This window comes from Jeotgalicoccus psychrophilus DSM 19085, assembly GCF_000425845.1.
GTDB lineage: Bacteria > Bacillota > Bacilli > Staphylococcales > Salinicoccaceae > Jeotgalicoccus > Jeotgalicoccus psychrophilus.
Window position 1 is genome coordinate 1 of the sequence record NZ_KE384463.1, and the last position, 57,671, is coordinate 57,671.

56 protein-coding genes, 7 tRNA genes and 1 riboswitch (1 of these 64 running past the window's edge) are annotated in these 57,671 nt (G+C 39.8%); of the genes, 45 read left to right on the forward strand and 18 right to left on the reverse strand.

The annotated features are described in order from the left end of the window. Positions 1-326: 326 nt before the first annotated feature. Positions 327-1,001 (reverse strand): hypothetical protein, encoded by a 675-nt coding sequence (locus tag H625_RS0108795; RefSeq protein WP_026859574.1) that lies wholly within the window; start codon positions 999-1,001, stop codon positions 327-329. A 226-nt stretch (positions 1,002-1,227) separates the two neighbouring features. On the opposite strand from H625_RS0108795, the gene H625_RS0108800 reads away from it, so the two are divergent. Next, positions 1,228-1,485 (forward strand): hypothetical protein, encoded by a 258-nt coding sequence (locus H625_RS0108800; RefSeq protein ID WP_026859575.1) that lies wholly within the window; start codon positions 1,228-1,230, stop codon positions 1,483-1,485. Positions 1,486-1,553: 68 nt separating this feature from the next. Here the strand turns inward: H625_RS0108800 and H625_RS0108805 are convergent, their stop codons facing one another. Together H625_RS0108805 and H625_RS0108810 are read right to left on the reverse strand one after the other, a co-directional pair. Then, complete coding sequence (locus tag H625_RS0108805; protein WP_026859576.1) at positions 1,554-2,273, reverse strand: sulfite exporter TauE/SafE family protein; 720 nt, start codon at positions 2,271-2,273, stop codon at positions 1,554-1,556. Positions 2,274-2,323: 50 nt separating this feature from the next. After that, the gene (locus H625_RS0108810; protein ID WP_026859577.1) at positions 2,324-3,367 is read right to left on the reverse strand and encodes a C45 family autoproteolytic acyltransferase/hydrolase; all 1,044 of its coding nucleotides are present in this window, start codon (positions 3,365-3,367) and stop codon (positions 2,324-2,326) included. 292 nt (positions 3,368-3,659) lie between these two features. Between H625_RS0108810 and H625_RS0108815 the strand changes: the two genes are divergently transcribed. Together H625_RS0108815 and H625_RS0108820 are read left to right on the forward strand one after the other, a co-directional pair. Then, positions 3,660-4,397 carry a deoxynucleoside kinase gene (locus tag H625_RS0108815; RefSeq protein ID WP_026859578.1) on the forward strand — a complete coding sequence of 246 codons (738 nt, stop codon included), beginning with the start codon at positions 3,660-3,662 and terminating at the stop codon, positions 4,395-4,397. Between the two features lie 167 nt (positions 4,398-4,564). Further along, complete coding sequence (locus H625_RS0108820) at positions 4,565-4,765, forward strand: cold-shock protein (protein ID WP_026859579.1); 201 nt, start codon at positions 4,565-4,567, stop codon at positions 4,763-4,765. A gap of 80 nt (positions 4,766-4,845) precedes the next feature. Here the strand turns inward: H625_RS0108820 and H625_RS0108825 are convergent, their stop codons facing one another. Both H625_RS0108825 and H625_RS0108830 read right to left on the reverse strand, forming a co-directional pair. Continuing rightward, positions 4,846-5,289: a PH domain-containing protein gene (locus H625_RS0108825; protein WP_026859580.1), complete on the reverse strand. Its 444-nt coding sequence runs from the start codon at positions 5,287-5,289 to the stop codon at positions 4,846-4,848. A gap of 229 nt (positions 5,290-5,518) precedes the next feature. Then, complete coding sequence (locus tag H625_RS0108830; protein ID WP_026859581.1) at positions 5,519-6,382, reverse strand: VOC family protein; 864 nt, start codon at positions 6,380-6,382, stop codon at positions 5,519-5,521. 128 nt (positions 6,383-6,510) lie between these two features. Between H625_RS0108830 and H625_RS0108835 the strand changes: the two genes are divergently transcribed. Next, positions 6,511-6,840 (forward strand): winged helix-turn-helix transcriptional regulator, encoded by a 330-nt coding sequence (locus H625_RS0108835; protein ID WP_026859582.1) that lies wholly within the window; start codon positions 6,511-6,513, stop codon positions 6,838-6,840. Between the two features lie 40 nt (positions 6,841-6,880). Here H625_RS0108835 and H625_RS12895 read toward each other — a convergent pair whose 3' ends face one another. Next, positions 6,881-7,447 carry a thermonuclease family protein gene (locus tag H625_RS12895; RefSeq protein ID WP_051239041.1) on the reverse strand — a complete coding sequence of 189 codons (567 nt, stop codon included), beginning with the start codon at positions 7,445-7,447 and terminating at the stop codon, positions 6,881-6,883. Positions 7,448-7,576: 129 nt separating this feature from the next. Here H625_RS12895 and H625_RS0108845 point away from each other — a divergent pair, with 129 nt between their 5' ends. Continuing rightward, positions 7,577-8,308: a MerR family transcriptional regulator gene (locus H625_RS0108845; protein WP_026859583.1), complete on the forward strand. Its 732-nt coding sequence runs from the start codon at positions 7,577-7,579 to the stop codon at positions 8,306-8,308. 20 nt (positions 8,309-8,328) lie between these two features. Here the strand turns inward: H625_RS0108845 and H625_RS0108850 are convergent, their stop codons facing one another. Then, the gene (locus H625_RS0108850) at positions 8,329-9,855 is read right to left on the reverse strand and encodes an FAD-dependent oxidoreductase (protein ID WP_026859584.1); all 1,527 of its coding nucleotides are present in this window, start codon (positions 9,853-9,855) and stop codon (positions 8,329-8,331) included. Positions 9,856-10,035: 180 nt separating this feature from the next. On the opposite strand from H625_RS0108850, the gene H625_RS0108855 reads away from it, so the two are divergent. The 7 genes from H625_RS0108855 (at position 10,036) to H625_RS0108885 (ending at position 10,680) form a co-directional block, all read left to right on the forward strand. Further along, positions 10,036-10,107, forward strand: a tRNA-Met gene (locus H625_RS0108855). 25 nt (positions 10,108-10,132) lie between these two features. After that, positions 10,133-10,208, forward strand: a tRNA-Asp gene (locus H625_RS0108860). A gap of 21 nt (positions 10,209-10,229) precedes the next feature. Beyond that, positions 10,230-10,302 (forward strand) — tRNA-Phe (locus H625_RS0108865). 19 nt (positions 10,303-10,321) lie between these two features. Then, a tRNA-Gly gene (locus H625_RS0108870) sits at positions 10,322-10,395 on the forward strand. Between the two features lie 12 nt (positions 10,396-10,407). Beyond that, positions 10,408-10,482 (forward strand) — tRNA-Asn (locus H625_RS0108875). Between the two features lies 1 nt (position 10,483). After that, a tRNA-Glu gene (locus H625_RS0108880) sits at positions 10,484-10,555 on the forward strand. Between the two features lie 38 nt (positions 10,556-10,593). Further along, positions 10,594-10,680 (forward strand) — tRNA-Ser (locus H625_RS0108885). Positions 10,681-10,736: 56 nt separating this feature from the next. Here the strand turns inward: H625_RS0108885 and H625_RS0108890 are convergent. Then, positions 10,737-11,798, reverse strand: coding sequence for a nitric oxide synthase oxygenase (locus H625_RS0108890; RefSeq protein ID WP_026859585.1), 1,062 nt, complete (start codon positions 11,796-11,798; stop codon positions 10,737-10,739). A 537-nt stretch (positions 11,799-12,335) separates the two neighbouring features. Between H625_RS0108890 and H625_RS0108895 the strand changes: the two genes are divergently transcribed. The 8 genes from H625_RS0108895 (at position 12,336) to H625_RS0108930 (ending at position 23,368) form a co-directional block, all read left to right on the forward strand. Further along, positions 12,336-13,748, forward strand: a complete 1,413-nt coding sequence (locus H625_RS0108895) for a DHA2 family efflux MFS transporter permease subunit (RefSeq protein ID WP_026859586.1) — start codon at positions 12,336-12,338, stop codon at positions 13,746-13,748. Positions 13,749-14,176: 428 nt separating this feature from the next. Then, entirely contained in the window at positions 14,177-15,742 is a 1,566-nt protein-coding gene (gene fadX, locus H625_RS0108900) for a fatty acid degradation protein FadX (protein WP_026859587.1), read from the forward strand. A gap of 17 nt (positions 15,743-15,759) precedes the next feature. Continuing rightward, entirely contained in the window at positions 15,760-17,271 is a 1,512-nt protein-coding gene (gene fadD, locus H625_RS0108905) for a long-chain-fatty-acid--CoA ligase FadD (RefSeq protein WP_026859588.1), read from the forward strand. A gap of 51 nt (positions 17,272-17,322) precedes the next feature. Then, entirely contained in the window at positions 17,323-18,528 is a 1,206-nt protein-coding gene (gene fadE / locus H625_RS0108910) for an acyl-CoA dehydrogenase FadE (RefSeq protein WP_026859589.1), read from the forward strand. Between the two features lie 50 nt (positions 18,529-18,578). After that, positions 18,579-20,837 (forward strand): 3-hydroxyacyl-CoA dehydrogenase/crotonase FadB, encoded by a 2,259-nt coding sequence (gene fadB / locus H625_RS0108915; RefSeq protein WP_026859590.1) that lies wholly within the window; start codon positions 18,579-18,581, stop codon positions 20,835-20,837. A gap of 33 nt (positions 20,838-20,870) precedes the next feature. After that, positions 20,871-22,055, forward strand: coding sequence for a thiolase family protein (locus tag H625_RS0108920; protein WP_026859591.1), 1,185 nt, complete (start codon positions 20,871-20,873; stop codon positions 22,053-22,055). 193 nt (positions 22,056-22,248) lie between these two features. Beyond that, positions 22,249-22,860, forward strand: a complete 612-nt coding sequence (locus H625_RS0108925) for a GNAT family N-acetyltransferase (protein WP_245573127.1) — start codon at positions 22,249-22,251, stop codon at positions 22,858-22,860. 97 nt (positions 22,861-22,957) lie between these two features. Then, the gene (locus tag H625_RS0108930; RefSeq protein ID WP_026859593.1) at positions 22,958-23,368 is read left to right on the forward strand and encodes a FixH family protein; all 411 of its coding nucleotides are present in this window, start codon (positions 22,958-22,960) and stop codon (positions 23,366-23,368) included. Positions 23,369-23,406: 38 nt separating this feature from the next. Here H625_RS0108930 and H625_RS0108935 read toward each other — a convergent pair whose 3' ends face one another. Further along, positions 23,407-24,354, reverse strand: coding sequence for an arsenic resistance protein (locus H625_RS0108935; protein ID WP_026859594.1), 948 nt, complete (start codon positions 24,352-24,354; stop codon positions 23,407-23,409). Between the two features lie 218 nt (positions 24,355-24,572). On the opposite strand from H625_RS0108935, the gene H625_RS0108945 reads away from it, so the two are divergent. Then, positions 24,573-25,040 carry a hypothetical protein gene (locus H625_RS0108945; RefSeq protein ID WP_026859595.1) on the forward strand — a complete coding sequence of 156 codons (468 nt, stop codon included), beginning with the start codon at positions 24,573-24,575 and terminating at the stop codon, positions 25,038-25,040. Between the two features lie 298 nt (positions 25,041-25,338). Here the strand turns inward: H625_RS0108945 and H625_RS0108950 are convergent, their stop codons facing one another. Together H625_RS0108950 and H625_RS0108955 are read right to left on the reverse strand one after the other, a co-directional pair. Next, positions 25,339-25,926: a DUF4352 domain-containing protein gene (locus H625_RS0108950; protein ID WP_026859596.1), complete on the reverse strand. Its 588-nt coding sequence runs from the start codon at positions 25,924-25,926 to the stop codon at positions 25,339-25,341. A gap of 75 nt (positions 25,927-26,001) precedes the next feature. After that, on the reverse strand, positions 26,002-26,919 hold the full coding sequence (locus H625_RS0108955) for a 1,4-dihydroxy-2-naphthoate polyprenyltransferase (RefSeq protein WP_026859597.1): 918 nt from the start codon (positions 26,917-26,919) through the stop codon (positions 26,002-26,004). A 116-nt stretch (positions 26,920-27,035) separates the two neighbouring features. Between H625_RS0108955 and H625_RS0108960 the strand changes: the two genes are divergently transcribed. The 5 genes from H625_RS0108960 to menE are packed head-to-tail and all read left to right on the forward strand — an operon-like array spanning position 27,036 to position 33,084. Next, complete coding sequence (locus tag H625_RS0108960; RefSeq protein WP_026859598.1) at positions 27,036-28,430, forward strand: isochorismate synthase; 1,395 nt, start codon at positions 27,036-27,038, stop codon at positions 28,428-28,430. Further along, the gene (menD, locus tag H625_RS0108965; RefSeq protein ID WP_026859599.1) at positions 28,393-30,060 is read left to right on the forward strand and encodes a 2-succinyl-5-enolpyruvyl-6-hydroxy-3-cyclohexene-1-carboxylic-acid synthase; all 1,668 of its coding nucleotides are present in this window, start codon (positions 28,393-28,395) and stop codon (positions 30,058-30,060) included. Before H625_RS0108960 ends, menD begins: the two co-directional genes overlap by 38 nt. After that, on the forward strand, positions 30,047-30,841 hold the full coding sequence (gene menH, locus H625_RS0108970; RefSeq protein WP_026859600.1) for a 2-succinyl-6-hydroxy-2,4-cyclohexadiene-1-carboxylate synthase: 795 nt from the start codon (positions 30,047-30,049) through the stop codon (positions 30,839-30,841). Before menD ends, menH begins: the two co-directional genes overlap by 14 nt. Then, the gene (menB, locus tag H625_RS0108975; RefSeq protein ID WP_026859601.1) at positions 30,838-31,656 is read left to right on the forward strand and encodes a 1,4-dihydroxy-2-naphthoyl-CoA synthase; all 819 of its coding nucleotides are present in this window, start codon (positions 30,838-30,840) and stop codon (positions 31,654-31,656) included. Before menH ends, menB begins: the two co-directional genes overlap by 4 nt. 57 nt (positions 31,657-31,713) lie before the next feature. After that, positions 31,714-33,084 (forward strand): o-succinylbenzoate--CoA ligase, encoded by a 1,371-nt coding sequence (gene menE, locus H625_RS0108980; RefSeq protein WP_026859602.1) that lies wholly within the window; start codon positions 31,714-31,716, stop codon positions 33,082-33,084. A gap of 27 nt (positions 33,085-33,111) precedes the next feature. On the opposite strand, the gene yidD is transcribed toward menE, so the two are convergent. After that, the gene (gene yidD / locus H625_RS0108985; protein WP_026859603.1) at positions 33,112-33,345 is read right to left on the reverse strand and encodes a membrane protein insertion efficiency factor YidD; all 234 of its coding nucleotides are present in this window, start codon (positions 33,343-33,345) and stop codon (positions 33,112-33,114) included. A 75-nt stretch (positions 33,346-33,420) separates the two neighbouring features. Between yidD and ytkD the strand changes: the two genes are divergently transcribed. Next, on the forward strand, positions 33,421-33,879 hold the full coding sequence (gene ytkD, locus H625_RS0108990) for an RNA deprotection pyrophosphohydrolase (RefSeq protein ID WP_026859604.1): 459 nt from the start codon (positions 33,421-33,423) through the stop codon (positions 33,877-33,879). A gap of 194 nt (positions 33,880-34,073) precedes the next feature. On the opposite strand, the gene pckA is transcribed toward ytkD, so the two are convergent. Continuing rightward, positions 34,074-35,648 (reverse strand): phosphoenolpyruvate carboxykinase (ATP), encoded by a 1,575-nt coding sequence (pckA, locus tag H625_RS0108995; protein ID WP_026859605.1) that lies wholly within the window; start codon positions 35,646-35,648, stop codon positions 34,074-34,076. Between the two features lie 276 nt (positions 35,649-35,924). Beyond that, a riboswitch (SAM riboswitch) is annotated at positions 35,925-36,029 on the forward strand. A gap of 99 nt (positions 36,030-36,128) precedes the next feature. On the opposite strand from pckA, the gene metK reads away from it, so the two are divergent. From metK to H625_RS0109010, 3 genes are all read left to right on the forward strand, one after another. Continuing rightward, positions 36,129-37,313, forward strand: coding sequence for a methionine adenosyltransferase (gene metK / locus H625_RS0109000; protein ID WP_026859606.1), 1,185 nt, complete (start codon positions 36,129-36,131; stop codon positions 37,311-37,313). A 29-nt stretch (positions 37,314-37,342) separates the two neighbouring features. Beyond that, on the forward strand, positions 37,343-38,251 hold the full coding sequence (locus tag H625_RS0109005; protein WP_026859607.1) for a nuclease-related domain-containing protein: 909 nt from the start codon (positions 37,343-37,345) through the stop codon (positions 38,249-38,251). Positions 38,252-38,322: 71 nt separating this feature from the next. Further along, positions 38,323-39,702 carry an NAD-dependent succinate-semialdehyde dehydrogenase gene (locus H625_RS0109010; protein WP_026859608.1) on the forward strand — a complete coding sequence of 460 codons (1,380 nt, stop codon included), beginning with the start codon at positions 38,323-38,325 and terminating at the stop codon, positions 39,700-39,702. Between the two features lie 343 nt (positions 39,703-40,045). Here the strand turns inward: H625_RS0109010 and H625_RS0109015 are convergent, their stop codons facing one another. After that, on the reverse strand, positions 40,046-40,258 hold the full coding sequence (locus H625_RS0109015) for a hypothetical protein (RefSeq protein ID WP_026859609.1): 213 nt from the start codon (positions 40,256-40,258) through the stop codon (positions 40,046-40,048). A 146-nt stretch (positions 40,259-40,404) separates the two neighbouring features. Here H625_RS0109015 and H625_RS0109020 point away from each other — a divergent pair, with 146 nt between their 5' ends. From H625_RS0109020 to H625_RS12900, 7 genes are all read left to right on the forward strand, one after another. After that, positions 40,405-41,253: a patatin-like phospholipase family protein gene (locus H625_RS0109020; protein WP_026859610.1), complete on the forward strand. Its 849-nt coding sequence runs from the start codon at positions 40,405-40,407 to the stop codon at positions 41,251-41,253. A gap of 136 nt (positions 41,254-41,389) precedes the next feature. Beyond that, complete coding sequence (locus tag H625_RS0109025) at positions 41,390-42,100, forward strand: threonine/serine exporter family protein (protein ID WP_051239062.1); 711 nt, start codon at positions 41,390-41,392, stop codon at positions 42,098-42,100. A gap of 12 nt (positions 42,101-42,112) precedes the next feature. Further along, the gene (locus tag H625_RS0109030) at positions 42,113-42,568 is read left to right on the forward strand and encodes a threonine/serine exporter family protein (protein ID WP_026859612.1); all 456 of its coding nucleotides are present in this window, start codon (positions 42,113-42,115) and stop codon (positions 42,566-42,568) included. 15 nt (positions 42,569-42,583) lie between these two features. Beyond that, a complete protein-coding gene (locus H625_RS0109035) occupies positions 42,584-43,159 on the forward strand; it encodes a GNAT family N-acetyltransferase (protein ID WP_026859613.1) in 576 nt (191 codons plus the stop codon). Between the two features lie 64 nt (positions 43,160-43,223). After that, positions 43,224-43,901, forward strand: coding sequence for a GOLPH3/VPS74 family protein (locus tag H625_RS0109040; protein WP_026859614.1), 678 nt, complete (start codon positions 43,224-43,226; stop codon positions 43,899-43,901). Positions 43,902-44,076: 175 nt separating this feature from the next. Then, positions 44,077-45,909 carry a purple acid phosphatase family protein gene (locus H625_RS0109045; protein ID WP_026859615.1) on the forward strand — a complete coding sequence of 611 codons (1,833 nt, stop codon included), beginning with the start codon at positions 44,077-44,079 and terminating at the stop codon, positions 45,907-45,909. A gap of 118 nt (positions 45,910-46,027) precedes the next feature. Then, positions 46,028-47,554: a Na+/H+ antiporter NhaC family protein gene (locus tag H625_RS12900; protein WP_035785681.1), complete on the forward strand. Its 1,527-nt coding sequence runs from the start codon at positions 46,028-46,030 to the stop codon at positions 47,552-47,554. Positions 47,555-47,689: 135 nt separating this feature from the next. Here H625_RS12900 and H625_RS0109055 read toward each other — a convergent pair whose 3' ends face one another. Further along, a complete protein-coding gene (locus tag H625_RS0109055; protein ID WP_084135813.1) occupies positions 47,690-48,598 on the reverse strand; it encodes an aminoglycoside phosphotransferase family protein in 909 nt (302 codons plus the stop codon). A 199-nt stretch (positions 48,599-48,797) separates the two neighbouring features. Between H625_RS0109055 and H625_RS12905 the strand changes: the two genes are divergently transcribed. The 8 genes from H625_RS12905 to H625_RS13765 all read left to right on the forward strand — a co-directional run bounded on the left by H625_RS12905 (position 48,798) and on the right by H625_RS13765 (position 56,390). Then, positions 48,798-49,535, forward strand: coding sequence for a DUF429 domain-containing protein (locus H625_RS12905; RefSeq protein WP_035785684.1), 738 nt, complete (start codon positions 48,798-48,800; stop codon positions 49,533-49,535). A gap of 95 nt (positions 49,536-49,630) precedes the next feature. Further along, on the forward strand, positions 49,631-51,442 hold the full coding sequence (locus H625_RS0109070; protein ID WP_245573128.1) for an oligopeptide ABC transporter substrate-binding protein: 1,812 nt from the start codon (positions 49,631-49,633) through the stop codon (positions 51,440-51,442). Between the two features lie 102 nt (positions 51,443-51,544). Continuing rightward, the gene (locus H625_RS0109075; protein WP_026859618.1) at positions 51,545-52,462 is read left to right on the forward strand and encodes an SIR2 family NAD-dependent protein deacylase; all 918 of its coding nucleotides are present in this window, start codon (positions 51,545-51,547) and stop codon (positions 52,460-52,462) included. Positions 52,463-52,465: 3 nt separating this feature from the next. Beyond that, a complete protein-coding gene (gene lplA / locus H625_RS0109080) occupies positions 52,466-53,491 on the forward strand; it encodes a lipoate--protein ligase (RefSeq protein ID WP_026859619.1) in 1,026 nt (341 codons plus the stop codon). Between the two features lie 56 nt (positions 53,492-53,547). After that, positions 53,548-54,783 (forward strand): M20 family metallo-hydrolase, encoded by a 1,236-nt coding sequence (locus H625_RS0109085; RefSeq protein ID WP_026859620.1) that lies wholly within the window; start codon positions 53,548-53,550, stop codon positions 54,781-54,783. A gap of 58 nt (positions 54,784-54,841) precedes the next feature. Beyond that, the gene (locus H625_RS0109090) at positions 54,842-55,078 is read left to right on the forward strand and encodes a DUF1413 domain-containing protein (protein ID WP_035785687.1); all 237 of its coding nucleotides are present in this window, start codon (positions 54,842-54,844) and stop codon (positions 55,076-55,078) included. 94 nt (positions 55,079-55,172) lie between these two features. After that, positions 55,173-55,799 (forward strand): LbetaH domain-containing protein, encoded by a 627-nt coding sequence (locus H625_RS0109095; RefSeq protein WP_026859622.1) that lies wholly within the window; start codon positions 55,173-55,175, stop codon positions 55,797-55,799. A gap of 258 nt (positions 55,800-56,057) precedes the next feature. Further along, positions 56,058-56,390, forward strand: coding sequence for an LPXTG cell wall anchor domain-containing protein (locus H625_RS13765; protein WP_026859623.1), 333 nt, complete (start codon positions 56,058-56,060; stop codon positions 56,388-56,390). A gap of 101 nt (positions 56,391-56,491) precedes the next feature. Here the strand turns inward: H625_RS13765 and crcB are convergent, their stop codons facing one another. The 3 genes in view from crcB to H625_RS0109115 are tightly spaced (at most 18 nt apart) and all read right to left on the reverse strand, a layout consistent with a single transcriptional unit that may run on beyond the window. After that, entirely contained in the window at positions 56,492-56,854 is a 363-nt protein-coding gene (gene crcB / locus H625_RS0109105) for a fluoride efflux transporter CrcB (RefSeq protein ID WP_026859624.1), read from the reverse strand. After that, on the reverse strand, positions 56,847-57,212 hold the full coding sequence (locus H625_RS0109110) for a fluoride efflux transporter FluC (RefSeq protein WP_026859625.1): 366 nt from the start codon (positions 57,210-57,212) through the stop codon (positions 56,847-56,849). Before H625_RS0109110 ends, crcB begins: the two co-directional genes overlap by 8 nt. Positions 57,213-57,230: 18 nt before the next feature. Continuing rightward, positions 57,231-57,671 carry the end of a proline dehydrogenase family protein gene (locus tag H625_RS0109115; protein ID WP_026859626.1) on the reverse strand. 546 nt of this gene lie beyond the right edge of the window, so 441 of the gene's 987 nt are visible here — the last part of the coding sequence; its start codon lies off the right edge, out of view — the gene reads right to left on this strand; it ends in the stop codon at positions 57,231-57,233.

Below are 57,671 nucleotides of genomic sequence, written 5' to 3' on the forward strand. Positions count from 1 at the left end.
ACACATTAACAGGATAATGTAACCCCTTGATTTAACTGGATAATATTTATATAGAAATTAAGGAAAAACGAGATTTGAGATTCTCTCCATCTCCGTTAATACTAACTAATAAACCCCGTTAATCAGCGGTAAACGCTGATTAACGGGGTTTTGTTGTTTTTTGCATTTAATATCTAAAGTGATTAAAAATGAGTAGGGTTGGCAAAGGTCTGTCAATATCTCAGTTGTCATTGTCAGCCTGTCAATTTGATATACTATCTGGCATTTTATCTAATATACTTAAGGCGTTCATTTCATCAGAATCGTATGTTTCTTCAAATAGGTGATTAATTAAGTAAATTTAATTCTGCGTCATCGAGTATACCGCTGTCGTGAATACTCTCAAGATGCGTATCGATCTTCGCTTCGTCTTCCATCATGATCATCTTATCCAGGAATGCACTTTCAGTATCTTCTTTAGAGAGTACCATATCACCGTAAAGGACACCTTGTACGATAACTAAGTCCCATTTCGTTGAGTCCGGCTGTTGATACCACAACGTCATGACTGGTGTGCCGTCCGGGTCTTCACCAATCAGCTCCGCGGCGAATATCACTTCGCTCTCAGGATCTTCGTTAAACCCGGTCATACGCAGTCGCCCGCGTTCTGAAAACTCTTCGCTGTGCGAGACATCTGCGATATGCGCAAATCGTGCTTCGACTTCACCTTCACCGTAATCGACAATCATTGAATTATGATCTAACGCTTCGATGAGGTCCGCATGGACGAGCTTGCCGTTATGTTCTGTTGAGAATATCGCCATCACACCCTCGTCTGATTCTTCGTTCACTAATACGACAGGGTCGCCCGGTTTAGGGTTCTCGTTCACCGCAACGTCTTCTGTCTCTGTCTCATCTTCTGCTTCAACTGACGCATTAACTTCCTCGTCTACGGGTGCGTCCTCCTCACTACTGCAAGCTGCGAATAATAATACCGTACCTAACAATAATAATTTCTTCATTAGTATTTCCTCCTAATTAATTTCTATTTTTAATTAAATATAGCAACACTGTCATATATAGGCAATAAGCTTCTATAACAGATATTGATAAAAATGTTTTCTACTATTCTCCCTTATCAAAAATTAGTCTGTTTCTACTTCTTTTTGGTTGTGAATTTTTTTAAAATCTTCACTTTAGAATCATCGAAGGTGGTATGATTAATTCATATGAAAGAGGAGGAACCATGTGAAAAACATCTTAAGTTTAATTAATTCGAGATACTGGGTAGTCTTAGAGTCTACGGACGATGAGATCACTTTTTCTACAGAGCGACACGAATACACTATATCCAAACGCCCGATTCTCGGTTATCGTTTAACCATCGCATCTTTTAACAGCATCGATCGCGATGAGACAATTTTTAAAGATGAAGATGATCTAATTTCATTTATAAAATCTAATAAGCCAATCTGGGAAGAGAAGGTTGTTAAACCTCTTATTTAATACACCAGGTTACTGCTCATATAAATAAACAGCCGCCTGAGACAGGCTGCTGTTTTTTGTTCACATTTTTAAATACTCGTAATCAGCAAATATATTCCAGTAAATATCAAAATTACATATGTAATATTTAAGAATACTTTCTGAGTAATTTTTTTGAACACCATCTGTCCGATAACTACGCCTAAAAAGAGCGCAGGGAGGGCAAGAGCGGATGATAGCCATATTTCTGTGTTCGTCCCGCCGAATGTTATTTGCATGATTAAGCTTGCTGTATATGCGAATAGATAGAAGGCAAGTGTTGTACTGCGTAATATAGTTTTATCAATTCTTGCACCTGAAAAATACAGCAGCAGGGGCGGTCCTGGTACGCCGATGCTTGTAGTCAGCAGTCCTGACAGCCCGCCAACTGTATAGTCTTTAATTCCTGTTCTCTTTACCGTAAAATTACTGATTAAGAGTAGAGTCAAAATAAGCACAATAATCCCGACACTGAGTTTAATAAATTCTGTATCCATATGCAGGTATATAAGAATTCCGGCAAAGAGTCCAATCGGACTGCCGTATATTAATTTTTTAAGCAGTTCTAAATCAATTTCTGTGCGTATTTTATAAATCATCACCGATGATAAACAAATTGAAAGTATAATGTTAATCTGAATTGCTTCATGAAATGGAAACACCATCAGCAGAAAGGGCGTGCCGACAATTGAGAAGCCGTAACCGGTGCTTGTCTGCAATGACGAAGCCATGATGACGATGAGAAATAATATAAGAAGTTCTGTGTTCAAAAATAATCACCGGCCCATTTAATATTGAATGTTTACACTGTATTAACAGCTCATTTCATATTAACAAAAGGCTTGTCAAAGTCCAGCTCACCTTTGATCTTCGTAATATTAATATCTTTCCCCTGCAGCCATTTATTAAAATCAAAAATAACTGGTTTCCTGTTCAGGCCAATAACAAATAATGCTTTTAATTCTTTCGGCATATAGACCGATGTATGAATTGTTCCTGCTGATGCATCGTATTTGGTTGATGCAATACCTTCATTAAGACTGTTCATGATTTTAAAGGCTTCATACGGTTTACTCGTATTTTGCTGCTTGTTCATGATGTTTTGTTCACGCTGAAGTGATTCTTCCTGTCTGTAGCGGTTTTCTTCCTGCAGCATATGGAAGTGATTTGTACATATATTAGACTGTCTGACAGCGACATTTCTCGGTGAGGCTTCTATCACATAAGGAATGCCTCTCGAATCCTGTACGACATAGCTGAACGAATGCCTGTGGGGTATGTCTTTCAGCAGTGCGACTGCTTCATCAGTATTTGCACATGTTTCCAGAACAAGCCTTGCAATCATACTGCACATAAATCCGTCTGCAGATTTTTTAGTGTGAGTGAAGTTATAACCGATAACGAGACCTTTCTCATTCATACCGTCAATACGTCCTGTGATCTGCATCGTCGGACCCATAAAAGCGTAGCCTCGATCTGTCGGCTGATAAAATATATAACGTCCTTCGTAACCGCGGGGATGGCTGTCGTAATTCCGGACGAAAAAATCATTGCCGGTAAAAATAGAACAGCCGCTCCGTGTCAGCTCCAAATAATAACCGCCGAACTTTTTAAATGCTTCTGTGATATCGAGTTCCAGTGCATCGGCAAGTCCTTGAATTTCATCCAGTACTTGAGGGGCAATCTTCCGCAGCATATTCATAGACGTCTCAGGGTCAACGATAAAATGACGATTCTCTCTTTTGCGCCATTGTCTTTCACGATTCGGTAAAATGGGGGAGTTTTTCAACTGCTGTCCCTGTAAATAGCCGAAGTCGTAATGAGTACCCCTGAACTGAAACACATCGCTGTAGTATGATTTCATATTACTTTCTCCCTTTATTCATAGTATGACCAGTGTATTATGAAATGCCTAAAGGCTGGAAATTTAATGCTTGATGCCAGCTAAGAGATGAGTAATTTTACTTATATAGTAGAAAATAAAGGACACTTTTAAAACGATTAGAGCAAAAAGTGACATGGAACGATAATTGCCAAAATTAAGTGGTAGTTTTATACTATTTTTCTGGTAAAATAGTGAAGGCTTAATTTTGATTAAACAAAGAAATATATCAATTATATAAGTAAAGAAAAAAACTATAAATTTGGTGAAAAAAATGATCCATGGAAAAGGTGACGGTATATTGATTACATTAGCAGGAACAATTGGTGCAGGTAAAACAGAATGGGGTAAAGTCATAGCGAAACATTTTGAAGTGGAATTGCTGGAAGAGAAAGTAGACGGCAATCCATTCTTGGCAAAATATTATGACGAGCCGGAAAGATACAGTTTCCACCTTCAGGTGTTTTTCCTTAATCACAGATTCAAAGCGATTAAAAAAGCAATGGCACATCCTAACTCAGTGCTGGACCGTTCTATTTATGAAGATGCGATGATCTTTGCGAGACTTCAGTATGAAAACGGCTCAATGGATGAAGCGGAATACGAAACGTATTTAGATCTGCACGAGAACATGATGGAAGAACTGAATGATTTATATAAACAGCAGGTGCTGTTTAAGAAATCACCGGACTTGATGGTTATGGTTCACGGGTCACTTGAAGAAGTTATAAGAAGAATTAAAAGACGCGGCAGAGACTTTGAACAGATTGAAGGTAACCCTGGTCTATACAAATACTATCAGGACCTCTATAACATGTACGAAAACGAATTCCTGACTGAGTACAACAGCAAGGGAATTTCACCTGTTTACGTCATTGATATAGATAAGATGGATTTATATAACCCTGAGGATGTTAAAACTGTTCTTACAGGAATTGAAGAAACCCTTAAAAGAGACAGAGGTTTCGTACATCCGGAAGAACTGGAAGAGAGTCCAGAAAAAAATATATAAAAAGAATTCCACAAACAGTTGACTTTTACACATAAACCCTGTATTATCTTAAGAGTAGTTCTTAATCAACAAATATTTTAATTGTTTCATTCGTTTGAAAAACTCTTAAAATTTTTACATTAACAATTGCAAATATTTAAGTGCAAAAGCACTAGGAGGTTTTTTCTATGAACGAAGGAACAGTAAAATGGTTTAACTCAGAAAAAGGATTTGGATTTATCGAACAGGAAGCTGGAGACGACGTATTCGTACACTTCTCTGCTATCCAAGCTGATGGTTACAAATCATTAGAAGAAGGACAAAAAGTTAACTTTGAAATCGAAGAAGGACAACGTGGCCCACAAGCTACTAACGTCACTACGGTTTAATATAAGCTTTCAAAAGACAGCCTCGGCTGTCTTTTTTTTATGCAAAAAATAAAAATCTGCACTGATCAGCTACAGATTTTCTATATATCTTGATATTGTGCATGACTTGCACGTTTTTTTAGTTCTTCTATAAATATATCTTTATTCTGAGGAGATATTTTCACGCTGCCTAAACCGATACTTCTGGAATGAATCTCGAGACCATCTTTAGAGGTCATTACACGGTAACCCGAAATAAAATTTGCAGTAGGATGTACTTTATAAATATCCCTGTACGGAATTTTGCTGCCAAACAGTATGGATTTTACATGCAGATAATCATCATAGAAAATATATCTGGTATTAAATGTCATTAAAATAAGCAGAAGAATTGCAGGAAGAGTAGCTGCAAGAACTATAGAAACAGACCAAAAGTCTAAAGGCCCGTCGAGAAAGAATGGAAAAAATCCGATAATTGCTAACACAGCAATTGAGATGACCATCATTATACTGAAGGGCAGATCAATTTTTGATTTAAAAGTCATGCTGACGCCTCATTTCTCAGTTAGTCTTATAAGTGTATCAAAAAATAAGAAAAGCCACACCCTGGGTCTGGGTATGGCTTTATAAATGTGAGTACATTAGATTTAAGTAGCTGAAAATGATTTTTATTAATAAGAGGGGGCCTATTAATTCTAATTGATAATCATTTTCAATTACTAATATACAATACTTATTGAGAATGAGTCAACCCTAATTGAGAATCTCTTTCAATTAATTGTGACTTTTGTGTGTCTGCATTCTAATGTGATTGCCGGAAGGGTCCAGTGTCAGTGTGTAGCCATCTTCTTTTTCAGTTGTGAAACCAAGAGCTGTAAGTCTTGATACAGCATCGTTCAACGCTTCATCTGACGGATAAATTACAGTATAGTAATCCAGGCCGATACTGCCTTTTTCAGGTGCTGGTGCCCCGAGACCGTTCCAAACGTTTGCTGCAATATGGTGGTGATATTTCTCAGTTGCCATAAATAGCGCCTGCCCGCCGAAGTTGAGAATCACTTCAAAGCCAAGGCCTTCTGTATAAAACTCATCAGTCTTTTGAAGTTCACTGACATGAAGGTGAATGTGTCCCATTATTGTATCTTTCGGTAATCCTTTAAAGTTTGCAGGATCCGGTCTGTCTTTCAGCAGGTCCTCAGCATTCAGCGGGTCAGTAACCATGTGTACCTGACCGTCATTCCAAATCCAGTGTTCAGGCTCTCTGTCGATATAAATCTCAATGCCGTTGCCGTCTGGATCATCTAAATAGAGTGCTTCACTTACGTGATGATCTGCTGAGCCTAAAGGTATTCTCTTTGCAGCCAGGTGCATTGTAATCAGTGCAAGGTCTTCTCTTGTCGGCAGCAGCAGCGCGAAGTGATATAGTCCTGCAGCACGCGGGTGTGTGCGTTCTTTATCGACCTGGTTTAAAATAAGCAGAATATTTTCTCCGTCTGCAGTCAGTTCAGCACGTGTACCGTCCTGTTCTTTTACAGATAAGCCGATTGTATTAGTATAGAACTCTACAGAACGATTAAGATCTTTTATATTTAATGATACTGTTTCTACATATGTTGCGTTATTATTATGAAATGTCATAGTAATCCTCCTAATTGGTAACTTAATGTAACTTAGTATACAATGACTATGTAGTTATGGCAAGTAATTAATTTTACTTTTAATATATACTTTTTTATGCTATTATATTTTAATAAGGAGTGGTGTAAATGTCCAAGAATGAAATGTGCCCACGCTTTGAAAAAGCGGTAAATATATTAAGTCAAAGATGGACTGCTCTGCTTATTTATCAAATGCTGGATGGTAATTCCAGATTCGGTGAAATTCAGGCAGCAACCGGTGTCAGCGGCAAAGTATTATCAGATCGTCTGAAAAGCATGGAACAGGAAGGCCTTATCAACCGTGAAGTTATTCCGGAAACGCCTGTTGTTATTAAATATACTTTAACAGAAAAAGGTCATTCACTTGAACCTGTGTTAAAAGATATTGAGAAATGGTCGCAGAACTGGATAGAGTCTGATAGCAAAGTAGAAGCATAAAAGTAAAAACTGGGAATCCTCAATCAGGGTTCCCAGTTTTTTATTGTGCTGACCACATTCCAGCGCCTTCATTTTTAGCTTCCTGTTCAGCTTCTTTCAGCAGGTCCTCATATTTATCGTTTGGGGGATGCACATAATCTACAGAAGCGAGTCCTTCCTGAACGAGTACTTCATTAACCATCTCATCATCTGCATATACATACGCCAAGTAACGGTCATAGTGGTCTTTTTCTTCTTCATCGAATTCCACTGTAATCGTGTCAGCATTATCAAGCAGTTCCTGAGTTCTTTCAAATGCTTCTTGTGCGTACGGCTCATCCTGCTCGCCGTCTCTGCCGATTTCCGGCGTATTAATAATTAAGTATCTGAAGCTCTCAGAACTGCCATTGTAGTTAAAACGTGTCGTATCACCATCGATGTGCTGATCCACTGTGACTTCATTATCGGCAGTTGTTTCCTGTTCAGTATCTTCACCGGCGAAATTATCATTATAGACAGTTACACCGATAAATAATAACAGTATTACAATCATCCCGGGGAGTCCCAATTTTTTTAAATGTCTCGGACGGATAAATTTATTATTTTTTCTGTTGTCTTGCTGTGCCATTGATTATCATCCTCTTTTAGTAAATATTAATTCTATCTTATAGTTTATACCCTGTTAAAACAATAATAAAATTGACGTTGACTATAACGTAACGTCATCGTTTATACTCGAAATTAAGAGGTGAGGGATATGAAAATTAAAGAACTGGCAGACATTGCAGGTGTGAGCGTCAGAACGCTGCATCATTACGATGAAATCGGATTGCTGACACCTGATACAAATAAAGTAAATGGCTACCGTGATTATGCAGATACAGATATTTCAAGACTGCAGCAAATACTTTTTTTCAGACAGCTGAATTTTAAACTTACGCAGATTAAAGAAATTCTGGACAGTCCGTATTATGATAAAACAGAAGCACTGCAGATACAAAAAAGTATCATTTTAAAGGAGCAGTCGAGACTAAATAGTATACTGAAACTGATAGATAAAACAATCAGCAGTGAAAAAGGAGAGATGATGATGACAAATAAAGAGAAATTTGAAGGTGTGGATTTTTCGCACAATCCCTATGAAGAAGAAGCGAAAGAGAAATGGGGGAGTGATGCAGTTGATAAATCTAAGCGAAACTTAAAAAAGACGGGAACAAAAGAAGCGGAACGGAGATTCAATGAAATTTATACAGAACTAGCCAATGTCAGACATCTGGAACCAGAATCAGAGGATGCTCAACAGCAAATTCATGAGTGGTATGAATTTCTAAATGAAATAGGGGACTATTCTCCAGAAATGTTTAAAGGTCTTGGAGATATGTATGTCGAAGACGAGAGATTCACTAAAAATATAAATAAATTTGGAGACGGACTAGCTCAATTTATGCAGCAGGCAATGAGTATTTACTATGAAAATCATAAAAAATAATCCCCGGAAAGGGGATTATTTTATTTGGATGGTCTGATTTCAGAATCAAGATTATCCGTGGCAGGACCTTCGATAACTTTTCCTGTGTAATTGAATCTGGATCCGTGGCAGGCGCAGTCCCAAGTCTTGTCATCATTATTCCAGCCTAAACTGCAGCCCATATGAGTACAGCGGTTAGATACGACGTAATAGTTATCTTCATCACGATAGACACCTTTTTTAGACATTCCATCTTTTGCAACTGTACCTTCACCTTTTTCCAGATGCAGGTCATCCAGATTCGGATGAGATTCAGCCATGTTCTTTATTTCTGATTCTGCAACATGGAACGGATTGGTCAGGTGCTGTTTTAACTGCTGAAAAGTGCCTTTTTTACGGCCGGGATCAAGCATTTCTTTATACATGTTATCTTTATCTTCTATTAAATCACTGATTATCAGAGAGGAAAGTACGCCGTTTGTCATACCGTATTTATTGAAACCTGATGCGACAAAATAGTGCTTATCCTGCTTATTGAAATGACCGATGAAAGGCAGGGAGTCGGCAGTCATTAAATCCTGTGCGCGGTATGCATACAAAGTATCCTTGTTTGCAGTTTTCTGTCCTGCGTAATGTTCGAGCTTAGACAGCTGCATAGCCATATCGTTTTCTTCATATGAACCGTGTCCGAGTCCGCCAAAGAGAAGTACCGGTAATGCACTATCGGGTTTCACAACGTTTCTAATAGATAAGCCGGCACCGTCATGACCGCTCATTGAAAGATGCTCCGGTATTGGCGTGGATGTTTCTGCGACGAGACCGTAGCCGTAACTGATTTTAAAACTGTTAAAGTAAAAGTTTTCAATATCGAGGAATGGAAAGTGTGTCGCGATAATCAAATACTCAAAATCTATACTATGATTATTTACTGTCGTAAGAGTATTGCCGTCAGCGCTTTTAGCACGTGTATGTTCATATATCGTTACATTTAAATCTTCAAGCACTTCAATAATTCCTTGTAAAAACTTAAGAGGGTGGAATTCAGCCTGGTTCTTCATAATAAGTTCTCCGGCTGTTTCAAATGGAAGGTCATGTTCATTTGTTGTCAGGTGACCGTCAATTGAAAGTTCCTTATATACTTTTTCTTCTTTTTTAAGATCTTTCAATGATTTTTCGTGCTCGGCATAAATTACGCTGTCCACACGTTTAAAATCACAATCAATATTATATTTTTTAACAATACTTTCGATTTCGTTAATTGCACTCATTTGAGATTCGTAATATAACTGTGCTGTGTTAGCATCCTTCTGGCTTTTCAACTGACTGTAAATGAGACCCTGCTGTGCAGTTATTCTTGCAGTTGTATTAGCTGTAGTTCCGCCGACCAGTTCATTGCCTTCAATTAATGTTACTTCATATCCTCTGACAGCGAGCTGGTAAGCGTTCATTAAACCGCTGATGCCGCCGCCGGCTATAAGTATATGGGAAGTTATATTTTCCTTGAGTTCAGGATATTTTGGAAGCTCAACGGAAGCTGACCAGTACGATTGATTAACATCATTGCTCATAGAATCCCTCCTGAAATAATATATAATACCCTTACCCTAAAAAAGAGAACTCAGCTGTTAAACTTCAATAATTAAGAAAGTGTAAATTTGTTATATGAAAATGGTTAAAAAGACTTGAAATATTCATCTTAAACCTATAGTATATATAACAGACATTAAATATATGTTAAATAATATTGGCGCGGGATGGAGCAGTGGTAGCTCGTCGGGCTCATAACCCGGAGGTCGAAGGTTCGAATCCTTCTCCCGCAATTTTTTTATTTTAATACATAAGAGTGGTCCCGTGGTGTAGCGGTTAACATGCCTGCCTGTCACGCAGGAGATCGCGGGTTCGATTCCCGTCGGGACCGCCATTTTTAAATTTTATATAGCATGGCTCAGTAGCTCAGTTGGTAGAGCATGTGATTGAAGCTCACAGTGTCGGCGGTTCGATTCCGTCCTGAGCCATATTTTATTAATTACCTTTGCGGGTATAGTTAAATGGTATAACCTCAGCCTTCCAAGCTGATGTTGTCGGTTCGATCCCGTCTACCCGCTCCATTTTTTTATTATTCCACAGTAGCTCAGTGGTAGAGCTATCGGCTGTTAACCGATCGGTCGTAGGTTCGAGTCCTACCTGTGGAGCCATGGCCCGTTGGTCAAGCGGTTAAGACACCGCCCTTTCACGGCGGTAACACGGGTTCGAGTCCCGTACGGGTCATACTCAGAAGTGTAATCGCACTTCTGTTTTTTTATTCAGGACAGTTGGCCGAGCGGCTGAAGGCGCACGCTTGGAAAGCGTGTAAACGTTAACTCGTTTCAAGGGTTCGAATCCCTTACTGTCTGTCATATAATTAACCCCCTTTAGTCTAAGCATTACTGACTAAAGGGGGTTTTACTGTTTAATTATGAAACGGACAGCCGCTCTCTTTTTTTCTGTAAAGCAGGTTTGGAGATTTTACAGTGTCTTTAAATCCTTTATGATAATTATGGGTCAGTGAAGGGGACAGAGGGGGAGCAAGCCAGCTCCATTTTCCTGTAACTTCTCTGCCTTCCTTGTGTTCTCTTTTCTCAAATTGCTGGAATTGTTTGGAGGCAGTGATGTGGTCAACAATTGAGACACCGCTGTTTTTAAAAGAATGGTAGACAGCGTAGTTAAACTCGACTAATGCCCTGTCTCTCCAGTAAGTCGATGTTTTTGAAGTATCTAAATGAAATGCTTCGGCAATATCTTTTAATTTATTGTACCGGTACTCATCAGTAAAGTTTCTGACACCGATTTCCGTTTCCATATACCAGCCGTTAAATGGGGCAGTATGATAAAACAATCCGCCAATTTCTAAATCCATATTGGAAATAATCGGTACAGCATACCATCTGAGACCAAGTTTCTCTAAATCAGGATACTGGTCATGAGTGATAGAGATTTCTTTAATAATTGATTGAGGATATTCATAATATTTCATTTCTTCCTCATTAACACTGTACATTAAAGGTAATATATTAAAATCATTTTCTTCCTTAATCCATCCTAAGCTTGCCGCGAGTGAAGTGCTTTCAACAGATTTAGGATCACCTGCATTTCTGTAGCCCGCGTACCTTAAAAGCTGTTCATTATATATTTTAAGATCATTAGAGAATATTGAAATAAGCGGAATAATCTTTCCATCATTCGTAGCGTGCTCAATATGATTATTAATCGAAGTGATGAAGTCATCTTCATTGTTTATATGCCTTAAATCACGTACTTCTAATTTATCCCAGAAAAATCTGCCGATGCACCTGTTGGAATTACGCCATGCTATTTTAGCGCCGTAAGTTAATTCTTCAGCAGTATGAGTATATGTGCCGCTTTCATTAATTTCATTCTCAATCTGTTTAAAGCGGCTGTTCATTTCAGATGAATTTAACCCCAGCTCATGATGCATCTCTCGAATGAATTTCTTTGCTTTTGTCAACAGCATCCATTTCACCTCTATGTAAAATTTTTCTCTCATATACTATTTTACATTAACTAAAGAGTGAAAAGGGATGGTTAAGTGTATGTAAATCGACATTATTTTGTCTTCTGCTTATTAAAGCTTGTATAATTAAATGATTTTTCTCGTAATTATTTTTATTTTTAACGTTAAAGGTATTGAAAAAAATCGGGTCTTCCTATCAAATGTTAATAAAACGCTATAAACCTTGTGCTAACGGCGTTTGAAATGAAGTGAAAACTAAAATAAAAAAATGCAATCGTTTACATTAAGAGTGGGATTTTAAACAATTATTTTAAACTTTATTTTACTGGAAATAATTTCAAAAAAATTGTCTGAAATATGTATTTGATAAATATAAAATGAAAATTTCATTAGAAATTCTCAGGAGAAATTTGATATAGTTTTTAACAGACTAATTATATTCACTTAAAGTACCGTAATAACTTTTACTAACTGTTTTTATGTATTTTTGAAAAAATGATTAAGTCAAAAATTATATAAGGATAGGAAGTTAGAAATATGGAATCACATTTACAAGTTAAAAACCCAAAATTAATGGCTGCAGTTTTAATGATTGGGTCTTTCATCGGTTTATTCGGTGAAACTGCATTAAATATGGCTTTGACAAATATTATGGAAGATTTTTCTATAAGTGCAAGCTCAGCGCAGTGGCTGACTACCGGCTACTTATTAGTATTAGCAATCCTAGTACCGCTGTCATCATATCTGGTACGCTGGTTTACGACACGCCAGCTCGTCACTGGTGCGATAATCATTTCTACAATAGGCGCATTGCTCGCGGCAATTGCCCCAAGTTTTTCAATTTTACTTATAGGGCGTTTAATTCAAGCCGTCGGCACAGGCGTTTTCCTGCCTCTGATGTTCAGTGTTGTATTAATGATTTTCCCTATGAATAAACGCGGAGCTGTAATGGGGATTGTTGGTTTAGTAATTACTGCAGGTCCTGCACTCGGACCAACGATAAGCGGACTGATTATCAGTGCATCAAGCTGGCATTTTATTTTTGTAGTGATGATGATACTAAATATTATTTTACTGGTAATAGGTGCACCTAAAATGCAAAATGTCTCGAATATTACAAAACCGAAAATTGATATATTATCGTTACTGTTATCTACTGTTTCTTTCGGCGGAATTGTATTTGCATTAGCGACACTGGCAGAATTGCCTTTATCAGACGTGACAGTCTGGCTGCCGCTTGTTCTCGGTTTACTATCATTGATTTTATTTACAATTCGTCAGTTTAAAATGAAAGAGCCGATGATTAACTTAAGCGTATTTAAATATCCGATGTTTACACTGGGCACAGTCCTAATGTTCGCAACACTATTTATTATTTTATCAGTTGCGATTTTAATTCCGCTTTATTTAAAGAGTGTCTTAGCTTATACAGCAATTGCTGCAGGACTGCTTATGCTGCCTGCGAATGCTTTAAATATTATCATGTCACCAGTCGTTGGGTCTAACTTCGATAAGGTAGGTGCACGCATATTTACACGCATTGGATTTACTCTTATTACAATTAGTGCAATTATATTTATAGTCATTCTTTCAGCAACTACACCAGTATGGCAAGTAGTAGTGGCTCTATGTATTCTGTTCCTCGGTGTCTCGATGACAATTATGCCTGCTCAGACAAATGCGATGAACCAGCTTCCTCAGGAGCTGTATGCAGATGGCTCAGCTGCGATGAATACATTAACTCAGGTTGCCGGTGCCGCCGGTACAGCAATTGCAATTACATTATTTACTGCCGGGCAGAATCGTTATATTGCAGAGTTTGGTGCTGCTAATCCTGTAGATTTTCTTGCACACGGTATTAACTACGCTTTTTATGCTGTATTAATTACAGGTGTGATTGGTTTAATAGGATCTATATTTATTAAAAACAGCCGTCCATTAGTTAAATAATATTTACTCCCTGTGTTTCAGCAGTTAAAGCTGAATCACAGGTTTTTTAATTTTCATGTCAAAATAATTTTACTGCCGTAAAAAAGAAAGTGGACGGACCAATTTATGGTACTTGGCCATTTTTTGACATTAAAGTCAAGTCATAATTATTTCATATTGAAGAAAGTAATATTTTCTGAATATTAATCTTAGGTAAATAGTTTAAAACGTTATTATATCAATGGTATCAGCACTTACAGACTTATTAATAGTACCTGGTATTAACAGTTAGTGTGAAATTATATAATGTAAAATTTTAAAAAATAATGAAATGAAATCGTTTACAATTTAAAAGCGTGGTGGTACATTTGAAAAAGTGAAGGGGATAAATAAAGAAAGGGTTATATGCAAAAGATTAACTGAATATAACTATGTCGGGAGAATAGAATATGGAGATTATTTCATATAAGGATTTAAGAAATATTATTAAAAGCGGTGATGTTATTTCAATAGCTGCTCTGTCCACGGGGAACTTACCGATGGAAGTGCTGAAATATCTGGCAGAGCAGTATGATGAAGATGGAAAAACTGACAATTTAACTTTTGTTGTGTCGAATGATATCAGTGATTTTGATGACGGCTTTGACCTTGATTCATTCGTCTCACGCGGCATGGTTAAAAGAATTATTGCCAGTCTCGTGATTGCTTCTCCTGTAACGGTTGAAGCGATTAAAAACAATGAAATTGAAGCATATTTTCTACCGCAGGGTATTATCGCAACGTCATACCGGGAACAGGCTTCTTCTTCGCCGGGGATGATTTCCAAAATCGGTTTGAATACGGTTGTTGATCCGAGAATGTCCGGCGGGAAAGTTAACGATGCTACTCGTGATGATTTAGTTTCTTTAATAGAGATTAATAAGGAACAGTATTTGTATTATGACTTTCCAAAAATTGATGTGGCTTTATTAAGAGGTACATTCGCCGATGAGAACGGGAATATTTATATGACTCACGAATCGCATCTTGGTGAAGGTTTCAGTGCAGCTTCTGCTGCAAGACAAAACGGAGGCAAGGTAATCGTTCAAGTAAAAGAGCTAATTGAAAAGGGGAGTTTCAATCCGCGCGATGTATTTATACCATCGGAGCTTGTCGATTATATTGTAGTAAACAAAAATCCAAAATATCATAAGCAGGTGATACAGACATACTACGATCCCGCTTTATCCGGCCATCACAGAATTTCACAGAGTAAGGAAAAGTTTTTAGAGTTTAGTTCCAGAAAAATAATTTTACGGCGTTCGGCCCAGTTTTTAAAGCCCGGTCATACAGTCAGTATCGGTTACGGGATTAATAATGAGCTATCCAATGTACTGCGTGAAGAAGGTGCTGAGAATCTTGTCAAATTGAACATCGATACCGGTATATTCGGGGGAATGATCGGCAGCGGAAATCACTTTGGCATGAACTATAATCTGGATGCAAGAATGCGCCATGATATGACATGGGACTTTATATTTAACGGGGGACTCGATATCGCATTTCTCAGCTTTGCTGAAATCGACAGTTCCGGCAACGTCAACGTCTCGAAGTTCGGAGACAGAATGAACGGCAGCGGCGGTTTTATCGATATCAGCCAGACAGTAAAAACGTTAATATTCTCAGGTACGATGGTCGTCGGGAGCGACTCGCATTGTGAGAATAATGAACTGATTATCGATTCAGAAGGGCATTCCAAGAAGTTCGTCCGAAGTGTTCAGAGTATGGATTTCAATGCAGAGTATTCAAGGGAGCTTGGTCAAAATGTCTACTACGTCACAGAGCGTGCAGTATTTCAGCTGACTGACAGGGGAATGGAACTGATTGAAATTGCTCCGGGACTTGATCTCGAAAGAGATATTTTATCTCAGATGGATTTTAAGCCTTTAGTGTCTAAAGATTTAACAGAAATAAGCAGTGAAATATTTCAGGAAAGCTGGGGGCAATTGACTCAGTCAATTAAAAATAATCATTAACAAAGGGGAAGATGTAAATGAATTATGATTGGATTAAAACAAGATCGGACTATGATGAAGTAAAAGCGGCAATTATTGACCCTGCGAAAGGAACACAGTGGTCTTATCAGGATTTAAATACACGTGCTGAAAACCTGGCGAATTATTTGCAGGAACAAGGTATTAAACGCGGAGATGTTGTAGGGATTTTTGCACCGAATGATGTGGCAATCTTTGACCTTTTATTTGCTTCATTCAAGATGGGTGCTGTCTACCTTCCGATTAACTGGCGCTTAAAACCGAAAGAGATACAGAGTATCATTGCAGATTCGGGAGTTAAAATGATTTTCTACTCGCTGCGACATAAAGAAAGCTTAACCGGGACTCCTGAAGAACTGCTTCACATGGATATCGACTCACCGGAGTACGATGAAATCTGTAATCCGGCTCAGCATCGTCCGTTTGAAACTGTTGATGTCGAAAGCGAAGATCTTGCTTCACTGATGTACACAAGCGGCACAACAGGGATGCCAAAAGGAGTAATGTTTACGTACGAATCATTTGTTGCGAATATTATTAATGCAGCCCTGACGTACAAAGTGACCGGAGATCAGACAACGATTATTTCGACACCGACGTTCCACGTCCTTGGCTTGAATGATACGGCACTGCCTTTAATTATGGCTGGGGGCACGCTTGTGCTTCACCGTTACTTTGATGGTGCAGAGCTGAACGATCTGATGAGCAAATTTAAACCGGATTATCTGATTATGATTCCAACGATGTATTACGGCATGTTGGTTGCAGATAATTTTAATATAAAAAACTTTGAAAACATTAAATATCTGATCCAGGGCGGATCTTCACCGCTGCCTGCTGTACAGAAGAAATTTGAAAGTATGGGGCACACGCTGATTAACGGATACGGTCTGACAGAAGCACCGCTTACTATGGTAAACACGCCTCATAATTCGAAAGTAAAACCGATGAGCATCGGGAAATCAATTATGTACGTTGAAAGCAAGCTGCTTGATGATGACGGTAATGAGGTCGAAGTCGGGGAAATCGGTGAACTGGCAGTTAAAGGGAAAAATGTTACACCGGGTTATTGGAACAAACCGGAAGAAACAGCCAAAGTATTTAAGAACGGCTACTTCCTTACAGGCGACCTTGCTAAAAAAGATGAAGACGGTGATATCTTTATCGTCAACCGCAAGAAAGAGTTAATTATTACCGGCGGTGAAAACGTCCTGCCTTCAGAAGTTGAAGCGGCACTGTCTGAACATCCGATTGTACGTACAGCTATTGTTGTGGGTTATGACAGTCCTGAGTACGGCGAATCAGTTTCTGCGGCGATTGTACTGACAGAAGAAACAGAGAACTTCGAAGAGATTCTTGATAAACACGTCAGAGCACGTATTGCAGGGTATAAAATTCCGAGGATGTATATGGAAATGAAAGATATTCCATTAAACTCTACTGCGAAACCGGATAAACTGGAAATTCAGCGTTTAATGAATGAGAAAGCAAAAGAAAACGGTGTAGCTTAAAAATTTTAACTTTATTTGAAAGCGTTATCATATAAGGCGGAGGGAAATACTATGACAGAAAAAGACCAAATACTGAAAGAATTATATCCGGAGGATATTTTAAATAATGCTAAGGAACTTACTGAAGGGGAAGTTAAATTTCTAAAACAGCTGGACGATCTGCTTGAATCCAAATATCGTGATTCAATTAACAATCACTGGGCAAATGCAACAGTTCCTGAAGACTTCTTCGACGATATGGGGAAATTGAACTATTTTAGAAATCCGTTGTTATTTGAAGGCCGTGAAGGTGCAAAAACTCCGAGCCAGCTGTTCCAGTTCTTTATGTCATATACAATCGCACGTTTCGACGTATCACTGGTAACAATTCTTGGTGTACACCAGGGGCTTGGACACAATGCCTTTTTATTCGGCGGTTCAAAAGAGCAGATTGCTAAATATGTGCCAAAACTTCAGTCTCACGAACTCAGAACGTGTTTTGCACTGACTGAGCCGGATCACGGTTCCGACGTTGCAGGCGGTCTTGAAACAACGGCTAAATTCGACGGAGAAAACTGGATTATTAACGGTGCGAAAAAATGGATCGGCGGAGCAAATGTCTCCGATGTTATTCCTCTGTTTGCAGTAGATGTAGAAACAGGGAAGCCGAAAGGATTCATTATCCGTCCTGAACAGGATGGCGTAGAAATCGATGTAATCGAAAATAAAATTGCATTAAGAATTATACCGAATACTAATATTCGTTTAGATAATGTAGTCGTGAAAGAAGAAGATAGACTGCAGAATATTAACAGCTTTAAAGACATTGCCAAAATCCTCTACTCTACTCGTGCAGGTGTATCATACATGGCAACTGGTGCGATGGCCGGAGCGCTTCGTGCAACGCTTGATTACGTTACACAGCGTAAACAATTCGGAAAAGAAATAAGCAAGTATCAGCTGATTCAGGAAAAACTTGCGATGATGCAGGGGAACCTTTCACACGCAATAGCAATGTCAGCACAGCTTGCGCGTATGCAGGAAAACGGCGAGTACGATGAAGTGGCAACATCAACAGCGAAGATGATGAATGCGTTACGACTGCGGGAATCAGTAGCAATGGGACGCGGAATTCACGGCGGCAACGGTATTCTGGCAGAGTATGATATTGCGAGATTCTTCTCCGATGCTGAAGCTGTCTACACTTATGAGGGCACGCACGAAATAAATGCACTGGTAATCGGCAGAGCGCTAACAGGCGATTCAGCATTTATTTAAAGACAAAGTGTATGAAAAGTATAAAGATAAAATAATTTGGAGGGTTTTTCATGACGATAAGAAAAGCGACCGTGCTTGGCGGGGGAGTGATGGGCAGCCAGATTGCTGCCCTGCTCGTTAATGCAGGCTTAAAAGTAAAAATACTTGATATAGCAATTGATAAAAAAGATCCAAACAAAATTTCGAGAAAATCTTTTGAAATGATTACGGATAAAAAACGTCCGCAACTGTTTGATTTAAACTTTGCTCCAAATTTAACATACGGCAACTTTGAAGAAGATCTGCAGGGTCAAGACGACTCAGATATTTATATCGAAGCGGTTAAAGAAGAGCTGGAGATTAAACACAGCGTATGGAAGCAAGTTAAAGCAGTGGCGAAGGATAATGCATTATTTGCAACGAATACTTCAGGGATTCCGATTGAATATATTGCGAAAGTTTTCAATAAAGAAGAACGCCAAAGATTTTTCGGCATGCACTTTTTCAATCCGCCGCGTATTATGAAACTGGTTGAAATTATTCCTCTGAAAGATACAGCTGAAGAATCAGTAAAAGCAGCTCAGGATTTTGCAGAAAGCAAGCTTGGTAAAGGTGTGATTGTTGCCAATGATGTACCTGGTTTTGTCGCTAACCGTGTCGGTACACAAACGATGAACGATATTATGCACCGTGCAGAAGAAGCGGGAATATCAATTTCCGACACTGATGCATTGACGGGGAGAAGCATCGGCCGTCCAAGTACCGGAACTTACGGCTTAAGTGATTTAGTTGGTATCGACATTGCAGTCACTGTAACTAAAGGAATGCAGAAAGTACCGGGCGAAGAGAAGTTCTTCAGCAGTACAAAAGTTGCTGAAAAATTAGTTGAAGCGGGAGCACTCGGCAGAAAAACTAAACAGGGATTTTATAAAAAAGAGAAGAATAAAATTCTCGTATTTAATCCCGAAACAAGTGACTATGTTGAACAGTCAAAACCGCAGTTTCCAATACTCGGCAAGTTCAGCAAAGATTTAACAGCAAATATGGATGTTATTTTTAATGCTGACGACAAAGCAGGATTATTCATGTGGGAAACGATGAGGAACAATTTCTATTATTCAGCATTGAATGTTCCTAAAGCAGCATCGGACTATAAAGATATAGACCGTGCACTTGTCTGGGGCTTTAATTGGAAACAAGGGCCGTTCCAGCTGTGGGATATGATGGGCTTCAGTCGAGTTAAAAACCGTATGAAAGAAGAACTCGGAAAACTGCCTGAATGGATTGAAGAACGCACTCAGCCTTTTTACGAAGAAGGCGAATCGATCGAGCGCGTGACACCGGTAAGTGAATTAATCGACAGTGAAATCTGGAACCGGGAAGACTCAAATCTATCGGTTGTTAATACGGATCAGCTGCTGTTAAAACTGCAGAGCAATAACAATATAATTTCTGACGGGTTTTCGAAAGATTTAGTTGAGGCTGTTGATTTGCTGGAGACGGAAGATTTTTCAAGTATGGTCTTATATGCCGACGGCAGAAACTTCAGTGTCGGAGCAAATCTGTATATGATGAAAAAATCTCACGAAATGAAAAAGGTCGAAGAATTAGTCGGACCGGCAATCGACCAGCTGCACAACAGTTTCAACCGTATGAAGTATTCACTTAAACCGATAGTAACAGCAGTTCAGGGTAAAGCACTCGGCGGAGGCTGTGAGTTAGTACTTCATTCACCATTCGTCGTAGCTGCGAGTGAAACTTATATCGGTATGGTTGAAGCGGGTGTCGGCCTCTTACCGAGCGGCGGCGGACTTGCTGAAATGTCGGATCGTATATTAAGTACAAATCATAAACACGATGATAAGCAGCAGTCGATGTCTGAAGTGCTGACAAATATCGGAATGGCAAAAGTATCGACAAACGCTTATGAGGCGAAGAGATATGGTTATTTAAGAGATACTGACTCCATTATTCTAAATGTTGAGCAGCGTGTTGAAGCTGCATTAAATAAAGCGCGTCTCGAATCGGAAATGAACTATATTCCTAAACCTGCAGGAAAGTACATTGCTCTCGGCAGTGACTTTAAAGCACTTGCAGAAGGAATGCTGGACGCTCAGCGTCTTGGTAACTTTATCAGTGACCACGATTACGAAATTACATTGAAAATGGCAGAAGTATTATCGGGCGGGGATATACCGCGTAACACGTATGTTAATCAGCGATATTTACAAAAACTCGAAAGAGAGAGATTTTTAGATCTCCTGCAGAACGAGAAAACATATGCACGTATCAGTCATATGCTTGAAACGGGCAAACCGCTACGTAATTAGTAACACGTACAAACAGAGAAAGGATGAAGTTAAATGCAGGATGCATATATAGTAGCTTACGGAAGATCTGCTGCCGCGAGAGCAAAAGGCGGCGCGATGTTCCACGACAGACCAGATGAGGTGGCAGCACAGGTTCTTAAAGGTGTACTTGGCCGTGTCGACGGTAAATTCAGCCCTGAAATGGTTGAAGACGTTATTGTCGGTAACTCATTCCCGGAAGGATTACAGGGTCAGAATATAGCACGGTCAATCGCACTGCTTGCAGGCATGCCGAATGAAGTACCGGGTCAGACGGTAAATCGTTACTGTTCATCAGGACTGCAGACGATTGCAATGGCGGCAAACCAGATTATGGCAAGTCAGGCAGACGTGCTGGTTGCAGGGGGAGTTGAATTAATGAGTGCTGTCCCGATGGGCGGTAATGAGCCAACGAACAGCCCGGTGCTGCAGGATAAAGACTCAGGTGTGTCATATCCGATGGGACTGACTGCTGAAATGGTTGCAAAAGAGTTCAAAGTATCAAGAGAAGACCAGGATGCTTATGCAGTGCAAAGCCACCAGCGGGCGAAGGCAGCACTGGATGCCGGAAGATTTGAAGATGAAATTATTCCGGTTGAAGTGAATAAAGTGGATTATAACGAAGAAGGACCGGTTGTTACGAAAGGTGAATATAAAACTGACGAACATATCCGTCCGGATACAAATATGGAAGGACTGGCGAAGCTTAGAACAGTATTTAAAGCGGATGGTACTGTTACAGCTGGTACTTCAGCACCGCTGACAGACGGTGCAGGATTTGTTGTGATGATGTCGGGTGATAAGGTGAAAGAACTTGGAGTAACACCAATCGCACGCTTTGTCGGCTTTAAAGCAGTCGGTGTGGATCCTAAAATTATGGGAATCGGTCCGGCATATGCAATACCGGAAGTACTTGAGCAGGCTGGATTATCAGTAGAAGACATGGACTTAATTGAACTGAATGAAGCATTCGCCTCACAAACAGTAGCGTCGATTAGAAAAGCGGGGCTGGATATTGAAAAAACGAATGTGAACGGCGGAGCAATATCACTTGGTCATCCGCTCGGAGCATCAGGTGCAATGCTGACAGCGAGACTGCTTGCTGAAATGAAGCGCAGACCGGAATCGAAATACGGTATGGTAACAATGTGTATCGGTGTCGGTATGGGTGCAGCAGGAATATTCGAATATGTAAGATAATTAGCGTTAAGTAAAAGTCTAATAATTGTTAATATCAACTCCCCATCAAATTAATTTGATGGGGAGTTGATATATTTTATATAATATAAATTTTGAGGGGATATCTCCTATCATTTTATGTAAACTGTACAATTTATTTATCTATTTATATAATTAATAAATACTAATCTTAAACAAAACAGGGGGAATATGTTTGGAATTACATAATGGAGAATTTAAAATAGTAAAAGCAGATGAAACAGATCTTGATGTAAGGGAACAGATGGGACAGATATTTGCCGATGGATTTTCACAGTGGCTGAATTTTTTCTCAAAAGATAAACAGGTTATTGCGAAAGCATTTCAGCATATGTTTGTGCTCGATAAATTTTATGTAGCTGTTATAGATGGTGAAGTTGCCGGAGTCACTGCTTGTACGAAAAGAAATTATTCATCAGTAAAATTAAATAAAAAAGAACTGAGAAAACATTTAGGCTTATATAAAGGTGCTCTTGCCGGATTACTTTTAAAGAAACCATTTGAAAAGTATCACGAGAATCTTCTTGAAAATACAGGAGCTATAGAGTTTGTCGGAACAGCGCGAAATTTCCAAGGGAGAGGTGTCGCGTCTCTGCTTATTCAACATATTATTGAAAATACGCCTTACGATAATTTTATTATTGACGATGTTGCTGATACGAATATTCCTGCAATTAAACTGTATGAAAAACTTGGATTCGAAGAGTATGACAGAACAGAGATGCCCGGTGCATCTGCTAAAAATAATGGGATGAACTACCTGGTATCATTCAAATATATGAATTAATTTATTCGTATGTTGTCACTAAAGGAACTTAAAATATACACGAATGTATAAACAGGTCTGATAAAATAAGTGCATATATAATTTTGGGAGGATTTTTATGAAGAAGTTACTTTTACTGTCAGGCCTGACTTTGGCACTCGCTGCATGCGGCAATGGAACTGAAGAAGCACAAAGCGAAGAAACTCACGAACCGGCCGAAGAGAGCGCCGAACACCACCATGAGCATGTACTGGATATTAATCTGACTGTTGATAATGAAGCAGATCCTTCAGTAATCAGTGTTGAGCTGCTGAAAGAAGATGAAGCATACGAAGCGGACCGCGTCCGTTTTGAAGTGCAGGAACCTGAAACAGAAGAAATTACATGGCTGAATGCTGAACATCAGGGTGACGGGTTTTATACTGCAAAAACAGCAGAAGTTGAACCTGGAGAGTACAGTATCACAGCTCACATCAATGGGCCTGAAGACCTGCATGAACATACAGATGATATTTTTGAAATAGAATAATTTTAAGAAAACACTCAGCCCGTTAAGCTGAGTGCTTTTTATTTGATCAGTTTTGGTATAAATTTTATATAAAATAACTCGCCGACTAATTCGGTAATCGTCTGGGTAACGATAACTGCCGAAGCGATTACACCCCATTCTCCCGGGAGTGCTAACGCAAGCGGCAATACAACGAGTGAATTTCTCGTGCCGGCACTGAAGGCAAGTGCACGTCCGGCATGTGGTTTTAATTTAAATATTGAGGCAATCAATTTAGAAATAAACGGTGTAATAATCAAATACAGAATATAAATTGGAATGATAGTTAAAATAATACTCAGGTCATTATAAACTTTACCGATTTGTGCTGCGACAACTGTAAACAAGACAGCCGCCATCAGTAATTCGGGAAGCTTACCGGTAAGTTTCAACAACGATTTACCGGCTGCTGTGTTTTTAGCAAGCAGCTGTGTAATAACTGCTAGTATCAGCGGCAGTACAATAAGCAAAAGGAACGACTCAATAAACGGCCCGATACTAATAATTGCTGAAATATCCGTGCTGATAAATAGCGTCAGATACACGGGTAGTAATAGTATTTGGATGATAAATAACAGCGGTGTTGATGCTAAAACTAATTTTTCATCACCTTGACCAAGCTTAGTAAAAGGAATAACGTAATCGATGCATGGTGTTAAGAGAACGAGACAAACGCCTAGTAAAATTGCAGGATGCAGCGGGAATAGTATAATTAAAACCCATACGACTATTGGCACAACAATAAAATTAGCGATTAACAGAGCGATTATAAACTTAGTATTGGACAAAGCTTCACGTAAATTTAAAAATGGAATTTGCGCAAACATGACATACATCAGCAGTGCAATGAGCGGGGAAATCAATGGAGCTAAAATACTGCCGATATTTACATTTAACAGCCCGATAATACCGCCAGTTATAATTACAATGGCATATATTAATATTTGATTATCTTTAATTGTTTTCAATTTGAACCTCGCTTATAGATTATTTATTCTTGTCTACTGAAAGTAAAATCGAAATGCCTAATATGATGAAAAGAATAAAGGAAATTCCGATACCGCTTAAGATTTCAATCATAAAATCGACTCCTTAACAAAGTCTTTTTAATATAACATAATTGTTTTTATCGTACATGTAATGATAAAATTATATAAATGAAATTAATTAGAGAGTTGGAAAAGATATGGATCCATTATCAGTCTGGATAGAAATAGTTGTCATATTGGCGTTATTTATCGTGGCAATCGCCGGTCTCGGTATTTACTTTTCGAGAAAACGTGCAGAGGTCATGACGACTCAGCCGCTTTTAATGATTGACGAAGTCGGCTGGAGAAATGACGACCGCGGAGAGTACATGATGTTCCGAGTTGAGAACAAAAATGATAACCCGTTTCAAATTGAGAAAGTCTATATTAAAGGTTATGACTTTACGACAAAATATCACTACATAAAAGATGAAATTGAAAATGATGTAGTGATTCTGAAATTTTACATGCAGCCAGATCAGACGATGAACTTCCGTATTCGTATTTTATACAGAGACTTCAATAACAAAGGTCATATTATGATGTCTGTCCGCATGGATATGGAAGGCGGGGAACTGACGTACGAAGCAGAAGGTACGAAGTTTATCCTGACGAAAACGAAATAATGAATTGTAAGCCGTCCTGTTCAACTTAAGGACGGCTTATTTTATGTCGGGACCTCGATGAGTTTATTTCATCGGAATCCTGGAGGATTCGGAGTTCAATGAGCTCGTTTCATCGGTATCCTGGAGGTTTCGGAGTCCTATGAGTTTATTTCATCGGAATCCTGAGAGTTTCGGAGTCCTATGAGCTCGTTTCATCGGAATCCTGGAGGTTTTGGAGTCCTATGAGTTTGCTTCATCGGAATCCAACAATCCCCAAACAAAAAACAGCACCATTTTCATGGCGCTGTTTTTTAAAAATCTATTCTTCTTCTGCCGGTGCTAATTCAAGCTCAATTTCATGATCCATTGATTCAGTTTCTTCGATTGGATTTTCTCTTGCCTGAAGGTGTGTAGCGAGTTCAGGATCAAGCGGGCCATATGCAACTACTGCTGTTGCGCTTTCGCCCGGTTCGACTAGTTCAGCTGAAGCCGCTTTACCTTCTGCAAATTCACCTTCGTCTTCAAGGTCCATCGTATAGTTTTCTGTCGGTGCTTCGCCGTCTTCACTCACCTGGCGTATTGCAAGGTCGAGGCTGAATGCTTCCGACGGAGTTGATGTGCGTTCTGAAGTATTCGTATATTCGAATTCAGCAGCGACTGCCTGAATTGTCGTGTCATTGCCTTCAGCGTCAGTTGCCGGCACTTCAACCGGTGTGAAGTTTGTGAAGCTGTAATCCCCATTAACTCCTGAATACGATAATCCATCTTCTGAAGTTTCTTCTCCTGTTGTTTCTTCAGCAGGTTTCTCTTCTTCTGTACCAGCTTCTTCGGTGCTGTCCCCATTACATGCGGCGAGTAAAAGCATACTTGCCAATCCTCCCGCGAATAACGTGCGTTTTAACTGCATGATAAATCCCCCTATATTGTTTGTTTCAACTATATTATATTCCTTGGAAAGAAGAAACACAATTTTCAGGAAAGTTTATACACCTGTCACACCGTAAATAATCAATCCGATAGTAAGGAGCAGTCCCATTATCGTATTAAGTTTACCCATCGATGCCATTGCCGGGATCAGCTCGATTGGTGTATCGCCTTTACGCATCAGCATAATTGTCTTTATCGCAAGTGGTGCAGATAACAGCGGAATGAGCAGAAAAACAGAGCCCATCGGCGTAAAGAATGCGATATAAATTAAAAAGATATAGCTGAACAAGAGCAGTGCAGCAGATGTCATTACGGCGAACGGTTTGCCGACGAGGATGACAAAAGTTTTACGTCCACTTTCTTTATCTTTTCTGCGGTCGCGTATATTATTTGCCATATTCAACAGCCCAATTGTAATTGCGGGAGGGATAGACATTAATAAAGGAAATACGTGCAGCGTGCCGGTATGAATGTAAAATGTAATCATAATGATTACAGTACCCATAAAGAACCCAGCAAAGATTTCACCGAATGGCGTCCACGATATTGGGAAAGGGCCGCCAGTGTACAAGTAACCGACAGCCATTGAGATCGCACCGATTATCAGTATCCACCATGATGAATTTATCGTAATGATAATACCGATAACAGCGGCAATGCCGTAAAATATAAGAGCGATCGTCAGTACGAGGCGCGGGCTCATGCCGTTTCTTACGATGGCGCCTGCGATACCGACAGATTCATGCGAATCCAGACCGCGTTTAAAATCATAGTATTCGTTAAACATGTTCGTTGCTGACTGTATTAAAATTGTGGCGATAAGCATAAGGAAAAACATTCCCCAGCGGATATCCGCAAATAATAATACGCTTGCCGTCCCGACAAAAACAGGTACAAAACTTGCTGTTAAAGTGTGCGGGCGCGTCAGCATCAAATATTTTTTAAATCCTGTGTGTACTTGTGCTTCCTGCATGACTTTCTCCTTTAAAACATGATGGCTATAATTTTATCATATTTAAGACTTGTCCATACACACAGTAGGTAAAAAATGATAAAATAAAGCTAATTATGATGAAAGTAGTGTGACTCATGAAATTACAATCGTCTCGAACATTTATAGAGAATATCAGTCTGGATTCGGACAAGCAATATCTTACACTGCATATCCCTATGGATGAGTATAATATTGACGAAGAAAAAATATTTACATATTTTAATGAATCAAAGGGCTCACGCTATTGGTTCAAGTCAAAAGACAGCACCTATAATGTTGTCGGCATCAATTATATCGAAAGTATGTGGCGCGATAAGTTTCAGCCAGAAGCGACAGCAGACAGCAAAAAAGCACTGTTTGCAAAATTGCAGCAGGAAAAGCTCGGAGATGATTTAAAATCTAAACTGAGCTTATTTGGCGGCACATTATTTGATGATAAAGACACGACTGATGAGTGGAACGACTTTAAAATGGTTGAATTCCATTTACCCGAGTGGCAGTTTGATCTTAAAAAGAATGAAGTATTTTTAACCCGCAGCAAAACAGAGCTGAATATGGACGGGCTGCTTGAAGAAATTGACGGGGTGTTATCAGGGATAGAAAATGCTGAAATTACAGAGAAAGAAAAACCGGTCGTTAAAAGTAAGCGCGATATTTTCCCAAATGAATGGAAACTCCTCGTTGAAGAAGCGGTTAATAATTTAAACGACGAGTTTAAAAAAGTTGTGCTAGCCCGCCAAAAACTCATTACTTTTGAGTCGAAGGCAAAACGCCTGTATTTAATCAGACGATTAAAAGACGAAGCGGATACGTATACGATTTACTATGAAAAAGGAAAATCGACCTTCGTTTCAAAAACACCTGAGAAACTATTTTCTATCGACGGGGAACAACTGACTACGAATGCGATCGCAGGTTCTATTCAGCGTGTTGAAGACGCCGAGGCAAATAATATTCAGAAAGAATTCTTATTGAACGACGAAAAAAATCTGTTTGAACACCGCGTCGTCAGAGAATCAATCGTCAGCGATATCGTACCGTTTTCAGAAGGACTCAATTATAAAAAGAATCCGCTCTTAATGGAAAATAAATATATATATCATTTATTTACACCGATTCAGGCAAAACTGAAGAAGGATGCAGATGAGTTCAAGATATTAAAGCAGATTCATCCGACACCTGCAGTAGGCGGTTTGCCGAAGAATCTGGCAAAAGACTATATTAAAGAACATGAATACGGCACAAGAGGACTGTATGCAGCGCCGCTAGGCATTATTCATGAAGATAAGGAATGTGAATTTGCTGTCGGACTCCGTTCGATGCTGATTTCTGCACGCAGTGCGACATTATTTGCTGGCTGCGGCATCGTTAAAGGATCGGATCCGGAAGCTGAATTTTTAGAAACGGAAGTTAAATTCACACCGATGTTGAACGTCTTGGAGGCGACTACTAATGAGCTACACAGAAGCACTAACGGTACAAACGTTTAGTATTATAGATGCGCTGTACGAATGCGGCATGAATGAACTGGTTATCAGCCCGGGCTCGCGCTCAACACCGCTTGCGATTGCGGCTGAACTGCACGACGGTATTAAGACTTATATTCACCCTGACGAGCGGGGTGCTGGATACTTTGCTGTCGGACTGACTAAAAAGAGACGTCAGCCGGTGGGGATACTTTGTACTTCAGGCACCGCAGCAGCGAACTATACGCCGGCTGTCAGTGAAGCAGGACTGAGTCACTTGCCCTTAATCGTTCTGACATCGGACCGTCCGCATGAACTTAAAAATGTGGGGGCACCGCAGGCGATTGAACAAAACAATATGTACAGTAATTTTGTCCGCTATCAGACCGAACTGCCTATTGCTGACACGCATGACAGTGCGGAATCGTTAATTAACGATAAAGTGCTGCAGGCAAGCCAGTATTTTAACGGGATTAATATGGGTCCGGTGCATTTTAATATTCCGGTCCGCGAACCGATTATGCCGAACATCGAGCGTCTCGATTTATTTAAGCGTAGACAGAAAAAACGAGTCCCGGCCATGACGTTACCTGGGAATATTGAAAAATTAACCGGGACAGGTTTAGTAATTATCGGTGAAACAGCAGAAGATTTAACACCGCTGAAACCAGTTCTTGAACAGGGTAATATTATTACTGTCTTTGACCCGCGTCAGAATTTACGTACTGATGTGAAAGACGAGATTGTCAATCACGATATGATGTTTTCGAACTTCGGCGACAAACACCGTGAATACATTAACCGCAATGTAGATTTTATTATCCGTATCGGCGAGCCGGTCACATCAAAACAGACGAATGCATTTTTAAAACAGACAACAGTACAGCAGTATTTAATCAGTGAGTTCCAGGACATTAAACCGTTCCCGGTAACGCCTGACGAAACGTATGTCGGCACAATTAATGAAATACTGCCGCGACTGATTAATGATGATTTTAAGAGTGATGTTAAAGAACGTTTCATCAAGTTGTCGAAGGATATTCATAATTATATTGATACTAATATAGAGAAGTTTGTTGATGAAGGCAGATATGTCTACGACATTATTCAAGCGACAGATGAAGCACGAACATTCTTCTTATCGAGCAGTATGCCGATCAGGGATTTCGAACGTTATGATACGCGCGTTACGCACGATGTTTTCGCAAACCGCGGTGCTAACGGTATTGACGGAGTCATCTCAAGCGCACTTGGTATCGGTACGAAAGAACAGGTCACAATGCTGATTGGTGATGTGTCGATGAACCACGATATCAACAGTCTCTTAATGGCCAAGCTTGAGAATATCGACTTTACAGTTATTGTATTTAATAATAACGGCGGCAACATTTTCAGCTACCTGCCGCAGTATGCACATAAACCGCACTTCGAAAGATTATTCGGGACACCGCTTGATCTGAACTTTGAACATGCAGCAAAACTCTATGATTACGAATACGTTCATATTGAAAATGCTGATGAATTAACGAAAGACATGCTGAATCAATCAGGCCGTCAGATGATTGAGATTAAAACAGACAGAGAACATAATCTTGAAAGTCATAACGAACTGAAACAGCAGCTTAAAACTCTGGTGGATAATGCTGAATTTTAATTACGAGCTGATTGATAACAATGAGCCAAAAACGATTATGCTGCTGCACGGGTTTTTATCGTCTAAAGAAAGCATGAGAAAGATTGCCGAAGGATTAAGCGATTTGCGCAACGTCATCTTAGTCGATTTACCCGGATTCGGCGGCACGAGCAGTACTTCACATGATTACCGTATGGAAGATATTGCCGGTGGGCTCATTGCTATTGCTGATCGTCACAACATCAACACTTTCGATGTGCTCGGTTATTCGATGGGCGGACGGACAGCCCTTGCGTTAACTGTCCAATTTCCTGAGCGTATTGAAAAATGTATTTTGGAAAGTGCGTCACCGGGAATTGCTGACGACGAGCAGAAAGCTGAGCGGCTTCTTGTCGATCAGGAACGCAGTAAATTAATCGGCAGCGATTATTATGAATTTCTAAATTTCTGGCAAAGTATGCCGCTGTTTCAAACTCAAGAGTATGCTGACGAATCTCTGCTTAAAGCACAGCATGAAGAGCGGCTGCAGCAGACTCCGGCTGAAGCGGCGGACAGCCTGTTGAAGTACGGCACGGGTGTACAGCGGTCTTACTGGAATGATTTAAGCGGTCTGAATAACCATTTTTATTTAATTACAGGCAGTGAAGATAAGAAGTTTATCAGAGTAGCAGAAACGATGTCAGAACGGCTGAAAAGTGCTAAACTGGATATAGTTGAAAATTGTGGTCACAATATTCATCTTGAAAATTACGAAGCGTACATAAACTTAGTACGAAAGTACTTAGAGGAGGATAACTCATGACTAGAGTTTGGGAAACAGTTAAAGAATATAATGAAATTAAATATGAATTTTATAATGGTATTGCTAAAGTAACAATCAACCGTCCGGAAGTGCGCAACGCATTTACACCGGATACTGTTGCAGAAATGATCGATGCATTTACACGCGCGCGCGACGATCAGCGTGTAGGCGTAATTATTTTAACAGGTGAGGGTGACCTTGCGTTCTGTTCAGGTGGAGATCAGAAAAAACGCGGTCATGGCGGATATGTGGGCTCGGATGATGTGCCGCGTCTAAATGTCCTTGATTTACAGCGTTTAATCCGTGTGATTCCTAAACCGGTTATTGCCATGGTTGCTGGTTACGCAATCGGCGGCGGACATGTGCTGCACGTCGTATGTGACCTGACAATTGCTGCAGATAATGCACGATTCGGCCAGACTGGTCCTAAAGTCGGTTCATTTGATGCTGGTTACGGTTCAGGCTACTTAGCACGTATCGTTGGACATAAAAAAGCACGTGAAATCTGGTACCTATGCCGTCAGTATGACGCACAGGAAGCACTGGACATGGGCTTAGTTAACACAGTCGTGCCTTTAGAGCGTCTTGAAGATGAAACTGTTGAATGGTGTGAAGATATTTTACAGCACTCACCAACGGCACTTCGTTTCTTAAAAGCATCAATGAATGCTGATACAGACGGACTTGCAGGACTGCAGCAGCTTGCTGGAGATGCAACGCTTCTGTATTACACTACAGATGAAGCGAAAGAAGGCCGTGACGCGTTTAAAGAAAAACGTGAACCGAACTTCGATCAATTCCCTAAATTCCCGTAAATTTCATAGTTTTAAAATATAACACCCGTCTATGATGGGTGTTTTTGAGGTGAAGTAATGTCTTATAAATGGCTTGAAACAGCAAGTTTTACTTATCCTGATAACATTGCTGTAAAGTACAATAATGAATCTCTGACGTATCAGATGCTGTACATGCATGCGCATTCTCTCGGCACACATATGCAGGCGCTCAAACTAAAACGCGTCGGGTTATATATCGACAACTCGCTGGATTCAGTTAAGCTGATTCACGGTCTGATGATGCTCGGCGTGGAAATGGTTATGCTGAACACACGTCTGACACCGGCTGAGCTCAGTTCTCAGCTGAAAGATGTGTCGGTGACAACAGTTATTGCGACATTACCCGTGGATATTCCAGGGGTCGAAGTGATTTTGTATGATGATTTATTTGAGCTTGAGACACAGACCTTTATCGTCAATAAACCTGAGCCGGATGATGTCCTGTCGATTATGTTTACGTCAGGAACGACCGGACGCGCGAAAGCAGTGCCGCAGACATATAAAAATCATGCAGCGTCACATAATAATTGCCAGCAGCATTTTGACTATGACAGTGACAGTACATGGCTCATGGTTAATCCGATTTTTCATATTTCAGGACTGTCGATACTGTTCAGAACGGTAATGACTGGCTGTACGTTAGTCGTTGAAAATAAATTTGATGAAAAGCGTGTCTGGAATATTTTAAATGAAGATAAAATCACTCATACGAGTATGGTGCCTGTGATGCTGAAGCGTTTAATGAGCATGGAAGGCACACATCACCTTAAAGGACTGCTGCTTGGCGGGGCGAGTACAACGCCGTCACTTTTAAAAGAGGCGATTGAAAAAGATCTGCCGGTATTTAATTCATTCGGCATGACTGAAACATGCTCTCAAATTGTTCAAATCTCTTCTAAAGATGACAGGATTTTAACTGGAGCTGTCGGTAATGTGCAGGGTTATGATATCAAAATAGACCGAGAGACCAATGAGCTGTTAATTAAAGGTGACAGTGTTGTCAGAGATTACTTAAATGCGGATTTGAAATTAAAAGACGGATATTTTAATACGGGAGATCTTGCGCAAATTGATGATGAAGGGTATTTATATATTCTGGACAGACGTACTGATTTGATTATCAGCGGCGGTGAGAATATTTATCCGAAAGAAATTGAAGATGCAGTGTATAAAATCAGCGGCGTGGACCGCTGTGTCGTCATTAAAAAGGATGACGACGAATGGGGCAATGTGCCGGTGCTGCTTTTAGAAGAAGCAGTCGATGAAGCATTACTCTTGAATCATTTAAGCGAACATCTGGCGAAATATAAACTGCCGAAAGAAATTCATTACGTCGATAAAATTATTATGACATCCACTGGGAAAATTTCCCGCAGTCAGAACCAAAAAATGTTTCTAAACCGTTAAATACAGGTATGGACTAATAAGATATAATTACTGACGTTTTTTCTTTTTGTTTACGGGAACCGGATCAAAACCGCCTTCGTGGAATGGATGGCATTTTAAAATACGTTTCGTTGCCATAAAGCTGCCTTTTAAAGAACCATGCTCAGCAACTGCTTCAAGAGCATAATTTGAACATGTCGGATAAAACCGGCAAGTCGGCGGCGACATTGGAGAAATATGTTTCTGGTAAAAATGAACGGAGCCGATTAATACTTTTTTCATTGCAGCATCACCTTTTAAAATTAATACAACTATTGTAAGCTGATATCTGCAAGAGTGCAACTAGGAGGATTATACATGAAAACATTTACTGATCATGAAGGCAGACGTGTCACATTGGAAAACAGTTACGTTGAAAATACGAAACATGTCCTGATTATTCCTAAGTTTAACGGCCAGTTTTTACTGACGAACCATAAAGAACGAGGGCTCGAATTTCCGGGCGGTAAAGTGGATGAAGGTGAATCACTCGTCGAAGGTGCACAACGTGAACTTTATGAAGAAACCGGCGGTTTGGTAGGGAATCTGCACTTTGTCGGTACATATACCGTTCATGATGGTGATGAAACATTCAGTAAAGCAGCATTCTGCTGTAACATCGAGCGGCTGGACCAGCTGAAACACTACCATGAAACAAATGGTCCGATGCTCGTCAATCATATCGATGACATTGCTGAAGAAGATAAAAGCCTGCTCCTGAAAGATGATTGTGTAGTTTATTTATATAATGAAGTCAGGGAAAACGGCTGTCAGTAGCGAGTGATAGTGGACCGGAACAACATATGTTGTTCCGGTTTTTTGTTGAGAAGTTTGATGGGCAATGTTGAATCGACAGAGTCAATCAAAACCGCTGGAATGACAATGTGCCTTCAACATAGTCAATCGTCGTACTCTAAACCAAAAAATCCCGGGATAATTATTATCCCGGGACTCAAGCTATTCAAATATTATTAAAATCCGCCTTTTTCAGCAATTGCTGCTGATTCTGAACCGAATTTTTTGAAGTTTTCGATAAACTGCTCTTTAAGTGCTTGTGCTTTTTCATTGTAAGCATCAGCTGATTCCCAAGTGTTGATTGGTGCAAGAATGTTTTCAGGTACACCAGTTACTGATTTAGGAATTGACAGACCGAACATTTCATCTTCAGCGAATTCACCAAGTTCTAATTCACCGCTGATAGCGCGTCTGACCATTGAGCGTGTGTGTGCCAGGTTCATACGTTTACCAACACCGTATTCGCCGCCTGTCCATCCTGTGTTTACAAGATAAACGTTAACGTCATGCTTGTCGATTAAGTCACCAAGCATGTTTGCATATACTGTTGCGTGCAGTGGTAAGAATGGAGAACCGAAACATGTTGAGAATACCGGCTGTGGTGTAGTCACACCGCGTTCAGTTCCTGCAAGTTTAGAAGTAAACCCGCTCAGGAAGTGATACATTGCCTGATCTTTACTTAACTTAGCGATTGGAGGAAGTACTCCAAATGCATCTGCTGTTAAGAAAATAATTGTTTTCGGGTGGCCTGCAACTGAAGGAATGCGTGCATTGTCGATATGGTCAAGCGGATATACAGCACGAGTGTTTTCAGTAAGTGAATCATCGTCGTAATCAGCGTTGCCATTTTCATCAATCACAACGTTCTCGAGAACTGAACCGAATTTAATCGCTTTAAAGATTTCAGGTTCTTTTTCTTCTGATAAATTAATAGTTTTAGCATAGCATCCGCCTTCGATGTTAAATACACCGTCGTCGTTCCAGCCGTGCTCATCGTCGCCGATAAGGTCGCGTTCAGGGTCTGCAGAAAGCGTCGTTTTACCAGTTCCTGATAAACCGAAGAATAATGCAACGTCTTTGTTCTCACCGACGTTGGCACTGCAGTGCATGCTGAGCACGCCTTGTTCAGGAAGCAGATAGTTCATAATAGAGAAGATAGACTTTTTCATTTCTCCGCCGTACTCAGTACCGCCGATAAGAATAATTTTCTTCTCTAATGACACAAGTACGAATACTTCTGAGCCTGTGCCGTCAACTTTCGGGTCAGCTTTAAAAGTCGGTGCTGAAACAATCGTAAATTCAGGGTCGATTGCCAGTGCTTCTTCTTTTGTTTCAGGGCGGATAAACATAGTTTTCGCAAACATGTTGTGCCAGCTGAATTCATTAACAACCTGAAGTTGAAGCTGTGTATGCGGGTCTGCGCCTGCATAGCCGTTAAAGACAAATAATTCTTCTTTGTCATTTAAATATGTAGTAACTTTATCGAATAAATTATCGAAAACTTCTTGTGAAATCGGCTGGTTCACATCGCCCCAGTCAATTTTGCTGTCCGATACACTGTCTCTTACGATAAAACGGTCTTTCGGGCTGCGTCCAGTGTATTCGCCAGTCTGCGCGCGCAGGGCACCTGTATTTGTCAGAACTGCTTCGTCGCGTCGAATAGATGCTTCGACAAGTTCAGCGTTTGATAATTGTTTGTGTGTAGAAGGTTTGTTAACAAGACCTTCGATTAAACTTTTATGATTAACCATGATTCGCCTCCAAAATATTTGTCATTAACGAACTATTTAGAAATTAGTATAACACATTCGATTTTATGTTTACACATATAATACGATAACGCATGTGTATATTGATATATATTTTTCAATGTTATTTCATAAGTATAAGTTATAAATGGCTTATAAAACATTAAGAATATGTTTTTAAAATAGCAGATTAATTTTAAAGAGATTAAACCTGTCACAAATAACACTTTGTTAATCTTGATTTGAATTTCACAATATTGTAAGATGAGTATAAGTTATCTCTTATCCAGAGGTGGTGGAGGGATTCAAACCCGATGAAGCCAGAGCAACCTCCTTTTTCAAGAAAGGTGCTAAAGAATGCAGAGTAATTCTGAGCGATAAGGGAAAAGGGCGAGCCTTTTTCTCTGTTTAATATGGAGAAAAAGGTTTTATTTTTTGCTTTTGAAGAGATAGCTAAATCAGCTATAAAGGAGATTTTTATAAATGTCAGAACGTAAATTATTTACTTCGGAGTCAGTCACAGAAGGTCATCCGGATAAAATCGCAGATCAGATTTCAGATGCGATTCTCGACGCAATTCTTGAAGGGGACCCATACGCACGCGTTGCCTGCGAGACTGTAGTAAATACAGGGCTTGCAATGATTGTCGGTGAAATCAGTACGGAAACATACGTTGATATTCCGAAAACTGTCAGAGAAACAGTAAAAGAAATCGGTTATGTCGATGCGAAGTACGGTTACGATTATAAAACGATGTCTGTATTAACAGGCATCGATGAGCAGTCGGAAGACATCGCTGTCGGTGTAAACAATGCATTTGAAACACGTGAATCACAAGGTGTCTCTACAGGTGCAGGCGACCAGGGATTAATGTTTGGCTATGCAACAAATGAAACGAAAGAATTCATGCCGCTGCCAATTTCACTGGCTCACAAAATTTCACGCCGTTTAACAGAAGTACGTAAAGACAGCACGATTTCTTACCTGCGCCCAGACGGTAAATCACAGGTTACTGTTGAGTATGATGAAGACGGCAAACCGCTGAGAGTAGATACAATCGTTATCTCAACTCAGCATCACGAAAATATTCCGGCAACTCAAATTTATGATGATCTGCTGGAACATGTCATTCAGGAAGTTGTTCCTGCGGAGCTCTTAGATGAAGAAACTAAATATTTCATCAATCCGACAGGCAGATTTGTTATCGGCGGACCGCAGGGTGATGCTGGACTTACAGGCCGTAAAATCATCGTCGATACTTACGGCGGATACGCTCGTCACGGCGGCGGCGCATTCAGCGGTAAAGATCCGACTAAAGTTGACCGTTCTGCAGCATACGCTGCACGCTACATTGCAAAAAATATTGTGGCGAGCGGCATTGCAGAAAAATGTGAAATTCAGCTGGCATATGCAATAGGCGTATCACAGCCCGTATCTATAGCTGTCGATACTTTTAATACAGGGAAATACGATGAAGGAAAAATTACAGAAGTCATCAGAGAACTGTTTAATTTATCGCCAGATGGTATTATAGATATGCTAAACTTAAGAAGACCAATTTATAAACAAACTGCGAGTTATGGACATTTTGGTCGTACGGACATCGATTTACCGTGGGAAAGACTCGATAAAGTCGATGCACTGAAAGATCTACTTAGAAATAGCTAATTTAAGCAGTGCGGGAAGAGAGGAATAATATGAATACTGATATTTTTACAGATCCGATATTTATCGCGGTCGCAGCAGTACTTCTCATCATTGTAATCTGGTTTTTAGTATATTACTTTAAACACCGCAATGAAGTGAAAACTGTGGAGCAAACATATTCGAAAGAAAAAGAGTCACTTGTTGAAAAATACGAAAGTGAACATGAAGAGGAACGTTTAGGACACAAGAAAGAAATGTCTACTTTAAACGAAAAGTATCATAACGATACGACATTACTCGACAACAAACTTTCGAGCCTGCATCAGTTTACTGTAGATAAAGGCGAGTATTTAACAGACCTTTCTTTAATACAGTTAAAAGACAAACTTGTTAAAGATGAAAAAATCCGTGAGACGGATATGATTATTCTGTCGAACATTTATTTACCATCAAGAAATTACACAAACACGCGTAAAATCGATCATTTAGTATTAACCCGTACTGGTATTTATCTGCTTGATTCTAAATACTGGAGCGGCCACATTTTACACGGTGTGAATGAAAATCAGTTTGAAGAAATACCGTATGTTGAATCATTCTTCGACCTGCTTGAACTTGATAAGCAGAAAGAACAAACTTTAATTTTTGAAAAAGCAGATTCAGAAAACGTTTCGGTTAACCATTACAACGGTATTATCGATGAAACAAAAGTGACTGCTGAAAAACTGAAAAATAAATTTAAATTACAATATGATATCGTACCGATTATTTACTTTAATCCGAAAGATAATGGTAACTATTCAATTACCAACTATTCGGAAGACCCTTCGATCAGAGTAATTGTCGGACAGGAAGATTTAGAAGCATTCTTCCTTAAATATGTATTCCACGGCAGATTCCAGTACACAGTTAAAGATCTGGATGAAATTGCGAATGCATTAATCGATCAGAGCCTGTAACTTTGTAAATTGAAACCAATCGTCCTATAATTATTTATAGGACGATTTTTTATATTTTGGAGGGGAATTAAATGACAGAGGAAATTATCGTAATTAATCCGGCAACACAGGAAGAAGCCGGACGTGTAAAAAAAGACAGCAGTGAAACAATCGAAAAGAAAATTAATACTGCACACGAAAAATTTCAGGATTTTAAGAAAATGAATGCACAGGACCGTTCAGATTTACTTTTGAAATGGGCAGAAAAAATCGAAGAAAACAGACAGGAAATCGCAGAACTCGTTACGCTTGAAGGCGGAAAGCCGCTGACGGAAGCACTTGGTGAAGTCGATTATGCCAACAGTTATATTAAATATTACGCTGAAGAAGCAAAACGTATATACGGACGGACAGTGCCTGCAAACAATGATGAGACGAGAATTGTAGTAACGAGACATCCAATCGGAGTCGTTGCAGCAATTACACCGTGGAACTTTCCGGTGGCGATGATGGCGCGTAAAGCAGCACCGGCTGTCGCAGCAGGAAATACTTTTATCGTAAAACCGGCAAGTGCGACACCGATGTCGGCAGTGAAGTTTATAGATCTCGCGGTAGAAGCGGGCTTTGATGAAGGTGTGATACAGTACGTCAATGCATCGGGCCGTGATGCTGGTGAAATATTTACACAGTCCGATAAAATTATGAAACTGACATTTACCGGTTCGACTGAAGTCGGTAAACAGCTGATGAGCGACGCATCGGTGACGGTTAAAAACGTCACGATGGAACTCGGCGGACATGCGCCGTTAATCGTTCATCGTGATGCTGATATCGATAAAGCAGTCGAAGGTGCGATGGCTTCGAAATTCAGAAACTCAGGACAGACATGTGTATGCGCCAACAGATTTTATGTGCATGAAGATGTGCTTGATGAATTTACCGAGAAGTTTACAGCGCAGGTTAAAGAACTAAAAGTCGGCAACGGTATGGAAGATGGTGTCAAAATCGGTCCTTTAATCGATGAAGACGGCTATGACAAAGTAATGAAACACATTGAAGATGCAGTTGAAAAAGGCGGCAAAGTAACGACCGGCGGTAATGGAGATAAGTCAGGCGGCTATTTTGTCGAACCGACGGTTATTACGAATGTGACAGACGATATGATCTGTATGAGTGAAGAAACATTCGGACCGCTGGCGCCGATTCAAAGCTTTTCAAATTTAGATGAAGCAATCAAAAAAGCAAACAGCACAGAATTTGGCCTTGCAGCCTATTATTTCACTGAAAACTACGCGACGGGAATCAGCTTAACAGAAGAACTCGATTTCGGAGTGCTCGGCTGGAATAATGGGGCACCAAGTGCAGCAAATATTCCATTCGGCGGCTTAAAAGAAAGCGGCGTCGGCCGTGAAGGTGCGCCGGAAGGGCTGGAACCTTATACGGAAACGAAAGTGACGTCGATTAAAATATAGTTTGAATTGAAAATGAGCATGCCTGTGAGGTACGCTCATTTTTTGTGAATCCCACGTATTCGGTTAACAACGGCGTTTCCCCGTTGTAAATCCAAGGCTCCCGGTTAACAACGGCGTTTCCCTGTTGTGAATCGAAGGCTCCCGGTTAACAACGGCGTTTCCCTGTTGTGAATCCAAGGCTCCCGGTTAACAACAGCGTTTCCCCGTTGTGAATCCAAGGCTCCCGGTTAACAACGGCGTTTCCCCGTTGTGAATCGAAGGCTCCCGGTTAACAACGGCGTTTTCCTGTTGTGAATCGAAGGCTCCCGGTTAACAACCGTATTTTAATACCACACCCAAGCAATCATCTTTTCCCATTATGCTCATTCCTGCGCGCAGCTTCTTCGTCTTTTTTAACATTTGATCTCACAGCGAGTGACAGGAACGCGACGACTGCTGGCATGAACAGAGAGTTCAGTATGCTGACTTCATCAAGAAATAAATATTGCAAGGCGATAATAATAGCGAACACAAATATGTACATATATATAAAGCGTTTGATTTTTTCTTTCTTCATAAGTGCTCCTTTGAAAGCGTATTCTTATATAACAGTTTCTCAATAAAATGAAATAATATCAACGTGTAAATTATACATCTGTGTTAAATCTATGGTATTTTGTTTAATACAATCATTTTTACACAGAGATACAAGGAGCAGATAAAATGAATGACACAGGACTTATTTTGGAAGGCGGCGGTATGCGCGGATTATATACAGCCGGCGTCCTTGAATATTTTGCACAGCACGACATACATTTTCCTTATATTATCGGCGTATCAGCGGGTGCCTGCATGGCCGCATCTTTCCTGTCGGAGCAGCAAGGAAGAAACAGAACAGTCAGTATTGATTATGTAAATGATAAAAGGTATTTATCGTTCAGTAATTTCATCCGTAAAGGTGAATTGTTCGGTATGGATTTTATTTTTGATGAAATACCAAATACTTTAGTGCCGCTCGATGTGAATAAAATTATTTCAGGTAAAGAGGAGTTCGTTATCGTTACTACGAATTGTGAAACGGGCGAACCGATGTATTTTTATAAAGAGGATTACGATGCACAGACACTCGGTAAATTACTGCGTGCATCAAGTTCAATTCCATTCTTCGCCGATGCGGTGAAACATGATGGGAAATATATGCTCGACGGCGGTATTGTCGATCCGATTCCAATTATAAAAGCGGAAAGTGACGGCTTAACAAAAAACGTTGTCGTGCTGACAAAACCGCGTGGTTATTACAAAAAAGAGAGCAGAATGTCGACTATCATTAATTATAAAAAATATCCAAAAGTCGATGAACGCATGAAAATAAGATATAAACATTATAACGAGAGACTGGATTATATTTTTGAGCAGGAGAAAAAAGGTAATGTTGTCGTTATTGCACCGAGCGAGAATCCAGGTGTCGGCAGAACGACACGCAACACAGAAAAGCTCGAAAAATTATATGAGCTCGGATTTAATGATGCAAAAGAACAGTATGAAGCAGTAAAATCGTTAGCGAAAGCATAATCGTGATAAGCTTTAGCAGGTGCTGAAGCTTATTTTTTATACTATTATAGGTGTATAGATATTATTGGAGGTGTTGTGGGTGAAAGTTGAAAAACTTCATATCGACGATCATGAAGAACAGGTTAAAGATGTTGTCATGCTCGCAGCACGTATATTGCTTGAAGCGGGTGCGGAAGGAACACGGACGGAAGACACAATGAACTACATAGCTTCACATTATAGTTTCATCAAAAATAATAGTTTCGTTACCAACACGGTGATAAACTTTATACTGCATGACCAGTCTTATCCAAGAATTTACAGAATTAAAGAGCGGAATACGAACTTAATTAAAATTTCCAAAGTGAACAGCGTGTCACGAAAATTAGTTAGGGATGAACTGACGCTAAAAGAAGCGTTTAATCTGCTCGAAGAAATATATATCAAGACGAAAGACCATCCGATTTGGTTTAAGACAATAGCAGGTGCGATGATTGCCCTCAGTTTTTTATACTTGCAGGATGGCTTGAAAATAGATATATTCACGACGCTTTTAGCGGGCGGTCTCGGTATTTGTGTCACAGAGATTATAAAGAAAAGACTGACGACGCAATTTATACCCGAATTTTTCGGCGGGCTTACGATTGCCTTAATGGTCGTTACCGGGCATCATTATATACCAGGCGGAGACTTGTCAACGCTACTGATTTCTTCAGTTATGCCGATTGTTCCGGGAGTACTCATTACAAATGCTATCCAGGATCTGTTCGGCGGTCATATGATGATGTTTACGACAAAATCATCAGAAGCGCTGGTCACATCATTCGCAATTGGTGCCGGTGTATCGTCTGTTTTAATATTCGCTTAAGGAGGAATAATGATGGATTGGTTATTAAACTTAGTGTTTAGTTTTACTGCATCTTACTTTTTTGCTGTTGTCTTCGATGCGCCGAGAAAGTTATTTCTTCCTGCGGGTATTGTCGGAGCTATCGGCTGGATGATGGGGCAGACATTTGGCATAATATTCGACCTGCCGCTCGTTATGGTGAATTTCATCGGTGCATTTACTCTTGGGATAATGAGTCATATAATGGCAAGGGTGCATAAAGAGCCGTCGACGATTTTTTTAATCCCGGGAATCATACCGTTTGTTCCTGGCGGACTTGCGTATAATGCTACGAGCAGCATTATTTTATCGGATTACTTCGGTGCGGTAAATATAATTATGGAAGTCATTATCAGCGCCGGCTCAATCGCTGTAGGAATATTATTTGCTGAACAGTTTGCATTGTTATTTATCAAAAACAGACGGTTATTTTTCATGAAAAAAAGATAATAAAAGGAGCTTATTATGGAAATTAGAAATTATGAAGAAAAAGACGAAAAAGGCTGGGTCAGATGCCGCGTATTATCATTTTTAGATACTGCGTATTACGACGATGTTCATAGAGAAAAAGAGAAATTTGAGAATCCAAGTATTGAACTCGTTGCAGTTAAAGATAATCAGGTCGTCGGTCTGATTGATATTGAATACGACACTGAAGAAGAAAAAGTCGTTTCAGAAGAAGAAAAGGGCGGGATGATTTGGCATCTTGCTGTCCATCCTGACTTTCAGGGGCAGGGTATCGGTAAAGCACTGATGGAGCGTGCCGTTGAAGAAGCGATTAAGCAAAACCTTGAAATTCTTGAAGTATGGACCCGTGACGCCGGTAATTCAGCGGACTGGTTTGAAAAGAATTCATATAGAAAAGTTGATGAATACTACCATCTTTACTTATCGGATGAAGATATGGCGCACAGCGTGCAGCCGGGAGACAAAGCTCTTCACCCGCTGTACATGTTTGCAGAGTACACTGGAAAAGACATCGAACAGTTCGATTCAATTGAAAGAAAATATAAGTGCATGTGCTATATTAGAAATCTGTAATTAAATGGATTGTTTAAACTTCGTGCATTGATGGTATTAATATATAAATCCTGGAGGTGTCCGAATGTTTACTATAGCTGAAGTGCTTATTTTACTTGGTACAGATGACGATAAAGGCACGGCTGTATCGTCGGCATCATCATCGCTGAATTACGGTCTGGTTGGTTCCATATTATCCGAGCTTGCAATGAAAAAGCATATAGTATTAAAAGAAGGCAAAGTTGTACTTGCTGATGATACATTAACAGACGTTTCATATTTCAATACTGTGCTCGATGAAATTAAAGAAGACCATAAAGAACGAACGGTTGAGCATTGGATTAATCATTTTGCCGGTAATACTAAGGCGATTAATGATCCGGTGTATTTATCACTTGTTGATAAAAGAATTTTAAAAGAAGAAGATAAGACATACTTTTTCTTTTTTAATACTAATGTCTATCCGACCGTTGATGCACGTCCGGAACAGGAAATCCGCAAGCATGTTAACGATGTTGTGTTTAATAATGCCGAAGCGGACGCTGAAGTCGCGATGCTGCTGAGTTTAATTAAAACATGCGATTTAACTGAGGAAGTGTTCGGCAAAGAAAGAAAAAAATCAGCTGAGAAAAAGCTGATTGAGATTATTGAAACTAATGAATACGGCAAAGCTGTCAGCCAGTCGGTTAAAGATATGGAAACTGCGATTTTAATGGCGACAACAACAGTATTAACGACAACAGTTATTATGAATAATAATTAAAATCATAACAGGCTGGAGCATAATGCTCCGGCTTGTTTTATTATTTAAGAAATTCATAGACGGCGGTTTTCAATATTAAGTAACCTTTACAATATATTAAACAAATATAAATATTCGTTCTGTAAGATTTGACAAGCAGCATCAAAATCAGTCAAATTAATGGAGGGTTTTATTTATGAAAGAAGATTTATTCAACAAGAGACCATTGGTAACAAAACTGTCAGCCGGTTTTCTGGCAGCAGCACTTGGGGTTACTGCAGTGTTCAGCCCGGTCGCAGAAGGCGCAGGCGGCGGTAATCCAAATAGTGCAGGGACAGCAGCACCAGTAGAAGATACAAGCGCGGAAGAAGAATTCTCTCCGATACTGTCAAATGACAAGCCTGCTGTTGCAGAAGTGCGGGTAAATAATATGCCGAATCGTATTATCACGACAATTAATGGTGATACAAGGTCGGGAATGGCATTCAACTGGTACACCACAGATTTATTTGAAGATGCTAAAGTATGGGTTTCTAAATCAGGAAACTTTGATGATACGATGGAGTTTGCTGCAGAAGCATCTGAAGTGACTTCAAGTTACGGTGAACGTGACGAAAACGGGAATTACATATTTGGTGAAGTGAAAGAAGATAAAGAAGGAGAGCCGGTTGAAGATGAAAACGGCGAACCTGTAATTAATGGATATTATACAGACCGTCAGGCGCATGGTGCTGAGTGGATGTCCGGAGATTACGGACATATTGAACTTACTGATGTGACGGAGTATTCTTATAAAGCACAGGCAGCTGACCTTGAGCCGAACTCGACTTATTCTTATAAAGTCGGCAGTGAATCAGGTGAAGTCAGCGAAATTGGAACATTCAAAACGTCAGGTGAGTCAGGAGATCCATTTAAATTCGTACACTATACAGATACACAGAATGCTTTCTGGAATGAAAATGTACGTAACGAGGCTTCATTTGGTGCAAATACTTTAATGAATGCACTTGAAACAGCAGGAGATGCTGATTTCGTTCTGCATACAGGTGACGTTGTAGAAACTGCTGAAGTGGAAGATGAATGGGTGGACTTATTCGGTCAGTCACAACCATACTTCATGCAGGCTGCAATGGCAGTGGCGTCAGGAAACCACGATGAATATGCTTTAAACTACGGTGACGAGCCGCTGACCGAAAAATTCAATGAGCACGTTAACGTACCGGCAGCAAACGATGAAATTGACGGCGGTTCTTACTATTCATTCGATTATAACGGTGTGCATTTTGTCACACTGAATACGAATGATAATAAGGAATCTGAAGATAATCCGGAAGGAAAAGCAATCGGCGAAGAGCAGATGCAGTGGATTCGTGAAGATGTTGAAGCAGCACGTGACAATGGAGCAGAATGGATTGTCCTAAACTACCACAAACCGCTTTATTCTAAATCATATCACTCACTGCAGGATGAAGATGTGCAGAAAGTAAGAGAGGAATTAACTGCATTAATCGATGAGCTGGATATTGATCTTGCACTGCAGGGTCACGACCACGTTATTTCAAGAACTCATTCATTAACACACGTACCGACAGAAGAAAACTTCTCTAATGCTGAAGTTGAAGATGTAGAAACATTTGTCGGCGACAACGGTGTAGAGTACATGGAAGATCCGGACGGTACAGTATATGTACTTCCAAACACAGGCGGGACGAAAGAGTATGATGATGTTTACTCTAAAGGCCTCAATCATCTGCACGAAGTAAGACCGGATCTTGACTGGATGACTCAGGAAGATATGGATCATTACAACAGCCTATTTGGTTTCGGCGGCCAGCCGCAGGACACAGAGGCATTTGAAGAGTCACACTCGAACAACCGGGATTCTTCTACACAGAACTTCGCAATTTACGAAGTGGAAGACGATGAAATGATCGTCAGCATGTATCAGCTTAGCGGTGATTTTATGCTTGGTGAAGAAAGAAATGTGGAGCTTGTAGATCAGTTCGGCATTCAAAACGGTGATAATTAAAACTTAGATTATTAAAAGGGTGAGACTGCGGTCTCGCCTTTTTGCTGTTTTCATTGGCCAGGCAGTACTGTATTATTAACAGATATAAATAATAAAAATACGAAAGGTGTTTTAAGATATGGAATATGGGTTGTTATCGCTCCTGCCTCCGCTCTTGGCAATTATTATTGCCATTCTTACTAAGCAGACCGTCGTCGCATTATTTTTAGGCGTCTGGTTTGGTGCAACAGTAATGAATGAGTGGAATCCGGTTTTAGGTTTTACATATACAGTTAACGAAATCATGGTGCCGTCAATCGCGGACCCGTGGAACGCATCGTTAATACTGCTGGTTGTGTTTACAGGAGGATTTATTAATGTGCTCCGTTCGACGGGAGCGGGCAAGGCGTTCGCAGAATTTGCAACGAAGAAAGTGAATACCCGCCAGAAAGGACAGAACTTTGTCTGGGGCAGTGCATTTTTATTCTCTTATACAGAACCGGTATTAATACTCGGTACGGTTACAAGACCGATAACGGATAAATTAAAAATATCACGTGTAAAACTTGCCTATATTGTCGACTCGATGGGCAGTCCGGTGGCATCAATGTCGCCAATCAGTGTATATGCGCCGTTTATTACAGGGTTGATTGCGACGCAGCTTGCAGCGCTCAGTTTATCTGAAAATCCATGGACGTTATTCATTCAGATGATACCATTCCACTTATATGGCATTTTTGCGATTGTCGGCGTGCTGCTCGTCATTAATATGAAAATTGATATTGGACCGATGTATAAAGCAGAACAGCGTGCGATTAAAACTGGCAAATTATACGGCGAGCACGATAAGCTGATGATTAATGAGACAGGAAATGAAGAAGCGGCTGATGCAGATATTTTCAGTTTCCTTATCCCGCTGGCACTGTTGTTTGCAGGAATCTTCAGCGTTATATTCTGGACAGGTGATATTGGAGCAAACGGACTTACAGGAGCATTCTTAAATGCAGATATCATATTTGCGATTACAACAGGATTTTTCCTCGGTTCTGTTGGCGGAATGTTATATGCTAAACTGCGTTATCGTCAGCCGCTCGAAGACCTGTTAAATGGTTATGTCGACGGTGTTATGCAGGTAATGATTGTACCGGTTATTTTAGTTATGGCGTGGTCAATCGGAACTGTAGCAACGGAGATGGGACTTGGCGAAGTAATTGCTCACTATGCGGGAAGCTATCTGCCGGCATTCTTAGTACCCGTAATTATCTTTATCCTCGGAGGACTGATTGCCTTTGCCTCTGGAAGCTCATGGGGCGTATTCTCGATTATGATACCCATTGCGATTCCGATGGGTGTTGCACTTGATTTAGAATTGGCACTTGTCATCGGTGCAGCAATCAGCGGCGGTGTATTCGGTGACCACTGTTCACCGATATCCGATACGAGTATTATGTCATCCACCGGCTCTGCGGCAGACCATATGGAACATATTCGTACACAGCTGCCATATGCTATTATTATTGGATTGTCAGCAAGTGCAGGATTCCTGATGACCGGACTTACTCAAAATTCGATTGCGGGAATTATTACTACTGCTGTCGTACTGATTGGAATATTGCTGTTAGTAAATAACAGAACGAAAAATAGAAATCAAGCTGCGGCAGAATAAAATAAATGCACTGGAATCATAAATTATGATTTCAGTGCATTTTCTGTGTTCGGATGAGAATGAGAATTTCTCAAACTCAACCGGGAATCTTTGGTTGAAGATGAAGAATTCTCATCCTCAATCAAACGGACTAGACTAGTTTATTTTGTACCATTTCGGCACAGTCAGTTTAAAATCATTATACCAGTCGAGAATTTCAGCATAGGAACGTCTCATCGTTTTAATCTCTTTATCGCCAAAACGAAATGCCCATGGCAGTGAAGACAGCATATTGGATGCGATATACAGCTGGAGCAGTTTCCAGAACTCATCGGGTACATCATTATTGAAATAACCATCGATTCTGCCGCTGGCAAAAGCGGGACTGGCACTCGCACACCACGTAATCCGGTTGAATTCCTCATAAGCTTCACCGGTATCATGACGGTCAAAATCAATAATATGAAGTTTATTATTGCTGTCAATCAGCATATTGCCGATATGAAAATCACCGTGATGCTGCACATTTCTATTATTATTAATCAGATGTCTGTAATTATTGATGATGTCCATTAAAAGATGACCGCTATCATATTTTAAGGCGCAGTCATTATACATTTTTATTTTCATATCAATTTTTCTGTTATATCTTGTAACCCATGATTCGGTGCTTTCACTGACAGTTTTAAAATTATGAATCGCAGCTAATAACTCTCCGGATTTGACACCAAAGTTATACTGCTCTGACAAAGTGAAATTATTAATTACATCGCGAGCGTCGTTTCCATCTATCCAGTCCAGAAGCAAAAAATAATAAGTATTATTCAGACAATAACCATGTGCAGTAAGCTTGTGAGTCGGTACGTTGTTTTCCGCTGATTGCTTTAATAAATCTGCGTGCTCCAAGTACGTCTCTTTATTTTTAATATCAGTTACTCTGAGTAAATACTTCCTAGCATCAGTCACAACGATAAACTTATAATCATTGGACCATCCTTTATTAAAAGGTGTAATAGATTGAATATTTTTAAGCGGCAGTTCTAAAGTGAGTGAGTTAATCATCATTGAAATCTGTCTCCTCTAAATATTTATTCGCAATAACTTCAGACCAGTCCATAACTGTTCCAATAAAATCAACAATGCTGCATATCAATAATTAAGAGTGCTTTTGACATCCAGACCATCCCCTATGTTAATAATTTACTTTTAGTATAATATACTTGATACAGCATCAATAATGATACGCAGAACAGGAGTGTTACAAATGAAATTTATCGGAATAGATTTGGCGTGGACTTATAAAAATGAGAGCGGAATTTGTGTTATGGATGAGAGTGGAGAAGTGCTTATCCTCGAATCTGCGGTGTTCAGCGATGAGGACATCGTCAATATTATTAAAACTTACAGTGCTGAAATACTGCATATCGCAATCGATGCACCGCTCATTGTAAATAATGAGACCGGTTCACGTCAGGCAGAACGTGATCTGCAGAGGGGGAGAATTCACGGGCATCGTCTGTTTGCGTTTAATTCGAATAGAACATTTCTAACAAAAACATTTAAAAGTATCCGTGGAGAAGTGTTAAGCAAGTTAATTACAGAACATCTTCCAAATATCAGCATCGGCAGGAATGAAGAGGGCTCGAGTATTATTGAGACATTTCCGACAGGGATTGTGAGCGGCTTGTTCCCGGATATTTTCCCGGTTAGATATAAACGTAAAAAAGGAATGATGTTCGAAGAAACAGTCGGGCAGATGGTGCTGCTGATTGACCGGATTACAATGTTCGAAGAAGAGAATATTATTAAGAGCTTCAGCGAAAAACTGATTTTAGATGAAGCAACTATCACCCGTAAATTCCACAAACATTTAGAAGATAAACTGGATGCAGTACTGTGTGCTTTAGGGTTGTACTTAATACATAAAAAATTGGCAGAACCAAGAACATTCGGCACAGATGAAGATGGGTTTATACTGATACCTGAGCTACTGAAAGATTAGTATATTTACACTTAACGAAAATGAAAGCCTTTACATTATTTTATCTAATTATATAATTGTAATTATCAGATAATTTTATAAAGGGGATGGGTTTTATGAAATGTTCTAAATTAATGAAGGGGCTGGCTTTATCGAGTTTATTATTTGTGATGGCCGCCTGCAGTAATGGTGAAGAGGAGCCTGCAGAGACTGAAACGGATACGGAAAATGGTGAGGATACTGCTCAGGATGATACTAATATATACAGCTACGAGGATTTCCCTCAGATAGTATCAAACGAGGCTGAACCGAGTGGTACAGGTACACTGAATGTTGGATACACGAGTGACACGCCTTTTGACGGTACGTTTAACTGGGCATTTTATACTTTAGCGCCTGAAGCGGATGTTCTAGAATATATCGATGAATCTGTATTTACTTTCGATGAAGATCAGCAGGCGACAAACGAAGGGGCAATTCATTACGAAATGAATGAAGAAGATAAAACAGTAACATTTACCGTACAGGATGGTGTGAGTTGGCATGACGGTGAACCGCTGAAAATCACAGATTACATTGCATCATATGAAATTATTGGTCACCCAGATTACGAAGGGGTTCGCGGAACTACTGACGGGTTTACGTCAATTGTCGGTTACGATGAATACCGTGCAGGTGAAGCAGATGAAATTTCAGGTATTGAAGTCATAGATGAGCAGACTGCGGTATTTACATATAAAGAACTTGCACCGTCTCTAACTGCGGGAGGCTTTTGGTTCTATGCATTCCCTGAACATCATTATGAAGGACTGGAAATCAGTGAAATGGCAGCAGCACCACAGACAAGAGAGAACCCGATTGGTATTGGACCATATAAAGTAGAGCAAATTACAACAGGTGAATCTGTTGCTTTAACAAAATATGAAGATTACTGGCGCGGAGAGCCTCAGCTCGACGGTATTAATATTAGAGTTGTGGCACCTTCTTCAATTTCAAGTGCTCTTGAATCTAAAGATGTTGATGTCGCAGTGAACTTTCCGACAAACCAGTATCCTGATGTAGCAGATATGGAAGGGGTGGAATGGTTAGCCCAGATTGAACCTATTTATGATTACATTGGCTTTAAATACGGTACGTGGGATGCGGAAAATGGCACAGTAGATTCTAATATGGAAGAAGCTAAAATGGGAGATGTTGAACTGCGCCGTGCAATGTGGCATGCAATTGATAATAATGCAGTCGGCGAGCGTTTCTATAATGGTCTGCGCTGGAAAGCAACAACAATTATTCCGCCTTACCATAAAAATTTCCACAATGATGAAATTGAAACACCAGAATTTAATATCGATGAAGCAAATAATATTCTCGATGCAGCGGGATATGAAGATGTCGATGGAGACGGTATGCGAGAAGACCCTAACGGTGAACCGCTCGAAATCAACTTTGCTGCAATGTCAGGCGGGGATACATCTGAACCACTGGCAAACTATTATATTCAGCAGTGGCAAAGTATCGGACTTGATATCGATAAACTTAACGGCAGACTGATTGAATACAACACATTCTACGATATGCTTGAAAATGATGATCCCGGTATTGATGTATTTTTAGCAGGATGGTCTGTAGGAACTGATTTAGATCCAACAGCACTGTACGGAGCAGATGCACCATATAATTACATTAGATACGAGTCTGATAAGAATACTGAACTTCTGACACGAGGAATGTCAGAAGAAGCACTTGATATCGATAAACGGATTGAAATTTATAAAGAATGGCAGGAACTCATGGTGGAAGATGTAGCTGTAATACCGACAGTCTACCGTTCTTCTGTCTACCCAGTTGGAGATAACGTTGTGAACTACGGCGTTGAAATAGGATTTAATGAAGAAACAGCATTATATAATGTCGGTCTTGCAGAAGAATAATTAAATCAGGAAACACGATGATTATTTTAATCATCGTGTTTTTAATTTGTTATAGTAGTTTCAAGAGAAGTTTTTTAACTATTCATAAAAGGACTGAAAGTTATGTGCGAAACATCATGGCAGGTGCTGGGTAAGAGTAAAGATTTAACTGCATCAAGCAAGCTGAACATGGCATTGGATGAAGCGGATGCTGTATTAATTGGCGTTGGTGCCGGTATGGGTGCGGCAGACGGGTTTACATATAGTGGGCCGAGATTTACACAGAATTTTCCGGATTTTATCGAGAAATACCGGTGGCTGGATATGTTTCAGGCAAGTGTGTTTGAGTTTGAAAGCCTAAATGAAGAGTGGGCATTTTTCAGCCGTTTTGTTGATTTAAATTATATGGGCCAGCCGCTTGGTGGATCCTATCTCCGTCTTAAAGAATTACTTGAAGGTAGAAATTATCATATTATTACATCCAATGCAGACAATGCATTTGAAATCGCAGGCTTTGATCAGGACAAAGTTTTTGATGTCCAGGGTAAATATAATCTGCTGCAGTGCTCAAAGGGATGTACTCCGAAACGGTTTAACAATGAAGGATTAATGAAAGATATGATAGAACAACAGCAGAACATGAAAGTCCCGGATGAGCTGATTCCGTACTGCCCGGAATGCGGTGCATCGATGGAACTGAACAGACGCAATCATACCGACTGGATGGTTGAGGATGATAAATTTTTTGAGGACCAAAAGCTGTTCCATAATTTTTTAGACCGTAATATAAATAAAAAACTGTTAATACTGGAACTGGGCTGCGGCTATATGGCACCGCAGGTGATTAAACATCCGTTTCAGCAAATGACGGAAAATCGAAATAATGCATTATATATGACTGTGAACTTAAAAGATTACAGAATACCGCCTGCAATCAGAGAACGGTCAGTATGGCTGCAGGAAGATATTAAAGAACTGTTATTAAATGTTCAAAAGGAACAGCAGTTTACTAAAAAGAAAACTTACGAAACGGAGTACTAGTCAATGTATCTTATAGAAGTTAAACGCAACGGAAAGTACATATACGACGGAGCAGTCGCTCTTGCTGTGCAGGTCTATGCCCAGAAAAATTTATTTTTAGGTGAAGACATGGTCTTTCCATATTTAACAAAACCGCTGGTCCAGGTCGGCCGCTATCAAAATGCACGTGAAGAAGCGAATTTAGAATATATGAAAGAAAATGATATTAATCTTGTCAGACGTGATACCGGAGGCGGGACGATTTACCTCGATATGGGCGGAGTGAATTTTTGTTTTGTCAGTGATAATACCGATGTGAGTGCCGACATTAACTTTGATCAGATGTATGAACCTGCGATTCAAATACTCAAAGAACTGGGTTTAAAAAATGTTGAGAAAAGCGGGCGCAATGATCTGCATGTAGAGGGAAGAAAGGTGTCAGGCGGGGCAATGAATGTGGTGAACGGCCGGACCTACAGCGGGTATACGCTGCTGCTCGATATCGATGATGAAAAAATGGAGAAATCACTGAAACCGAATAAAAAGAAAATGGAATCCAAAGGCATTAAATCTGTCCGCAGCAGAGTGATATCTTTAAGAGACTATTTAAGTGAAGAGTATAAAAATCTATCCAGCATCGAATTTTCAGAACTGATGATTTTAAAAATATTTGGAGCTGCCGACAGAAATGAAGTTAAAACTTATGAACTGACCGAAGAAGATTGGATTGAAATTGATAAGATGATGGCTGAGAAATATAACAACTGGGAATGGACTTTCGGTAAGTCTCCAAGATTCAAGTACTCAAGAGACGGCAGATTTTCTATCGGTACGCTTGATATTACTCTGGATGTAGAGAACGGGATTATCCAGGAGGCTAAAATTTACGGTGACTTTTTCGGGAATAAGGAAATCAATGCAGTCGAAGAAACGCTTGAAGGTGTCAGATTGAAAGAGGAAGATTTAACTTCAGTATTGTCATCAATCGATTTGCAAAAGTATTTGGGCAGTATTACAAAAGAAGAAATTGTAAAATTAATATTGGAATAAGTTCAATAATGAAGGGTACACATTAAGAAAGTACTTTAAAAAGGGGCACATCTACAGTGAATCATTTAAAAATTAATGAAGACAGACTATTAAATAGAATTAATGAACTCGGTGAGGTCGGCAGAAATGACGATGGACAGTTAATCAGACTGGCGCTTTCCGATGAAGATAAACAGGGCAGAGACTTACTGGTCAGCTGGTTTAAGGAACTGGACTTAAAAGTTGAAATTGACCGTTTTGGTAATATATTTGCGAGCTGGGAAGAAGAACACAACAAGGGAGAAAAACCCTTAATGCTCGGATCGCATATCGACTCGGTTATTGATGCCGGAAAATATGACGGCAGCTACGGCGTTCTTTCAGGATTAGAGACGGTCCAGACTTTAAAAGAGAATAATATTAAAACAAACAGACCGGTAACTATTGCTGCATTTACTAACGAAGAAGGGGTGAGATTCCCGCCGAGTATGCTTGGCTCTTTAGTATATTCAGGAGATTTAAATATAGACAAAGCACTGGATACAATGAGTATCGACGGACTCAGATTAGGAGATGAACTGGAACGTATCGGCTATGCAGGTGACAATGAACCTGGGTTTATCGAGCCTGAAGCGTATATAGAACTTCATATAGAACAAGGACCGGTGCTGGACAAAGAAGGTCTGGAAATCGGTGCAGTTCATAATCTGCAGGGGAACTCGAGACGGGAAATTACTTTTACCGGTGAAGCAAATCATGCAGGATCTACCCCGAACTATTTGCGTAAAGATCCGATGCAGGCAGTGACACATTTTATGTCGACACTTTATAACTACATTAATAAAAATAATCTAGATACTGTAGCGACACTGGGTTCGATTCAGCTGGAGCCGAACGCAGCAACGATAATTCCTTCGAAAGCAACATTCACACTGGATATGAGGAGTCCAACAGAAAAAGGATTCCATGAAGCTCAGAAATTAGTCCGTGATACGCTGGATGATATTCAAGCAGAAGGTAAGATAGTCGTTCAGGCAACTGAGTTTGCGATATTTGAACCGGTGACATTTGATAAGACAATCGTTGAAAACATCGTTGCAGCTGCAGGGGAATTGGAACTGAGCTCTAAATTAATGACATCGGGTGCAGGACACGATGCACAGATGATTAATAGAATAGCACCATCCGCAATGATATTTGTTCCGAGTAAAGACGGTGTCAGTCATAATCCATTGGAATATTCTTCACCGGAGCAGTTAGTTAATGGTGCGAATGTGTTGTTGTTAACGGCAGGCAGACTATTAAAGCTGTAATTGTTATATCTCGTGAAAATTGGGTATTAATACTTTAGGAGAAACTGAGGTGGTAACGATGGCAAAAAATGAGAAGAAGATTATTAAGCAGGCCTGGCAGGAAACGAAAAACTTAAAAGAAGGCGAAGTATTTCTGCTGAAGGATCTATTCAAAGGCTATAAGTGGAACCGGATTAAAACGGAAACACGCAGCAGTTTAGGGCGTCTGTTTTTAGAAAAAGTGCAGAATAAAAAATCAGTTGAAGCGATAGAGAAAACATCTTCCCATCAGCAGCAGTACAGAAAGCTGGGTTAATTTTACCTGTTCTCTACAATGTTAATACTTACTTTACTTCGTCAGACATGGCGCCAAGTTAATATTGTAAGTATTAATAAGATGGAGGCAAAAAATGAATATTTCAAATAAAAAACTGGGTAAAGATGTGCTGCTCCATGATAATACGAATATAAAAAACTGTGACTTCGGTGTCTATACCGAAGTTGGCATGTTTAATTTTTTAGAGAACAGCACACTTGGAGACTACTCCTACACAGGGCAGTTCTGCTTTTTGCAGAATACAATCGTAGGAAAATTTTCGAATATTGCTGCAATGGTAAGAATCGGTCCGACGGACCATCCGTATGACAGACCTTCACTGCATCACTTTACGTACAGACAGGAAATGTACGGTTTCAATAATAATGATGACAGCGAATTTTTCAATCACAGACAAGCGAGAGTGACATCAATCGGTCATGATACATGGATCGGCCACGGTGCCATTATCTCACCTGAGATTACAGTGGGGCATGGTGCGGTAATTGGTGCAGGCGCTGTAGTGACTAAAGATGTGGCACCTTACGCGATTGTCGTAGGTGTGCCGGCAAAAGAAATTAAAAAAAGATTCAGTGATGAAGTGATAACAGCACTGCTTGAAATTAAATGGTGGGACTGGTCTCACGATTTAATTAAAAATCGAATTCAGGATTTTCATTTGTCGATTGAAGAATTTGTGAGTCTGTATCATCAAAACTAGAGGGAACTCTGGTTTTTTTGTTATAAAATTATACGCTAAATTAATTGAAGATTTAAAATTAAAATTTAAATCTTACTGTACTACACTTATAGGTATTCTATTTGGGACTGCAGTACAAATAAAGAGGTGGAAATTTAATATATGACCCCGAGGACTTATACGGTTTTTGATATCATAGCTAAATATACTTATTCTTTATTTAAACAGCTGAATGTACTGCTTATTAATTAATAATATTAAATAGGGAGAGATTCAGCTATGAGTGTTTTGTCTATTATCTTATTTTTAGTAGTAATTATCAGCGTGGCATTGTATGCATTTTTCAGATCCAGAAAAGTAAATAAAAACAGTGCATCAGGATACTTTATGGGCGGACACAGCCTGACCGGTTTTGCTGTAGCATCTACAATTATTATGACCAATTCTTCAGAAGTAACTAAAGTTGAGGGAGATGATGGTTCTGGCGATGATTCCGGATCCGGTATTCTTCCAGATACTGGTGTAGCTGCTGCGCCGATTGGAATTGTTGCAACAATTCTTCTTGCTGCAGGTGCTGTACTCGCATTCTTCAGAAGAAAGCCTAAAAACTAAATAGTACAAAGTATTTTAAAGCGGCCTCCGGGCCGCTTTTTTTATATTTCTGAACAAAAAAATCCCTGATTCTTAATTGAATCAGGGAAATACTTATTAGCTTAAACAAACATACTGCCCACAATTAACCCGAAGGCAACTGCAACAAGGGTAAAGAACACCGTCGACAGCGAATATTTAAAGAATAATTTTGTTTTCTTTTCACGAAGGAGATTAAATTGATCTAAAGCAAACTGTGAATACGTCGTAAAGCCGCCTAAAAACCCGGTGACAATTATTAAATAATACTGGGTATTTTCTGCAACCAGCATTACGGTAAAACCCATTAAAAAAGCACCGGCGATATTTATGGCCATCGTACTATAAGGCATATCTTTATTTTTTAAAACAGGCAGCTGGTGAATATACGCACGCAGACTTGCACCAAGGGCGGCTGCAACCATCATCGTCAGTATATTAATCATTTAATTTTCTACCTCCGAGCGTAAATCCAAGGAACACAGCAACGACTCCGAGGAACAGATTGAGGCCAAGATAAATAATAAACATTAAATAATCTCCGTAAGAAAGGAGCAGGTAATGTTCATAACTCAGCATGGAAAACGTCGTAAAGCTTCCAAGGAATCCTGTAATTAAAAAACTGTGCAATGACGGCTTAAGCTCCTTGACGATAAAGAAACCGATTAAAAGTGCACCGGCCATATTAATTATTAATGTGCCGCTGTAAAAGGGCAGCTGGAGCGTGATGACTCCTATGGATAGTAAAAAGCGCAAAAGTGCACCGAGTGCTGCACCTGCGCCTATACTTAAATATTTAGTCATAAAAATTCCAATCTAATCTTAATTTTTAACTGCTTTTCGTACAAGTGCCAATCCTGCGATTACAGCAGCTGCAGCAGCGCCAGCTTGTACTTTTTTACTTGAAGTCAGAGACTTAACAACCAGATTAAGGTTTTGAGGTCTTTCTGCCAGTCTTCTCATAAAGTAAGCATACCAGTCAGTCCCGTATGGTACATACACACACATGTTATAACCACGTGCGACTAAATCCTGCTGATAATCTTTACGGAAACCGTACAGCATCTGGAATTCAAATTTGTCTTTTGAAATATTCTGCGTTTCAATAAAACGAAGTGTCTTCTCAATGATGTGATGGTCATGTGTCGCAATTGAAGTGAAACCATTTCCTTCTACTAAATGCGTTTTTATAATTTCAAAATAAGACTGATCAATATCAGCCTTCGACTGGTACGCAAGCGTATCTGGCTCTTTATAGGCGCC

What these genes read in the sequence shown, in the direction of transcription:
- H625_RS0108795 (WP_026859574.1), bottom strand. Translation starts at nt 1,001, where the DNA reads ATGAAGAAATTATTATTGTTAGGTACGGTATTATTATTCGCAGCTTGC.
- H625_RS0108810 (WP_026859577.1), bottom strand. Translation starts at nt 3,367, where the DNA reads ATGAAATCATACTACAGCGATGTGTTTCAGTTCAGGGGTACTCATTAC.
- H625_RS0108815 (WP_026859578.1), top strand. Translation starts at nt 3,660, where the DNA reads ATGATCCATGGAAAAGGTGACGGTATATTGATTACATTAGCAGGAACA.
- H625_RS0108820 (WP_026859579.1), top strand. Translation starts at nt 4,565, where the DNA reads ATGAACGAAGGAACAGTAAAATGGTTTAACTCAGAAAAAGGATTTGGA.
- H625_RS0108825 (WP_026859580.1), bottom strand. Translation starts at nt 5,289, where the DNA reads ATGACTTTTAAATCAAAAATTGATCTGCCCTTCAGTATAATGATGGTC.
- H625_RS0108830 (WP_026859581.1), bottom strand. Translation starts at nt 6,382, where the DNA reads ATGACATTTCATAATAATAACGCAACATATGTAGAAACAGTATCATTA.
- H625_RS0108835 (WP_026859582.1), top strand. Translation starts at nt 6,511, where the DNA reads ATGTCCAAGAATGAAATGTGCCCACGCTTTGAAAAAGCGGTAAATATA.
- H625_RS12895 (WP_051239041.1), bottom strand. Translation starts at nt 7,447, where the DNA reads ATGGCACAGCAAGACAACAGAAAAAATAATAAATTTATCCGTCCGAGA.
- H625_RS0108845 (WP_026859583.1), top strand. Translation starts at nt 7,577, where the DNA reads ATGAAAATTAAAGAACTGGCAGACATTGCAGGTGTGAGCGTCAGAACG.
- H625_RS0108850 (WP_026859584.1), bottom strand. Translation starts at nt 9,855, where the DNA reads ATGAGCAATGATGTTAATCAATCGTACTGGTCAGCTTCCGTTGAGCTT.
- H625_RS0108890 (WP_026859585.1), bottom strand. Translation starts at nt 11,798, where the DNA reads ATGCTGTTGACAAAAGCAAAGAAATTCATTCGAGAGATGCATCATGAG.
- H625_RS0108895 (WP_026859586.1), top strand. Translation starts at nt 12,336, where the DNA reads ATGGAATCACATTTACAAGTTAAAAACCCAAAATTAATGGCTGCAGTT.
- fadX (WP_026859587.1), top strand. Translation starts at nt 14,177, where the DNA reads ATGGAGATTATTTCATATAAGGATTTAAGAAATATTATTAAAAGCGGT.
- fadD (WP_026859588.1), top strand. Translation starts at nt 15,760, where the DNA reads ATGAATTATGATTGGATTAAAACAAGATCGGACTATGATGAAGTAAAA.
- fadE (WP_026859589.1), top strand. Translation starts at nt 17,323, where the DNA reads ATGACAGAAAAAGACCAAATACTGAAAGAATTATATCCGGAGGATATT.
- fadB (WP_026859590.1), top strand. Translation starts at nt 18,579, where the DNA reads ATGACGATAAGAAAAGCGACCGTGCTTGGCGGGGGAGTGATGGGCAGC.
- H625_RS0108920 (WP_026859591.1), top strand. Translation starts at nt 20,871, where the DNA reads ATGCAGGATGCATATATAGTAGCTTACGGAAGATCTGCTGCCGCGAGA.
- H625_RS0108930 (WP_026859593.1), top strand. Translation starts at nt 22,958, where the DNA reads ATGAAGAAGTTACTTTTACTGTCAGGCCTGACTTTGGCACTCGCTGCA.
- H625_RS0108945 (WP_026859595.1), top strand. Translation starts at nt 24,573, where the DNA reads ATGGATCCATTATCAGTCTGGATAGAAATAGTTGTCATATTGGCGTTA.
- H625_RS0108950 (WP_026859596.1), bottom strand. Translation starts at nt 25,926, where the DNA reads ATGCAGTTAAAACGCACGTTATTCGCGGGAGGATTGGCAAGTATGCTT.
- H625_RS0108955 (WP_026859597.1), bottom strand. Translation starts at nt 26,919, where the DNA reads ATGCAGGAAGCACAAGTACACACAGGATTTAAAAAATATTTGATGCTG.
- H625_RS0108960 (WP_026859598.1), top strand. Translation starts at nt 27,036, where the DNA reads ATGAAATTACAATCGTCTCGAACATTTATAGAGAATATCAGTCTGGAT.
- menD (WP_026859599.1), top strand. Translation starts at nt 28,393, where the DNA reads ATGAGCTACACAGAAGCACTAACGGTACAAACGTTTAGTATTATAGAT.
- menH (WP_026859600.1), top strand. Translation starts at nt 30,047, where the DNA reads ATGCTGAATTTTAATTACGAGCTGATTGATAACAATGAGCCAAAAACG.
- menB (WP_026859601.1), top strand. Translation starts at nt 30,838, where the DNA reads ATGACTAGAGTTTGGGAAACAGTTAAAGAATATAATGAAATTAAATAT.
- menE (WP_026859602.1), top strand. Translation starts at nt 31,714, where the DNA reads ATGTCTTATAAATGGCTTGAAACAGCAAGTTTTACTTATCCTGATAAC.
- yidD (WP_026859603.1), bottom strand. Translation starts at nt 33,345, where the DNA reads ATGAAAAAAGTATTAATCGGCTCCGTTCATTTTTACCAGAAACATATT.
- ytkD (WP_026859604.1), top strand. Translation starts at nt 33,421, where the DNA reads ATGAAAACATTTACTGATCATGAAGGCAGACGTGTCACATTGGAAAAC.
- pckA (WP_026859605.1), bottom strand. Translation starts at nt 35,648, where the DNA reads ATGGTTAATCATAAAAGTTTAATCGAAGGTCTTGTTAACAAACCTTCT.
- metK (WP_026859606.1), top strand. Translation starts at nt 36,129, where the DNA reads ATGTCAGAACGTAAATTATTTACTTCGGAGTCAGTCACAGAAGGTCAT.
- H625_RS0109005 (WP_026859607.1), top strand. Translation starts at nt 37,343, where the DNA reads ATGAATACTGATATTTTTACAGATCCGATATTTATCGCGGTCGCAGCA.
- H625_RS0109010 (WP_026859608.1), top strand. Translation starts at nt 38,323, where the DNA reads ATGACAGAGGAAATTATCGTAATTAATCCGGCAACACAGGAAGAAGCC.
- H625_RS0109015 (WP_026859609.1), bottom strand. Translation starts at nt 40,258, where the DNA reads ATGAAGAAAGAAAAAATCAAACGCTTTATATATATGTACATATTTGTG.
- H625_RS0109020 (WP_026859610.1), top strand. Translation starts at nt 40,405, where the DNA reads ATGAATGACACAGGACTTATTTTGGAAGGCGGCGGTATGCGCGGATTA.
- H625_RS0109025 (WP_051239062.1), top strand. Translation starts at nt 41,390, where the DNA reads ATGCTCGCAGCACGTATATTGCTTGAAGCGGGTGCGGAAGGAACACGG.
- H625_RS0109030 (WP_026859612.1), top strand. Translation starts at nt 42,113, where the DNA reads ATGGATTGGTTATTAAACTTAGTGTTTAGTTTTACTGCATCTTACTTT.
- H625_RS0109035 (WP_026859613.1), top strand. Translation starts at nt 42,584, where the DNA reads ATGGAAATTAGAAATTATGAAGAAAAAGACGAAAAAGGCTGGGTCAGA.
- H625_RS0109040 (WP_026859614.1), top strand. Translation starts at nt 43,224, where the DNA reads ATGTTTACTATAGCTGAAGTGCTTATTTTACTTGGTACAGATGACGAT.
- H625_RS0109045 (WP_026859615.1), top strand. Translation starts at nt 44,077, where the DNA reads ATGAAAGAAGATTTATTCAACAAGAGACCATTGGTAACAAAACTGTCA.
- H625_RS12900 (WP_035785681.1), top strand. Translation starts at nt 46,028, where the DNA reads ATGGAATATGGGTTGTTATCGCTCCTGCCTCCGCTCTTGGCAATTATT.
- H625_RS0109055 (WP_084135813.1), bottom strand. Translation starts at nt 48,598, where the DNA reads ATGATGATTAACTCACTCACTTTAGAACTGCCGCTTAAAAATATTCAA.
- H625_RS12905 (WP_035785684.1), top strand. Translation starts at nt 48,798, where the DNA reads ATGAAATTTATCGGAATAGATTTGGCGTGGACTTATAAAAATGAGAGC.
- H625_RS0109070 (WP_245573128.1), top strand. Translation starts at nt 49,631, where the DNA reads ATGAAATGTTCTAAATTAATGAAGGGGCTGGCTTTATCGAGTTTATTA.
- H625_RS0109075 (WP_026859618.1), top strand. Translation starts at nt 51,545, where the DNA reads ATGTGCGAAACATCATGGCAGGTGCTGGGTAAGAGTAAAGATTTAACT.
- lplA (WP_026859619.1), top strand. Translation starts at nt 52,466, where the DNA reads ATGTATCTTATAGAAGTTAAACGCAACGGAAAGTACATATACGACGGA.
- H625_RS0109090 (WP_035785687.1), top strand. Translation starts at nt 54,842, where the DNA reads ATGGCAAAAAATGAGAAGAAGATTATTAAGCAGGCCTGGCAGGAAACG.
- H625_RS0109095 (WP_026859622.1), top strand. Translation starts at nt 55,173, where the DNA reads ATGAATATTTCAAATAAAAAACTGGGTAAAGATGTGCTGCTCCATGAT.
- H625_RS13765 (WP_026859623.1), top strand. Translation starts at nt 56,058, where the DNA reads ATGAGTGTTTTGTCTATTATCTTATTTTTAGTAGTAATTATCAGCGTG.
- crcB (WP_026859624.1), bottom strand. Translation starts at nt 56,854, where the DNA reads ATGATTAATATACTGACGATGATGGTTGCAGCCGCCCTTGGTGCAAGT.
- H625_RS0109110 (WP_026859625.1), bottom strand. Translation starts at nt 57,212, where the DNA reads ATGACTAAATATTTAAGTATAGGCGCAGGTGCAGCACTCGGTGCACTT.